We start from the raw sequence: 57,671 nt of genomic DNA, 5'->3' as shown, positions 1-57,671 counted from the left end.
AATACAATCCCTTGAATGTGGTTAGAGGAGGTATCAATTTTTTCAATCATTGGGATACCGAATGCTACGGTTTTCCCTGTTCCTGTTTGAGCCTGACCAATCAGGTCTCTTCCTGTTAATGCAACTGGAATCGTTAAAGCTTGGATTGGAGTCGCTTCTTCAAAACCCATGTTACTGATGGATCGAAGTACGGATGGACTCAATCCTAGTTCATTAAATGTAGCCAAAATTTTTCAATCTCCTTTATTTACGGATGAAATCCTTCATGCTTTATACACAATAAGTGCCGAAAAACGTAACATTTATAGTTTGCCACTTTATCGTGTATATAAGCCTCTAATATTTTATTTGCTTCTGATAAACCTATCAGTGGAATGATCGTCTGTAAGCACTCGTTTTTCACAAAAAAAAGCATTAAGCAGAATTCACACTTAATGCCTGCACATTCTCGTGTTTTATAAAAAAATGGCATTCATAAGGATGGAGCATCAAGTCCATCGCCATTGGTTACTCGCGAATTTCCCACGGATATAGGCGTTTCATCGCAACGTAATAACAATATCATGTCTTTTGATGAAAAGCAACTAATTACAACCAACGGAATCCCTTAAGAAATGCTTGATTAGATGGGCAAAATATACTTTACTACCATGATAAAATGGAGCGTGGTTCCTGCCATCACGAACAGATGAAATATCTCATGAAACCCAAACCGATTCGGGAAAAAATCAAATATCTTGGTTGCATAAATGATGGCCCCTATCGTATACATGACGCCACCAATAATAATGAGAGCGATTGCTCCAATCGGTAAATGATGGATTAATTGAACGAACGGAACGGCCGCAATCCAGCCTAGCGTCACATAAAAAGCCGTGGACACATAGCGAGGTGCATGAATATAAAAAATTTTCAGGAACATTCCGATTAACGCTAACACCCACACAGCAGCTAGCATACTCCATTTCCAGCCACCCGATAAACCATAGTAAAACACGGGCGTATACGAGCCTGCGATGAGGAAGTAAATAGCAATGTGATCAAATTTCTTGAGCATCATTTCTTTTGCTGGCGTTGTTCTCACCCAATGATATAAGGAGCTTGCACCGTATAACAAGATGATGCTAACACCAAAAATGGTTAATGTGATCAGCTTGGAAACATTGTGACGGGACAAAACGATCAAAAACACAAGACCAACAATGCCAGCCAGGAACGTAATAAAATGCGTCCATGTATTCACTGGCTCTTTCATTTTCCAAAAACGCTTCATCTTACCTCTCTCCCTTCCTTACATATCGGACTTGCTTCATAATAAGCCCTATTGTATCACTCCATCACCATAACGAATAGAAATACTTTCATTTTTAACAAAACATTCATCTTGATTAATAAGATACTTCTTGCGATGTGCTTGCATTGATGTGGTTTTCCTTGCTATTGATGTACAATATTTGTAAATCAACGTTATTAGAGAAAGGAAGACGAAATATGGCTCAAACCTTTATGATACTAGGCGGCATAGGTGGTTTTCTATCTGTGGCACTAGGAGCATTTGCAGCTCATGGCTTAAAAGGAAAGCTAAGCGATAACATGCTAGCCAATTTTCAAACCGGTGCACAATATCAAATGTATCATGCTTTCGCTTTAGTGATGACAGCCGTTTTGCTTAAAGTTTTAGGGACAAGTACACTGCTTACTGCTGCTGGATGGTTGTTTCTTGTGGGAATCGTTCTATTTTCAGGAAGCTTATACGCATTGAGTTTATCAGGCGTTCGTAAGCTAGGTGCTATCACCCCACTCGGTGGGCTGGCTTTTCTGGCAGGATGGGCTTGCCTATTTATTTATGGGATTATTTGGTCAGTATGATTGTTTTTTGATAAATAAAAAACTTGCAGATAATACCTATTTTTTGTATTATTTTTCCATGTATAATAATTTAGTTAAAGATAAACAGCGAATCAAAATTTTAAAAGCATTGGCGGATGAAACACGACTGCAGATCATTCGGGTTCTTTTCCAAAAAGAACAAGAGGCAAAGTGCGGGGAGGTAGGTGAACTTTGTCACATGTCAAAATCTAATGCCTCTTATCATTTTCGAACCTTACGAGAAGCTGGACTCATCCATATGCGAAATGAAGGTCAGTCTAAATTTTTGCGTATCAATCAAGAAACCTTTGAAAGGTATTTACCCACATTCCTCGAAACCTTATAGAGTAAAACATTATTGTCCATGCCACGCTAACTAACAAGAAAAATTATCGGCATACACGATAAAAAAAGCATACGAACCGGGCCATTTGATTCACTCCGATTCGTATGCTTGTCTCTATCCTTTTACTCTACAATAGGTTAAGTTTTCCCATCATTCGTTTGATCATTACTGCACAATGGGCTCTGGTTGCATTTGCCTGTGGTTGTAAGTATCCAGATCTGACACCCTGGATGAGTCCAGCATAATAAGCCTCTGCTATATCTCGTTTTCCCCATGAAAGCCGGCCTAGATCATGAAATGCAGCATTAAATGTAGCTTGTTGACCGGTAGTAATCTTAACACGAAGTCCCCGTTTTTCGATCATGCGTTTCATAATAACTGCCATTTCCTGACGAGTAATTGTTTTATTTGGTTCAAACAAGCGATTTTGGTAGCCAACAACATAACCTCGGCTCCTTGCTGTCTCAACAGCACCAGCATACCATGCGGAAGAAGAAACATCGTTAAAGCGTGACCCGCTTCCTTCTTGTTCTCCAAGCGCTCTTATTACCATCGCCACAAATTCAGCACGGGTAATTGGTTGTTCTGGTACAAATTGATTAGTAGACTGTCCATAGATTATAAGTCTGTTGGCTAACCATTCCACATCATAACGTGCCCAGTGTCCGTACATATCTCGAAATGTCTTTGTAAAGGTTGCGAGTGCAAAGGTCCCACTCAAACGCTTATCCCGTACTTTGACTCTAGTATCACCACGTACATATTCAAAATCAGCTGGTACATAAGTGAAACGATTCTTTTTTTCATCATAGTGGAGCAAGACCTTCGTGCTTGTATCTATTCTCCCATCTATGGTAAAAGTATAGCTATCTTTTTTATCAAAATGCATGACTCTTGAGATTACCCTGCCGCCCTCCTTTTCAACAGCTCTTATCATTTCACGTTGCCACTCTTTTTGATTCTCTTTGTCTTTACGAGAATTCGCTCTGGAATCAGAATCATCCTCGACGATTACTTTAACTCTATCCTCTTTATCTTTGTCATCAGTAACAACGTAGACATAGGTAGTTCCTTCTCGCTTTCCTTTTATTTCGGCTTTACCCTTCCCTCGGTCTTTCACAGTCGCAATCCGTTTGTTTTTACTTTTCCATTCGATGTTTTGATTAGACGCATCCTTAGGAGAAATAACGGCTCGAACCGTAACGGTATCACCTTTATCCAATCTAATTCTTGATTTATTGATTCGAATACTCTTAATCTTCACCTCTTTACTAAATACATCTCGCGGTACTTTTGCCGCGAAAACAGTTGGCTTATTTAGCTTTAGCGCTTCCACAATAACTGCCGCCGTATCCATGTTTGAAATTGGATTTTGATTGTTGCCCTGCTTTATGCTCGGTCCGGATGCTACCCATGTGAGGCTGTTAAACCTGCTCGACGAAGTGGGGGAATCAAAATCAGTGCCTTCATCCGTTACTAATAGAATTAAGGATTTATTTTTTTGCTTCTGTTTCTCTAGCGCTCTTAGTATAAGTCCTAAGTCCTGATCAACCATTCGCACAGCGTCTACATACTGTGCCGAATAATAGCCATTTTGATTTGCCGCTAGCTTTGGACCTTGTAATTGTACAAACGTTAATCTATTTTTATTGCCTTGATGTAAAATGTACGATGCCGCTTGCTTGGCTACTTCTGCATCAGCTAGATCTTGACTACCAGCGTTCATGGTAATTTGGCTGACCTTCGCTAACTTTTCTTCTAAAATCCCTCGGCGTATATCTGCGTTAGCTGTAAAAACCCCGATATGAGCTCCCGGTCTTTCCTCGTGTAACCACCGAATTACAGAAGCATGTGGACTATATGCTGTACGTAAATTCGTATCTACATTGCTACTAGTAATACCATGTTCCTTAGGGGGGACGCCAAGTAAAATGCTTGCCCAGTTCTCCGCGCTTTTTTGTTCAGCTACAGGCTTGGCGGTATACGTATATGACCCGTTTTTAATCAAGCTATCAATATTTGGAGTAGCAATCTTCTTGTTAGCGTTACCAAGACCGCTGATACCAATCAACATGACATGTTCATACGAGGGTACATGTTTATACTGATCAAGCTGCTGTTGCACCAATTTTTTATCGCGACTATCAATCCTTCCATCTCCATTGACATCAGCGCTTTTGATTTTTTCCCAGGTAGGATCATTCTTATCTTTACCCATGTGTTTTTGGACATACGCTACATCCTCAGAGGTTAGCAGCCCATCTTGATTGACATCGGTATTCGCAAATACTTGCACTTCGCCAATATAGGCAGGGGAGGCTTTATCTATAAAAACATAAAAACGGGCCTTACCAGGAGAGTTTCCTTGGATTCGCAGTCGGTTATCAGCTTGTTTCGTGATAATGGCTATGTTTGGATTATCGCTTTTTACTGTAAAGTCTAGCTCTGTAGTAGGAGCTACCAAAGTCACATCAACACAGTGATCTACGTGAATGCTAAGCCTTTCAGGTGTCAGGGAAAACTGTGATAAGAGCTTCTGTGCTTCTTTCAAGGAGATTGCATCAGTTGTGGAAGCATTACTCTTTGCGGGGAGTGATGGGGGTATTGGTAAGGGCAAAGATGGTTTCTTAGAAGGTTCCTTACGTGGTTCCTTGAATTTCACCTCAGATTCAGTGGGTTCCTTCTGGGATGAGACATTTGGTTTTTGTTGCCCTGCCTTTGACTTTGTGTTTGGTTCGTTAAATGGTTCTGGTTCTTGTTCTGTGCTCATGTGACTAATATCTTTGACTTCGGCGACCGGTACCATCGCCTGTGCCTTAGATGATGCCCCTACGTCTGTGTGTACGGTGGATAAAAATAGCACGAGGGCAGATCCAGCAGAAATCCATTTAAAAACGCTGTTAAACATGGTATCCTCCTTTTACTTTGTTGTTTCATCACATTTCATTAGAGATAGCGATACAACAGTATTTAACCTCAAAGGTTCTTAACCATGTTATGCGTTTACTGAAACAGATTATGCTTTTTCAAGTTTTATCCATACAAAAAGATAGCTGGAATAGCTATCTTTTTGTATGATGCGACTAACTATTTTGAATGTATATGACCTTCTATAAAAGGCTTAATGACTGAGCCGGTACCTGCTGGCGCAACCATCTCATCTCTTCACGTAAAACCTTAGCTGGGTTAGGACCAAACCATTCGATTGAGGCGAAATATTCTGTCTTCGCAATTACCTCAAGAATAGAACTATAGTCTACTGCTCCGTATGCTAATGGAACAATCCCTTCCCTACTTCCACTCGGCGAGTAAACGTTATTTGGCTGAAAGACTCCCAGATACTCCGTTGAAACAATATTTTTCAGATGATAATGGCGCACCCAAGGCTGTAGCTTTTCAAAGCTGTCTATCGGATCGGCACCAGATTCCCAGATATGCAAAAAGTCAAGGTTGATAGCAACCGCTGGATGGTTAATTTCCTCTAAGAGAGTCAGCGTAGAAGCGAGGTTATCCGTCAAGGTGTTGGGATGCGTCTCTAAGAGCAGTTCCATCCCATTTTCTCCACATAGCTCGCATAGCTCGCGCAAATACTTTACATATAATGTCCGTTCGCTTGCCGATACCTCAGCGCTTGCCTTTTGCCCAGCAAACGTCCGAATGCGATTGACCCCTAACCACTTTGCTAGGGAAATTAATCGTTTCCCTTTATCCAGTGTTTTGGAGAACGGTTGATGAGAAGATATATCTAAATAGTCGCTTAGCATCGATACCTGCATGTCATGATTTGTTAAAATACGAAGCTGTTCTTCGGCTTTTTCTCGATCTCCATCATACAGGTGCTGAGCATGAATCCCCCATAATTCAATACCATCAAAATCATGTCGCCTAGCAAAATCAACCATATCGGCAAAAGAGATTAGCTGATGGCGAAAAGAAATTGTACATAGTGAAAATTTCATCAACCCTACCTCCATTCCTCTTCATTAAGAGTCACTGCTGCCCTATCCATCAATGTCCATTGTACAAACTGTCTCTCCAGCTCTTCTTTAATTTGCAGTTCAATCGCATCAGCTTCCTCTAGCGCCTCAATGATCGGAGGTAAAAGTGCTAGATTTTTCGTCATAGACATTTTTACCGCTAGATATTGCGCCGTAGTGAATGCTTGGACAACATCTTCAATCTGGTATGCTAATCGTAAAAATTCATCACGGGAATATTGGAGATAATCTTTAAAAAACATAAATGCATACTCGTAACTATATTTTCGAATCGCAATCACTTTCACCTGTTTCACAGCCGGTAATAGCATATCGAGGGTATATCCATTTCTCTCTTCTGCCATATCCGTGACCAGTTCTTTCAGACTACTTGTAAATTCATTATGATTTCGTTGAAAGGTGGCATGAAAATATTGCTCCGTTTTTTCATATGAGGGTGCTACGATATCCCTAGCATCAAATAAATAGCCGCCTCCGAATGGATTTTGCAGGAATGCTTCTATAACTGTTGCCTTTTTAACATTTCCTTCCCAGCGAAAATCTGGGTCAAACATAAACCATTCGTCCTCCTTCTCTGTCTTAGCGATCATCAGAAAATGAGGGAACGGTTTTAAGGCGAATTTATTATCGCGTTCAGGAATAAGCGACATATCTATCTGTACAAGCACAAACTGATGCTCGTTACGCGAATCAAGAAGCTCCAAAAAGGTTTGCAAATTACTTTCTTTATCTTTATCAGAATCGTACCATTCCTGTACGTTAGCACGAAAAAGGTGTTCAAATCCATTTATAATTGGTTCATGATTGTCTGTGTAGTAGGTTAGAACTCCGTCTTCCTTTTTAACAAAATCAGCATCCCAAACCCCAAAATAATAAGGGCGGTAATCCACATGGGTATAACGTTTGATCACTTCACAAAAGCAACTAATTAAGCAATGAACCTTAACCATGAAATCCCCCTGAGCTGTACGTATTGGTACAAAATCGTTAAAAATCTATTTCGCAGTAGTAGGTGATAACGCATTAGAATCAACTGGCTGTAGCTGCTCAATAAAATCAAGCAACGATCCTACAGTAAGAAAAGTACGCGGGTCCAATTCTTTTGCTGGAACCATCAACTTCATCTCTTCCTCAATATAAACAATCAATTGAAGAAGCATGATTGAATCTATGAATAAATCCTCCTGTAATCGCATGGATTCATCTAGGCTGACGACATGCTTCAATTTTAGCTTCTTCGTAACGATTTCCTTCACTTGTTCCATTCTTTCCTCACGCTTCATGAACAGCTTCCTCCATTTCTAACAAGCGACGACTTACTTTACCATTCGGTGTTTTCGGAATCCTTTGTACACATCTAATTTCAAAAGGAACCTTGTAAGCTGGCAACCTCGGTAAGCACCATTCTCGAATGCTAGAAGGAGTGATACTCTCATCAGCCACAACCATCGCCTTGACTACCTCACCCATTACAGGATGCTGGCCTCTATAAACAACAGCCTCTTTAACACCACTGAGCTTCAAAATCGTTTCCTCTACTTCCATAGGAAACACTTTTAATCCTGATACATTAATTACATCATCCATTCGGGCAACAAATTGAATATGCCCTGCTTGCCAATACCCCAAATCCTGTGTATAGATCGTCTTATGATGGAGCGTAGCCGTAATCTCCGCTGGATTCTCCAATTCCATTCCTGCTGTAAGCGTTACATGTGAAAGGGGCTTCCCCAGATCAACATGAGAGGTCATCTGTTCACTGATACTTATACACCCGGACTCTGAGCAGCCATACTGTTGCATCATCGTATCAGTCATGCCCTGTAGCCTTGTAAACAATTGCTCCGGCATTGGAGCTCCAGAGACCATGATTCGATGAAAGCGAACGGCTTCATTGGTAAAGCTAGATAAGACGTGGAATAACAACGGCACTCCGTAAACGATGTGCTTTGGCGTCCTTTTAATAACCTCCCAAGCAAATTTGGGATTCTTATGAGTAACCACCAATGGCTTACTTCCTCGTTCCAAAGTAGCCAATACCCCGCAAATTAAGCCATAGGAATGGGTAACTGGCGCCATTACAATCGGGATTAATTCCTCGTATGCACCAAACACCTGATTATATGCCGACATTTCTACTCTGATTTCCTGCCAGCTACGCCTTACCAGCTTTGGTTGACCAGTCGTTCCTGAGCTGTATTGATAAACAGAAGGTTCCTGCTCTATCGCCCCTTCTTGCGGAACCAACACAAAGTTTTCGGGAACATGGTAGATAAGCCCGCAGCACTGGCCATCCACTGCCATTTGATAAGCTGTCTTCTCTGGCGTTTCTCCATGAATGAGCAGGACAGAACCACCATGATCACGTAAATAAAGGACAAGACTAATAATGTCTAAAGCATCGGACAAGCATAAAGCGTATCGTTTTCCCTCTGGTTTTTGAAAATGAGGCATTCCTGAATAGCTTAGCAACCGAGAATCAAATTGATTTAAACCGATTTCATTGTCATTGATGATTAACATGGCTTATCACCTCCTACAGGAGTAGATCGTAAGCTTTGTCTAGCTTGATACAGGGCATTAGGCACCTGATGTACATGCGTCACATTATCAGGATACAGACGTCGCTTGGTTAATTGCTCAGCCAGGATGCTTGGGACAAATAATTCAAAAAGCTCAAATCGTTCCTTGAGCTCAGGAAAACGATTTTGGTACTGCTCAATCATTTGAGCTAGAAGCATCCAGAATCTACTTTCAGTAAAATCATAATGTTCAGCCAACAAAAGCGCCAATTGACCTAAATTAATTAAGAATAGCGTTTCTAACGTCAAGTCTCGTACAAGCGAGGGATCGTCCATGTGAAACATGACATTAGGTTCAACCGTTGCATAAAATTCATGTACCTTGGCAAAATCAGGACATGCTTCCGGGTCGTTTAGATATGGCTTGCAGTAAATCAAGTCCTCATGAAAATCCTTTAATGCAACTCGAACTGGAACCCCGTTTCGATGGATCAGTATCATGTTTTGAGCGTGAGATTCCAGTGCAATTCCATGCTTGATTAGCAAATGAACAACTGGAAGCACACTTTTTTCAACCAATTGCCTCAGCCAATTCTCTATACCATGCTCTCGAATCCACGGATCAATAAACGGGACTCCATCTAACTCTTTGGCAGATAAAGCATTAAAGGGCACAGCTTCTTCATCAGGTTCCAAGTATTGATGTAAACTTTCTCTCCACATGCAACCGATCACACCAAACGTCACCATTTCAACCAAATCGGCTGGAGGGGGTGGATCATAGCAAACAGTCGCAAATTCCCCAAGCATAACTAGCTTCATCTCGTCTTTTAAAAATGGATCAGAATCTCGCATTCCCTTTAACCAACGAGAAATGAGCGGTGCACTAGCAAGTGAATGAGGGGTTAAGTGACGAGCTGCGGACGTATTGATTACATTTATCGCCAGCTTCACATAAGGTTTAATTGGATTGCTGCTGTTGGTAAAGGTTCGAATTGATTGCTGAGGCCGATAGCGATCGTTGGAGAACCCCAGCTCCACAATTCTTTTGGCATGCAAATCAGCCTGGAAAGCAGGAACGATATGTTTGCGCCACTGCCATGGATGCACTGGTACCATATCATAATCCTCAGGGTCGCATCCTTGTTGAACGAAAACCGAATGAAAAGCTTCTCTCTTCTCTGCTCCTAATTCATCTAAAAAAAACTGCTGAGTCTCCATATCCTCATCTATTTTTACATGGGCATACTGTTTATGTATGCCTAGCCATAATAGCTGCACTTCCTGTTTAAACTCTGGTCCATATGCATAATGGTCAAGGTAATCGAATCCTAGGCGGGATTTGTAGCTAGGATGATAGGGGTGACCGTCCATCAGGTCCCCTTCCAGCTCGTCGTAGCCTTTTCCTCTTAACCACACTTTTCGTTCTGATCGACTGTACTGAGCTAATGTGTCTTTCAGTAGGGTTTGCTCCAACTCCTGAGCAAACGAGGCTAGCTTTTGCTCATTCACGTCTCTTTTACGGAATATTTCCATTAAAAAACGCGTAATTGACTCTGCCTCCTGCTCTGTCTTACCCACAACACGCATCAGCGGTTTAGATGGTAAAAGCCGAATCATTCCAAATGTAAAAGTCCGTCGCGCCCAGAATCGGTAAGCTACTGGTTGGTCGTGTTCATCCCATCCTGAGATAGTGATAGGTGTAAATGTCTCTTCTAGCTGTGTTTCAGGAGTTAAAATTCCTTCATAGATCATAGATTCAATGCATTGACGAAACACTCTTCTTCGCACCTTTATGTATTGTTCGGAGCGAATGGCTTGTCCAATGTTCACATCGCAGTCAGTTACTTGCATGACCAAAGCCTCCATTATCAACAAGTCATTTTTCATTTGGTTAACGTAGTGCCAGTTGGTTTACAGCTTCAAGCTCTATCTGACGCTCCCTTGCTTTTGCAAGCGGATTATCGATCTTAACAAAAATAGCAGAATTGCTCTCTTCACTTTCTAGTTCATCTACATCATGAAAACGAGTAAGTAGATTCGCCTTGCAAGCAAGCTTTTCAGAAGTCAGCAGGCTATGTAAAAATTGAGATGGTTCTCGATTTAACGGCAAAAATTCTTGTAACACACTACGCATCTCGTCTAATAACTGCTGTTCATCTATTAATCCCGCAGATCCAAAGCCGTTAATAAGCCCAAACATATGATTAAAAATTAAATAATAACGCAATCGCTCGTCCACTAAGCTGTCCTCGGTTACATTCTTGCTCATTTCACCAAGATTGGGAAAATTTCGTGATAACAATTCCTTCATTGATTGACAGTAATAATATCCTTGATTATCCCTGTAGTAAAATTGACTAGGGTACCCGTCTTGAAGCTTGACGATACTATTCTGCTGATGAGCTTCTAAGCCAATTCCCCACTTCAGATAAAGCCATACCATTGGCTTGAGTGAAATCTCAAGATAACGGCGGAACCACTCAAGACTTACCTCTGAAGGCGTCCGTCCCTCCTGTTTCGCAAGCTGTAAAATAATAACACCCAGTCTACTCTTTTGTCCCGGTAATGGGTCTTGAATGAGAGCAGCGAGCACGGTAGCATTTTCAGCCGCACTACCCTGGAAGGGATTATGACGAAGGATAACCTCAAATCCTGATTCGTCCTGCTCGTCCAGCTTTAGTGTGATATAAGCTGGATCGTGTATAAAAGCAAACCCCGGAAATTGTTTGCTCATCTCCTCTTCAAACATATCCAGTACCTTTTTTGCTTCCACACCGCTTTCTAGCTCTGCTCGTTTGTTAACACGTAAGGAATTAGTCACCTTAACAGGGATAGAAAGCTTTATCATAAAGCTCTTATCCGAATGGTAAACCGTTCGCAATGAAGAAGTAGCTTGATAACATTCACCTAGAAGACCTAGATTATGCAACAGCCCACACTTGATGTACTTTTGAACAGAGTGCTGATCCAGCATCCATTCTGCCTGTAGAGGATGCAGAGGGATAAGTGAGTAATCTTCATTTTTTGCATATTGCCTAATCCCATCTTGCTCTAGCACTTCCTGCCCCAGCTCTGCTTTGATAATCTCAGTAGCAGACTGCTTAAGTCCTGATCCTTCTAAGACTAAGGAGTGATGGGCTGCAAAATAATGTAGAGGAAAAGCTCCTTTTTGTTCTGGCGAAAAAACAGCCTGCTTTGTATCAGGAATGCCTTGCCGACTCTTTGGTGTAGGATGGAAAAGGTGTCCAAAGAGTAAAGCTTGCTCAGCCGTAATGAAATCCATTTCAAAGCCATATAGCTCTTCTCTGTCGTCATAGCGAGCCGCTAAGTATCTCTCCATATTTTGGCAGCTTTGAATAACTCGCAATACCAGTTCGTCTGGTACTGCCTTCGTTCCATGCTGTAACGACAATTCCTTAACCAATAATACGGTCATCGTGACATAATCAGCTTCAACTGCTGGAGCCTCTTCTCTACTTTGATAAAAGGCTGGATAGTCAAATTGATGCCTTCCTGTCGGAGATTGATAGCTGGCCTTGACGTATAAATCCATTTTCTGAGACACCAACGGCACATGAAGATATTTCTCTCCATTTGTCGTCACCCATCTACCGTTTCCTGTTTCCCGGAGATAGCAGTTCAGAAAGCTTTGCATAGCTGCGTGTTCGGCAATATCTTTAACATGCTTCATATTGCAACTCCTTTTGCTTGCTACGCTTTTTTTACCAAAAAAGTAGATATTTAGATTTTTTAATAAAAATTGATAGTGCTCACCTATAAATGTAAACGATTATCATTATCAATACAAGAGAAAAAAGGCAGATTTTGCATTTTTTCTGTAAAATCTCTACAAAAGTTAAAATATCCTAATTTGATATAAAAAAAACAGGCCATTGAGAGTTATCTCAACAGCCTGCTTCATGTTTATCTTATAACTTGTCCAATACATTAACCTTGATATAGTTACGAATTTCTTCGCCGCTTTCTAGGCTAAGTACATGCTCAGCTACTGCTTGAAGTTCTGCATAGCTTAGTTGTTTTAGCATATGACGTGCACGCAATACAGTAGGTGCGCTCATGCTAAATTCATCAAGTCCAAAGCCAAGAAGGATTGGCAATGCATATTCTTCCCCTGCCATCTCTCCGCACATACCAGCCCACTTGCCTTCTTTATGAGCCGCATCAATCACGTTTTTAATCAAACGTAATACCGCAGGGTTAAACGGATCATACAGATAAGAAATTTGTTGGTTCATACGGTCGCATGCCATAGTGTATTGAATTAAATCATTTGTACCAATACTGAAGAAGTCAGCTTCTTTTGCCAATTGATCAGCAATGACAGCCGCTGCAGGAATTTCAATCATCATTCCCACTTCTATCTCCTCGTTAAAGGCAATACCTTTATCGCGAAGCTCTGCTTTCACTTCTTCTAAAATTGCGTTTGCTTGACGCAGCTCTTTTAACGTAGCGATCATTGGATACATAATTTTAATGTTACCAAATGCGCTTGCTCGTAAAAGGGCACGCAATTGCGTTTTAAACAAGTCCACTTGATCTAAGCAAATGCGGATCGCACGGTAGCCTAGGAACGGATTCATTTCATGTGGCAATTGCAAGTATGGAAGCTCTTTATCTCCACCGATATCCAACGTACGAATAACTACAGGACGGTTGTTGTCCATCGTAAGCGCTACGGCTTTATATGATTCAAATTGTTCTTCCTCAGTCGGGAAGTTATCACGGCCCATGTACAAGAATTCTGTACGGAACAAACCAATACCTTCAGCGCCCGCTTTATCAGCTACTTCAGCGTCATGAGGATTTCCGATGTTCGCAACTAATTCAACATGATGACCGTCTTTAGATACAGATGGCTCATTAATTAATTGTGCCCAAGCAGCTTTTTGTGCTTCGTACTCTTCTAATTTTTTCTGGTACGTAGCAATGAGCTCTTGTTCAGGGTTTACGTATACGTCACCTGTCTCACCGTCAACAATCAACATATCGCCTGTTTTAACTTTCTCAGTGATATCGTTAAGACCGGTAATCGCAGGGATTTCCATCGTGCGTGCCATAATCGCAGAGTGAGAAGTCCGACCACCAATATTGGTTACAAACGCTTTCACTTTGCTCTTATCAAGTTGTGCGGTATCGGATGGTGTCAGGTCATGAACAACCAAAATTACTGGTTCTTTGGAGTCACCAACCAAAGTGTCTTCCACACCTAGCAAGTTCTTTAGAATTCGTTGACTTACATCACGTAGGTCTGCCGCACGCTCGCGCATATATTCGTTGTCCATGCTCTCAAACATGCCAACAAACATGTCGCGAACATCTTCTAAAGCTGCTTCAGCGTTCACTTTATCATTCTCGATGTTACCTTCCATTGCTCCAACGAATTCTGGATCTTCCAGGAACAGTTGGTGAGCCTCGAAGATTTTTGCTTCTGCTTCCCCAATGTCGCGAAGCGCTTTTTGCTTAATCGCTTCTAATTGGGTGTTGGTTTTATTCAAAGCCTCTTTCAAACGCGCCACTTCAGCAGGCACTTGATCCGCTGCAAGCGTTTTACGTGTATAAGAGAGGGTTTCTTCTACCTTTACCAAAGCTCGACCAAGAGCGATCCCTTGGGCTGCTGCAATACCTTTACAAAGCAAGACGGATCATCTCCTAACTATTCTTTTGCACTTTCTAGGATCGCGCCCAATTCCTCTAGAGCTTGAGCTTCGTTATCGCCACTTACTTCAAGTACGATTTCATCGCCTTTTTTCGCTGCAAGTGTCATAACACCCATGATGCTTTTGCCGTTAATTTTTTTAGTGCCTTTAATTAAATTTACATCGCAAGAGAAAGAAGTTGCTTTTTGTACGAACATTGTAGCCGGACGAGCATGCAAGCCAGCAGGGTTTTGAATTACGCAAGTTTTTGTTAACATGGAATATTTCTCCTTTTTCTCGTTAAATTAGTTATTCATGAACTTCTTTTTTTAGTATATTGATCATCAAGGCAGTAATCAATGTCCCTACCAAAATTGACACAATATACATCCCAACATTACCTACAACTGGAAGAACAAACATTCCCCCATGAGGAGCTGGTAGTGTACATCCAAAGAACATCGACAAGCCACCTGCTACAGCGGAGCCCAGAACTGTTGCTGGAATTATGCGTGTTGGGTCTGCTGCTGCAAACGGAATTGCACCCTCCGTGATGAAGGAAGCTCCTAAAATATATGCGGTTTTACCTGCTTCTCTTTCCTGTGCAGTAAATTTCTTTTTAAACAAAGTCGTTGCCAATGCAATTCCTAGCGGGGGTGTCATGCCGGCCGCCATAATTGCTGCGTGCGGGCCATAGTTTCCTGCTGCAATCATAGCAATACCGAATGTAAACGCCGCTTTATTCACAGGACCGCCCATATCAACAGCCATCATAGCACCAATTACAATACCAAGAATGACAGCATTCCCTTGTCCCATATTACTTAACCAATCAGTTAACCAGTTATTAAGCGCTGCGACGGGTTGTGAAATAACACCAAGCATCACTAGACCTGTAAGCAAGATACCAAACAACGGGTACAACAGAGTTGGTTTAATACCTTCAAGAGACTGTGGTAAACCAGAAAACGCTTTTTTCAATCCTACCACCAAATAGCCGGCAAGGAAACCTGCAATTAATCCACCTAAAAATCCAGAGCCTGTTTCCGCGGCTAGCCATCCACCAACTAAACCAGGGGCTAAACCTGGTCGATCAGCAATACTCATGGCAATATAACCCGCTAAGACAGGAATCATCAGTTTGAAAGCGGAACCACCACCGATGTCACTCAACAGCTTGGCAATCGGGTTAAAAGTGGGGTCATCCGGATTGGCTGCATTTATCCCAAACATAAAGCTAATAGCGATGATGATACCTCCACCAACCACCAATGGCAGCATGTTGGATACACCGCTCATTAAATGCTTGTAAAAACCTGATCTGCCTGACTTATCTTCAGAGGAATCTGCGGATGACGTTGACGTGCTACCTTGGTAGACGGGGCCATCTTGATTTACTGCTCGTGTAATCAAGTCCTCTGCCTTACGAATTCCATCAGCTACCGGCACCTCAATCACTACCTTGCCCTTAAACCTGTCCATTTCGACCTGTTTGTCAGCAGCAACGATTACCGCATCTGCCTGTTCAATCTCTTCTGATGTCAATTTATTCTTTGCACCACCGGAACCATTTGTCTCTACCCGGATGGCTATGCCCATTTCTTCTGCCTTCTTTTTCAAGGCATCGGCTGCCATATAAGTATGAGCGATTCCTGTTGGACAAGCTGTCACAGCGACAACTTTTACTCGTCCTGTTTCACCTGGTAAAACAGAGGGCTCCTCTACATTATGACTTTCCTTTTCTTTTCTCGCAATCATTTTTAATAATTCTTCCTTGCTCGTAGCCTGAGTCAATTCATTTCGGAAGGACTCGTCCATGAGCATTTCAGACAGATGTGCCAAGGTTTCTAAGTGCGCCTGGTTAGCATCGGCAGTAGCTGCAATCATAAAAAATAAATGCGATTTTTGTCCGTCCAATGCATCGTAATCTATTCCTTCATGGGAGTAGCCAAACGCAATACTTGGTTTTTTTACCGCCTCAGTTTTGGCATGCGGAATGGCAATTCCTTCACCAATTCCTGTTGAAGCATGGGCCTCACGGGCTAAGATTGCTTCTCTCATTCCATCTTTATCGTTCAGGCAATCTGCTTGATCCAATTGGTCAATCAATTCTTGAATGACCTCTGCCTTGGAGGTTGCAGATAGTTGCATAACAATAGTATCTGCTCGCAGCATGTCTAAGATACGCATTTCTTGTCCCCCTGGTTCTATATTTTTGCCACTCGGATGGTTGGCAAGTATTTCGCGATAGTCGTTGGTGTACAAAAACCTTCGGACAAAGCTGTTGCAGTACCACAAGCAATCGCAAACTGAAAAGCTTCTGCCTCTTGCATCTGCTCGCATGTAGCGTATAAAAAGCCTGCAACCACCGAATCCCCTGCTCCAATCGAATTAACTGGCTTACTCTCAGGAAATTCGGCAACGTAAGCGCCTTCTTGGTTTACAAAGACTGCTCCTTTACCTGCCAATGAAACAATGACATTCTCAACTCCCTGATCAATTATGCGCTTAGCATACTGATAGGCTTCCATTGGTGTGGCGATGGTTACTCCAAACAATTCGCCTAGCTCATGATGGTTGGGTTTAATAAAAAATGGTTTTTTGGTTATACCGCTTTTTAAAGCATCTCCGCTAGCATCTAGTGCAATTTGCAAACCTTTCTTTGCAAGAACGTCCATCATTATTTCGTAGGTGTCACTTTTTAAGCTTTTAGGCACGCTTCCTGCTAGCACTAAATAATCATCTTTGTGCAAACTCTGGATTTGGTCCATCAATTGCGCAAACGCTGCTTCTGGAATCTCTGGGGAAACACCACTGATATCTGTTTCTGTCTCCGCTTTCATCTTGACGTTAATTCGTGAATCTCCCTCTACTTTGATAAACGAAGTGGATATATCAAGCGCTTCCATCTCTTGAGCAATAAATTCACCTGTAAATCCACCAATAAATCCGAGGGCCACCGATTCTTTTCCTACATTCTTTAATACCTTGGAGACATTAATTCCTTTGCCTCCAGCCATCTTGATTTCTTTTGTTGCTCCGGTAATTCTTCCTACTTGCAAGCTTGGCAACCAGATGTGATAGTCTATCGAAGGATTAAGACTTACCGTATAAATCATAATTTCACCACTTTGCATCTTGTTAGTTTTCTTACTTTCTCTGCTTCTGTCGGATTTATGCGATCATCTGTAATAATCATCGCTTCACTGATATCCGCTACTTTAGCAAACGTCACCTCTCCATACTTTTGTGAATCACACAGCACATACTTCTCATCTGAATAAGAAAGCGCCAATTGCTTAATATAGGCCTCCTCTGGATCAGGAGTAGTAAAGCCATGTGTCAGATCAAAGGCATTCATACCAAGGAAGCATTTATCAAAGCGATATTGCCCCATTCCAGTGGCAGCCCCTCTCCCAATCACGGCCATCGTACCTGCTTTTAGCTCTCCGCCGATTAGAATAATCTTGCAATCATATTGGCGGGCAGTCAGGGCAATATTAAGACCGTTCGTAACAATTACGATTTGTTTAGCTGTGATGTGGTGAATCATCTGTTCTGTTGTCGTACCTGCATCTACATAAATGGAATCCTTATCCTTGATGAGAGAAGCAGCATAAGCAGCAATCGCTACTTTTTCTTGTTCACTTTTCTTTACCTTTTCTAGCACAGTCGGTTCTTCAAGTTTGCGATGTAAGATGGATGCTCCACCATGAACGCGCTTTAAATAACGCTTTTCCTCTAATTCGCTTAAATCTCGACGAATTGTGGATTCAGATGCATTCGTGGTATTTACCAGTTCATGAACAGTAACGACTTCTTTTTCTTTGAGTAAAGCCAAAATGAGCTGATGACGTTCTGGAGTTAACATTCTATTGTCGCTCCTTTAGTAAAAATCACACAATTGATCGTTTGTGATTAATACTCGATCGTTTTTAATTGTTTGTGATTGTTTTTGATTATATACATAATCCTTCTACAAATCAACGGTAAGCTCTTACAAATCTCGTCCATTTCTTGACAGCTACTTTTTTCTTGCACAAACCCGTGCTGACTTCTATTTTTCATTTGCAAAAAGAACGATGGTTTTGCACAATTTGCAGGTCCATTTTATAGCCTTTGCACAGTTTCCTATTATAATAGGAAGAAACTCGGTTTTTTTGATCAAAAAAATCGCTTTCGTCATCCGTGAATAAAGCAATTTCTCTTCCTTTGCACTCTTTCATTTATGCCCGTATTTTACTCAGATTTTGCAAACTTCATCCAAAAAATACCTTCCTCTAATCAATATACATTTTATATGTAGGATTTTGGGCTTTCCCCGATGAAAAAGGCTAGTTTCACCTAAAGCGAAACTAGCCTTCCTTATTTGTTTACTATTTTATCTATTGAAACAAGGTAATCATTTTTCCAAGAATAATCCCTACAATTCCAAAGTCAGCGTCGCCGAATGTAGAACCCTCAAAGCCTAGACCACCTAGTACAGGTAATAATAGGGCTGGCAAGAGAGAGATCAATAGTCCATTTACAAAAGCACCGATGATCGCACCTCGTCGTCCACCTGTAGCATTTCCATAAACACCGGCCGCAGCACCTGTAAAGAAGTGACCAACAACACCAGGTACAATAACCTTGAGCCCAATCACTGGCAGGATAAACATGGCGATTAAGCCTGCCACAAAACTAGATAGGAAACCAATAATCACAGCGTTTGGTGCAAATGGGAAAATAGTTGGGCAATCGAGAGCTGGTTTTGCATTTGGTACAATTTTATCTGCAATCCCTTTAAAAGCAGGAATAATTTCTGCAATCAGCATACGTACACCAGCAAGCACGATATACACACCGGCTGCAAAAGTGATTGCTTGAATAAAGGAATATACAATGAAGTTTTGACCATTAGATAGTTGGCTCTCGATAAAGCTTTGTCCAGCAAATGGTGCAATAATCAAATACAAGAGCGCCATCGTCAAAGAGATAGAAATCGAGGTATCACGCAGGAAGCCAAGAGATTTTGGAACTTTAATATCCTCGGTGGATTTTGCTTTATTACCAAACTTTGCCCCAATAAAGCCCGCTGTTAGATATCCAAATGATCCGAAATGACCCATGGCGAAATCGTCCGAACCAGTTACTTTACGCGTATATGGTTGCGTCATTGCTGGAGATAAAACCATTAAAGCTCCCAATAAAACTGATCCAATAATAACTAATGGTACACCTGTAAAACCACCTGTGGATAATACTGCGGATAACAGACAAGCCATGAACAGCGTATGATGCCCCGTTAAGAAGATATATTTAAACGGAGTGAAGCGGGCAAACAAAATATTTGCTACCATACCAAAGAACATGATCATCGCTGTTTCTTTCCCAAATGTTTGTTGGGCAATGGCTACAATCGCCTCGTTATTGGGAATAACCCCGTTAATATGAAAGGCTTCTGTGAATATTTTGCTAAAGGCATCCAAAGAGCCAATTAAAATACTAGCTCCACCACCTAGAATAATAAAACCCATAGTGGTTTTCAAAGTGCCTGCGATGATATCAGCTATATTTTTCTTTTGGAGCAACAAGCCGAATAAAGCGAAGAGTCCGACCAAGATTGCAGGTGTTCCTAAAATATCATTCATCAAAAAGTCTAGCATGGACAATCCCTCCACTTTTCTTTTTCATGGTGCCATAAAGAGGAATCCAAACACTTCTAGCTTTAGAAGTGTTTTTTCAGGACTTCACGAATTTCGTTCTGATCCAGAATGTTGGTTAGGCCTTCAACAACACGTGAACCATCTTCAAGATTACCCACGATATCTTTAGAGCCTAGATACAGATCAGCTCTCTCTGTTTTACTAGAAGCCAAGTCGGTATGGGATACCTCCGCTTCAAGGCCTAGCTCTCCTAAGATTTTTTTCACGTTCATTTCCACAATGAAGCTACTTCCTAGACCGTTTCCACATACAACTAAAATCTTTTTCATACTTAATTCCTCCTCAAATGTCATTGTTATAGTTACTGATTGTTTTAAACCTGAATAAGCTGAAGAATCTCTTCAATAGAATCTGTTGTTAACAGGATTTGTAAAGAATTTGGATCAGATAATACTTCTGTCAATTGAGATAGTGCACCTAAATGGGAGTCATTATCCGTAGCTGCGAGCACAAAGAGCAATCTTACCCGATGCTCTGCTTTTTCTGAAAAGGAGACCGGTTTATGACATTTCAGAAAGCTCATGCCTACTCTGTTGACGCCGTTCTCAGGACGTGAATGAGGAATAGCAATGTCTGGCGCAATCACTACATATGGCCCCAGCTCCTTCACATTATGGATCATAGCCTGAATATAGGAGTCTTGAATGCTCCCATCATCTAGTAACGGTTGAGCAGCTAGACGTATCGCATCCTCCCAAGTAGGAACCTCCTCAATAACTTGAATGCGGTCTCTGGTTAATAGTTCACGTAGCATGGTGATCCTTTAACCTCCTTCCCCATGTTCCAGTGCTTCTTAGTGCTTCATCCTTATTGGAACCACTTTTGCACCTAACTAACAAAATTAATGTTAGCGCTTTCTATAGATATTTTATAATTATATCAATCGCTTTATGGCTTTATTATATCGCCTAGCTGTTGAAAGTTTTAGTCCAAATGTTCGTTATACATTTGTGCAAGAATTAGACTGAAATTGTACAAATCATTGCACGAAACTATACCCAGGTCTTTCCTCCCTTCTTTTTGCAAACTGTTTCATTTCACGAAATTACACTTTTCATTTATTTCAGACTATTGTATATTTAAACGAACCAATCTAATATAACAACAATGATATGAACTGACCTAAGTAAAAAATGAAAGTTAGGAGATGAGAAAGATGTATCAACACATTCCTACTGCTCATTCAGTCAGAAAATTCAATTTCTTGTTGTTAGCCTTCGTTCTTTTTGCAAGTATTTTCCCAGCTATTCTACCAGCTAGCGTCTCTGCTTCGCCGATCTGCTCAGCTGTCTGGGATAGTAAAACAATTTACACCAGTGGACAACAAGCTTCCTACAAGGGTCATGAATGGACAGCAAAATGGTGGACACAGGGTGAAGAGCTAGGTACCAGTGATGTGTGGCAGGATCTTGGCGTTTGCTCTACTAATCCCACTAATCCACCTGATCCTTCTAATACTCCTCCTACGGTACCTACCAATCTAGCTGTAACAGCAAAAACCTCCACAAGTGTTTCTCTCACATGGGCTGCTTCTACCGATGATAAGCAAGTGATAGGCTATACGGTTTATTATAACGATAATTTGCAAGCGGTTACAAAAACCAATGCTACGATCACCAATCTGACTCCCAATACCACTTACACATTTACAGTAAAAGCAAAAGACAATCAAGGCTTGGAGTCTGAGGCTAGTCAACCGTTAAAAGTCACTACAGATACAGACACTTTACCACCTGAGCCAGCCACCCCTTGCCGTCCAGCAGGTCTATATGATTCTGGCGTAAAAAACATTCCTTATTGCCAAGCATATGATCAGGATGGACGTGAAAAGCTAGCCAATGATTCTAAACGACGAATAATTGGCTACTTTACAAGCTGGAGAACGGGGAAAAATGGACAATCCAAATATTTAGTCACCGATATTCCGTGGAAAAGCCTAACACATATCAACTACGCTTTTGCACATGTTGACAGTAATAACCGCGTATCTGTTGGTTCCCCCACTGATCCAGCCAATCCAGCGCTAGGCTTAACTTGGCCAGAGTATCCCGATGCCCTAATGGACCCATCCCTGCCATATAAAGGACACTTCAATCTGCTAACACAGTGGAAGAAAAAAAATCCTGGTGTAAAAACCCTTATTTCCGTTGGAGGATGGGCTGAATCAGGAGGATATATTGATGAGAATGGCAAGCGAATTGCTTCTGGAGGCTTTTACACGATGACGACTAATGCAGATGGCTCCGTCAATCAAGCTGCAATTGACACATTCGCTACCTCTGCTGTTGATTTTTTACGCAAATATAATTTTGAAGGAATCGACATCGACTACGAATACCCAACTACAATGAATCAAGCCGGCAATCCATTAGATTGGCAATTTTCCACTCCTCGCTTAAAAGGACTAATGACAGGCTATAACGCCTTGTTAAAAACCTTGCGAGTCAAGCTGGATCAAGCATCTGCTGAGGACGGTAAATATTACATGCTAACCATAGCCTCACCTTCTTCTGCCTATTTGTTGCGTGGAATGGAGTCTTTCCAAGCTTTGAAGTATCTCGACTATGTGAATGTGATGTCCTATGATCTTCACGGGGCTTGGAATGAATTCGTTGGTCCTAATGCTGCATTATTTGATGATGGCAAGGATGGAGAGTTAATTAAATACAACATTTATAACACGCCTCAATATGGCGGCATTGGCTACCTCAATACAGATTGGGCTTACCATTACATGCGTGGGATGATGCAGGCAGGACGAATCAACATCGGTGTGCCCTATTATACTCGTGGCTTTCAAAATGTTGTGGGAGGAACAGATGGGCTATGGGGAAAAGCTGTGGGTAAAAATTGCCCAACTGGACTAACCGCTTGCGGGGATGGCGCCACAGGTATTGATAACATCTGGCATGATAAAGATGAGAATGGCAAAGAGGAAGGGGCAGGCTCAAATCCAATGTGGCATGCCAAAAATCTCGAAAAGGGCATTGCTGGCTCCTATTTGAAGGATCATGGGATTGTAAATCCAGTGTTGACTGGTACCTATAAGCGTAACTATGATTCTACTCTTGTTGCCCCATGGCTTTGGAATGCTGAGAAGAAAGTTTTTCTATCTACTGAGGATGAACAATCTATCGGCGCCAAAGCAGATTATGTTATAAAAAATGGGATTGGCGGCATTATGATTTGGGAATTGGCAGGTGACTACGACTGGTACAAGGATCGCAATGACGGTAAAGGAGAATACCACATGGGTTCTACTTTAACCAAATTGATGCATAGTAAATTTTTAATAGCAACCCCATATGATGCTTCAAATAGTAAAACCCCGCTACCAGCCGATAAACTAGCCCTAAAAATAGAAGTCACTGGCTTTCAACTAGGAGATCAAAACTATCCAATCAATCCTACGCTAAAAATAACCAATAACAGTAATCTAACTATCACAGGCGGCTCCGTCATTGAGTTCGATGTTCCTACTTCTACCTCAGCCCAATTTAGTAGCTATGGCGGGGATAGTGTAAAACTAATCTCTGCTGGTCATACGGGGCCAAACGTCGGTGGATTAAAGGGTAATTTTCACCGTGTGGCAGTCACCATTCCTACTTGGAAATCAGTAGCGCCTGGACAAAGCATAGATGTGAGCATCGTTTATTACGTGCCTATCAGCGGTCCTACAAATTATACCATTACAATTGACGGCAAAAAATATGCGGTTACTGATAAGTAAGGACATGGGTGCTTTGGCTGATATGACTACGTTTGGAAATAAAGGAGTTTATTTGAGCTTAATCTGAATTGGCGTCCATAAAACCAACAGCCGGTATCCCTGTATGGATTACCGGCATTTTTTTATTCCTAACTCATATTTTTGTTAACAAGCCATAAAATCTTTCCTTATGAAAGGTAGAGAAAACCGAGCTGCAAGCATGTCCCAGCATTGCCTTATTGCGCTGTTGGGACATTGCTTTATGATTCTTTTAACTGTACTCAGGCTCCATTTTTCCTCTAACAACTTCCATTAAGCTTCATTGGATGTTTCAAAGGATGTTTCAAAATTTCCTTTTCGTCTCAGAAGAAAAATTATAGACTTTCCACCTAGTAGGCTAGTTTTTCTCTATAATTGGATATATCTCAATGATCCCTTGAAAGGTAGTCATATAAGGTTTTTTTAATTGATCAAGGGCAAGCGCATCAGCCAAGATTTCTTCATTCCTGTTAGCAAAAACAAATAAAAATTGACGTTGTTCGTTTTTATAGATGTCCGATAATATCTGATCTTCTATATTAATGGAGGTAGCTTGATTTTTAGTTACAGGAACATCTTTTGCAAGTAGGCTAGTATTCCCAAATTCGTCTGCCCAAATTATATCGAGCTTTGTATCATATGGTAATGGCTTTACTTGTAACCCTTTCACTTTCTTTGTAGTGTATCGCTTATTATTCCTATTCATGTATTTCGGTTCAGCGAACTTATCCCCCATCCAGGATAACGTAGGGAGTAAAGAAATATTTCGTGTGTCATAATTTTCAGGTAACGAGAATTCTTGTTTAGCAATTATCTCTTTCGTTATTTGAGTATCCATTCCATTTGAGACAAAAAATCGCACTAAGCCAAGATTTCCACCGTTATATCTTTCTAATTGATTAGAAATAGTTATTGGAAAAATAGTTAGTTCCTTATCGCCTGTTGTTGAAAATGGAATCGATACAGGTAGCTTTACTGTGGTATTGCTCTTTACCGTTACTTCAATTCCAATTTTTTTATCATAACCATCAATATTAATTGGTATGTTTATGTTCCCCTGATAAGCAAGTAGCCTGTATCTAATATCTTTTTTTGAATTATTATCAAGAATAAATATACCTGTTATTACATTAGATGAATGTATATCAAGAAACGTATATTTTTCATCCTGTACCTTTATTTGACTTTTCCATCTTTCATCTGGAACAAACCCCGTTGCAGTAGTAAAAGAAGCGGATTCAACAGGGCTATTATGTAGTAAAGTATGTTCACTTTTGGAAAATTTTTCACCCTGAATAACCAAAATATCATCTTGTTTATATTTAACATGTAAATACCCTTCATTTGAGCAAGCTGTAAGCATCAAATTTAACATTAACACTAACGATAGGAGCATCCAATAATTCTTTATTTTCATTCGTACAGAATACCTCCCATTTCAAAAAGTTATTTAACTTACATAGAAGTTTTTCTAAACGTCACCAACCATTATTAGTGGTACTTTCTAGCGCTTAGAATATTATATTATCACTTCATTTTCAATTAAATGTTAAAAAGGTATGATAAAATCATACCTTTTTTGCTACTATTTATTTTACAAATTTATCTGCGGTAGCATCATCGTATAAAACTCCATCATAAGTTGCAGTGTGAACAGTTACACCTTCAAACTTGTTCTTTTTCCACTTATTTGAGAAATAACTTTTCTCAGCTGTTGCAGTCAACTTACCTATTGCAATCGCTTTATCACTTTCCCCTAAGCTTTCACCATCTTTAAATAAACCTGTTGTTGCTGAAACAACTGTACTTAAAGTTTTACCTTTAGTTTTCCCCGTTGATTTTACTTCACTGTCAGAGGATGATAGTTTTGTTTTTCCTGTGGCAAGACTTTTAAAGTCAAACCCTTGACTACTAAAACTATTTGTATAAACGTTTACTGACAATTCAATTTCACTAGATAAATCACTAGTAGGCCATTTTTCGAAATCAACTTCATAGTTTTCAGTCACATTTCTTTCTAAAGATAGTTCATTTGATTCTGATGCTAGAACATTTCCACCCGTAGTAGGGATCACGAGCAAAGCAGAAAGACTTAAGACTGTCATAATCCTTTTCATGTTAATCCTCCCAAAAATTTATTTTATCCCTTTCACCCATAACCATTAATAGTTAAGCTAAACCTTTTAGAACCATTGCATTAAGTATTTTTTCCTGTGACATTGTACTTTCGCCACTACTTCAAAAATGGTAAAATTAGTATGAGTAATATTAGCCTATTACTCATGTTGAATGGGACGTTCAGGCTTATCTATTACTTGAAGAACGTCCCTATTTAAGAATAAAATTTCTTATAACAATTCCCCCTTTCAAAATGCTTACTATAAGTATATCAGCCGTCGCTAGAAATCTTCAAAATTTTTACATTTGCGACACTATAAAATTATCGACAATATATTACATTTAATGTCGAAACTATTTTTCATAATCTCTCAAGAAACGCCCTTCTTGCCTCATTTATTATTTTCTATCTATAAACTTCTCGTATTAGAGACATACAGAATCCTCTTTTAGCTAAAAACTCTATTTATCGTAGAATATCTGAAAACTAGCTGTAAAATCATTAACAACAAAAAAACGCTAAATCCATAGCGTTTTTTCCTAAAAAGGTTTAAGTTGATTAATGCCCTGGGTCTTCGTTATAAACTTTGGAAGCGGAATACTTTTCTGAGTAAACTCCCATAAATTTATCATAAACAATAAATGTAAGTGATAAGAAGGTTGAAAAGATAATAGTAGAAATTACAATTTTCTTCATCATTATTCCCTCTTTTCTCCCATGGTAACTTCATTATACAATTCGTTCAATTTTCCTGCAATTTCAAATTTAGTTTGTTTTTTGAAGAATGCGTGGTAATAAAAAATCTCCTTGGAACATTCAATAATATCCTTATACGAACCTATCATAGCATAATAGGATATACTTTGAAGAAGTTGTTCTATACCTAAATCGAATTGCCCATTTTCAATAAGAAAAGTTCCTTTAAATTTATAGTACATACCTGCCTGAGCATATTGGTGTGGCGTAACTGGATTAAATGAAAAATCGTTTTCCTCAGACTGTATTAGTTTTCTGATTAGATCGACATTTTTTGATTTAGATAGAGCTTCTAGCAGCCTGTTTAATCGATACAAGCGTCTAATACCTATAACTTCTTCTAAACATTCCTGCAATAAAGGAATAGCTTTTTCATAATCACCTCTTTGTGAAAGAATTATGGCTCGATAATAGTTTATACATCTAATAATGAAATGATATTTCTTTTTTTCACATTCATCTAAATGTAAATGAAGACTGACATGGTCTTCGAGTTCTACATAAGAATTACACATTGCCAATGCTACACTTTCTTTAAGATCATTTTTTGTTTTGTCTTTTTCCATCCCCATTTGACCAAATTTAATACACTTTTCATACTTTTTAATGTTATGTGCGTGAAGTGCCATACGATAATAAAAAGTTATTTGTTCGTCAAGGGATAAAAAGTCAACATAGTAAGCTATTTCTTCTCCATCTTTATATGACTCTTCAAGTCTCTTAAAATCCTCTCTCTCAATCAAATATTTTTGCAATAATCCTTTAGCTATATACTTTGGTACTCCATGTTGCCTGGCATATGTGATTATTTCACCATAAAGTAATAGCTTAATTTCGTTGTTTAAAATAGTGTCAACAAAATTATACAGACGCTCTAATGATATATATGTATCCTCATTGGGAGATGCAAGCACTTTTTGAGCCACATTAGGGATTAATTGAAACTGAGAAACCTCAATCGCTTCTAAAATTAGTTCCTGTAAAACCTCGGCACGTTGTTCTATTTTAATATAATGTTCAACAATTTCTTTATAAGGAAGTTCTAGAACGTCGGCTATAGCCTTGATTGTTTGTAATTTAGGTTGCTTGGTTTCACCATTTTCAATTCTCGCCAAAGCACTTTTGTGAACTCCCGATAATCTTCCCAACTCAGATAAACTTATTTCCATGTCTTCTCGTTTCATTTTTATTAGTTCCCCCAGAGATGTATAATGTAAAGTTTGATTTCCCCCCATTTATACCCCTGCCTTCACCTATTTGGATTAACAATATAGAATTATTTATTACTTCAGTTGTCATATTAATAATCATATACGTATCTTCACATATTTAGATAATAATAACTCACTTGTATATTAATGTAAATAATTATAAAGAAAATTGTTCTTCATAATGATTTGAAAGCTATAAATTAATTCCCCCTCTTATAATCAAAAATAAAAGCCACCTCGCTTTTTATGCTTGGTGGCTTCATAATGGAAACTCGGTATTACTTTACTTGTAGATTATTCAGATGAACTTTGGCAATAAAATTTACTCTCTACTCTAACCTAATTACCCTAACACTCAAAATATTCAATATCATCCTTGTAGTTGTCATATGCTACTTTATACTCCATAACGCGAGCTACTTCAGAAATAAAGGTTTCATCATAGCCTGCTCTTCTTAACAAATGAAAGCCCATTTCCATACCAGAAGCAATCCCGCCTGCGGTTATCATTCTTCCAGTATCAACTATACGAGCACGACTGATTTTGCAAGCTGGTGCAATTTCAGCTAATCGATCGATTGGTACCTTGCCCATGTCCGTAGCCTCCAAATGATCTGGCTCTTTACGATTTGTTGCAGGGATACCATCCAGAAGCCCCATTCTGCCGTAAATCCATGAGCCTGTACATACACTTGTAAGCAGAGCTGTTTCAGGAAGAGATCGAATGTATTGGTGTAGTCGCTTATTATTCGTTTCCTGTCGGGTACCAAAGCCACCAGGAATTAAAAAGGCATCCAAATCAGGCATGTCATTGAAGCTGTAGTTGGGGTGTACAGTTAATCCCGCTTGCGTTTGAATTGGTTTCATCGCGTCTGCTACAAGAAAAACATCCAATTCAGGGTCAAATCTTCGTGCTACCGAAAATACGCCGTAGGGAGCTGTGTAATCAATAACCTCTGCGTCTTTAAAAATGTACACGCCTAATCTAAATCCTTGTTTTTTGTTCATGTTTTGTTTCCTCCTTTTGGATCGTCCTGCTTTTGAAATCGTACTTTCTTCTGTACGAGAGTTACTATATCATTGAATTACCGATTTTACTTATGAATGTTTACGATATGATCCATTTCGATTCCCGATACCATGGAGGTAGATATACAATGATTGAATTACTGGAAGGGAAGTTCTTTCAGACATTTATTGCAGTAATAGAAGAAAAGAGCTTTAGTCGAGCCGCTGAGAAATTAGGCTATGTTCAATCTACTGTAACTAGTCATATTCAGTTATTGGAGCAAGCCTGCAATCAAAAATTGTTTCATCGATTATCCAGAGGTGTAAAACCTACAGAAGCGGGTGTTAGACTTGCTACATTTGCGTATCAATTTATACATTTAGGTATGTCCTTAGAGCATGCAATGAACGAATTGGATCAACCGCAGGGAACGATACATATTCGTATGCAGGAATCCTTTTTCTTAACACGTATGTCCTCCTTTATCCAACAATTTATGAATCAATATCCACGGATAAAAGTAAGACTAGAAGCGGGATTTCAGCCGGATATTCTGAAGAGGGTTTTAGATCACGCTGTAGATTTTGGCATTGTTCCGCAAAATCCCAATCGCAATGATCTGATTTTCCACCCACTTTTAGAGGAAAAGCTTGTTTTTATTGCCTCGGATGCCTTGGCGCAAAGAGTTGAATCTAGTGGATTGGATATGTTACACGATGAAATCGTAATAAGCTTTGGAACTAGTTGCCTATACCACACTCAAGCTAGTAGGATTTTGCAGGAGGCTGGAATTGAGGGAAATAGTGCATTAGAGTTTCCAAGCATAGAAATGATTAAGCAAGCTGTGAAATGTGGCATTGGCTTTGCATTACTTCCAGAAATATGCGTAAAAAAAGAACTAGAAGAAAAAGAGTTCCAAACGCTACCACTATGCCCGCCCATTTACTCAACACACGGGCTTATTGTCCATAAGGATAGAGAGCTACATTTTCCTGCTAAATTATTTAAGTCCCAAGTCGTTGAGCATTTTTCGATAGAACAGTAGGCCGTCTAACGTAAGTATGATACAAAGATATACAAATGAGGGGATAAAAAATAGAGTGCCTCCAGTAGCTCCGACTGGTTATGCACTCTATTACGACTGACTGAAGTAAATTAGTGTACCTAGCAATTTTAGCTTGTTCTTATTCATGGCATCTCCCCATGATAATGGTGTTATAATATTTACCGTCAGACAGGATTTTGTCTTTTTTTAGTATGCCTTCTATTTCAAAGCCAAGCTTTCTATAAAGGGCAATGGCTTTATCATTCGTTTCTAAAACATTCAATGTAATTTTTTTAATATCATTCGAGTCAGCCCAAGCAATAGATTCTTTTAACAGATTTTTGCCTATGGCAAATCCCCAAAACTCCTTTAAAACGCACACACCAAATTCTATTTTATGTGAGAATCTTTTCAACTGATTTCCTTCGCATCTGGAAAACCCGACGATCTGATCATGAACGACCGCAACTAAAAATAAGTTTCTTTTATTTTCAGTATCTGCTTTAATTAATTGTTCAAAACCTAATGGATCAATGAACGCCTCCCCTTTTTCCCTGTCTAAATTTTCAGTCTCCCCATCTATCTGTAATCTAAGCTTAGACAAAGCTTTCGCATCTGTTTCGGTTGCAGATCGAATCGTATAGCTTAGCCCTTTTATATCAAATTCTTGTTTGTTAATGATCATGATATGCTCCATTCGTATTCGATATGGTAAATATTTATAAGCTTAGTCTATCATATGTCACCATACTTGCGAATAATCAGCTATCCACAAAGCTAGAACAAATCCAGTTAATTGGGTGATAGTCGCCGTTTGCCAAGTTCCAATATCTCGACTTATCCTAGAATTCGCGACTCCTTGCAAGGTAATACAAGCCCCGCCTAAAAATGCGAATAGGCTCCCTCTCATTTTCTCTCTCCCCCAATCCGATTCTCTATTATTAAATGATAATCCGTATTTTTTGGGAAGGACATATGTCCCTCACAGCTTGCGGTTATTGCGCATAGGGGGGAGGATTCCATCTAGGGCTTATAGCTATGGTAACTCTTCACAGCAAAAAAATAGGACTCCTCTCAAAGAAAATCGAGATGAGTCCTTCACGTATTCGAACGATAAACAGCACATGCCACCAGAGGTCCTACCAGTATCACTCCGTAGTTGGTTGCTAGCTGAAAATTTTTCCTGGGTTTAATATTCCTTTAGGATCAAAGGCTTTTTTTACAGCTAACATGGAATGAAATGCTTCGCCATGCTCTGTTTGCTGGTATTTTCGTTTCCCCAGCCCTACACCGTGCTCTCCCGTACATGTACCACCGCGTGCTAAGGCATATTCAACTATACGGGTATTCGCCGCTTCTGCACGGGCAAGCTCTTCGGAATCAAGTGGATTTAATAAGAGTAGCGTATGGTAATTACCATCACCAATATGTCCAACCACTCCGCCCTCAAAATTTAATTCTTGCACGACTTGTTGTGCATTACGTACTGCACCAGCCAGTTCGGATAACGGCACACATACATCCGTCGTCATAACACGCTTTCCTGGTACGGAATGAGCAAAAGCATAGTACAAATGATGCCTAGCCTCCCATAATTGCGCCCGGGCCTTTGAATCTATCTCCTGCTGAAAATGCAGGCAGCCTTTCTCTAACGCTAATTCTCTAGCAAATTGTGCATCCTGCATCAATCCTGCTGTATTTCCATGGAACTCAAGAAATAAGGTGGGCGTCACTTCGTATGAGGTATTTTTATGGCGATTCATTTTTTGAATGGATAATTCGTCTACCAGCTCCATTTTAGCAACAGGAATTCCTACAGAAAGAATAGTCACCGCTGTCTGAACAGCACTTTCCACATCAGGAAATGTAGCTCGAACGGCCATCATTTCCTCAGGAATACCGTACACGCGTAAGGTCAGCTCAGTAAATACACCCAATGTCCCTTCAGAACCAACGAACAGACCATTTAGATGGTATCCAGATGATGATTTAGCTGCTAAACCACCGGTATGAATAATGCTTCCATCAGCTAATACGACTTCTAGGTCACGCACCTGATCACGCATAACACCATATCGGACAGCAGTAGTACCACTAGCATTTGTCGCGGCCATTCCACCAAGCGTAGCATCTGCCCCTGGATCAACAGAAAAAAACAAGCCGTATTTTTTCAGTTCTTTATTTACTTGGGTCCTAGTTATTCCTGGTTGGACACGTATCAACAAATCATCTGGCCGGATCTCCAGAATTCGATTCATTCGTTGAAAATCTAAGGATATTCCTTTCTTCACAGGAATCACATGTCCTTCTAAACTGCTTCCGCTACCAAATGGAACCACAGTTAGCTCACGGTCGTTAGCAAAAGCAAGCAGACGTGATACATCTTCCCTTGATTCAGGAAACACCACTACATCAGGTAAAACAGGGGTGTGATAAGATTCATCTTTGCTATGTAGCTCTAAAACACTCTCACTTATAGAAACCTGATCATCTCGAAATAACTGCCGTAAATCATTTAGGTCATTCATTTGAATTCCTCCTAAATTACTTTTGACAAGTAGCACCAGATGTTAGTTCTATTATAAGAGAGGAAGGAATGTTTCAGTTATAAATTTCGAAACATTCCTTCCTATAGATAGTTCATTACATGGATTTATGTAGTTTTCTTATTCCATTCTTATCCGATCGCTTTGCAATCGGAAATCACCAAATTCAATTCGCTCGACAAATCTATTTCAAATGAAGGTAATGAAACATGTGCTTTATTTTCTAAAAGACGAACAATAGGTCGTGAAGGCATACCCGGATTATTTTTCACAACGACACCTGAATAGCCTGAGCTTAACGTTACAAACATGCCCACAGGATATAAATAGATGGAATTACGGAACGCTTGCAATACCTTCTGGCAAAATTGGGTGCCTGAGCCTGCAAATAAAAATTCCATGGCATCGTGCGGTAGCATCGGCTTTCGATATACACGCTGGCTCGTTAAAGCTTCGAAGACGTCACACACTCCAATGATTTTCGCAAATAAATGAATATCTTTTTCCTGCAAGTTATGTGGATACCCATTTCCATCCATACGTTCGTGATGCTGATAAGCGCATTGTGCAACGATCTCTGGAATTGCTGGCAGTCGTCTCAACAAAGCAAATCCTTTGCTTGCATGCGTCTTCATTATGTCATATTCTTCATTCGTTAGTGAATCCGGCTTCTGAATGATCTGAGTTGGGATCATCAATTTCCCTACATCATGTAAAAGCGCCCCTAAGCCTAAATCTGTGATTTGCTGCTTATTCAAGCCCATTCTCAATCCAACTAATACACTATAAATCATTACATGAAAGGAATGAACAAATATGCTTTTATCAAAAACACAAATCCTTCCTAGTAAGTCCATGATCATTGAGTTATTCTTGCATGTATAAATTAAATCTGCCAGCATCTCCTGAGCGCTGGAGCCCATTTGTTCTCCTGCGATAGCTTTAGAGTAGGAATTATCCAATGTGGTATGCACAAAATCTATGGCTTCCTTCCTTGCTTGTCCAGATATAACATCCTTAGCAGGAGTATCCGCTATATTTTTATGTTGAACATGGATGGAATTGTGTCCAAACAAACTTTGAGTGAAAGTTCCTCCATTGTCCGTCGAAATCGAGCGATTGCTACTATAAATATCGCTTGAAAGCCTCATACCAGAACCACTGTGATTTTGAGAAAGTAACTGCATGTATATTTATAAATCCTCCCTAAAAGCTGACATTGCATAAGACTTTATACCTAAGTCGTAATACATATATTACATATGAATTGATTTTCCTATCAAGTGCATTAATTACCGTTACTAAAGGTAATTTTTTTCTTCCTTGATCATGTCATCTCTCACTATTCATTTTGATGATGCCTTTCCTGTATGCAAGGCCATCCATTTTTATGCGTTTTAGACCTCTACTCATGGACTCTCACAGAAAAAAAGACGTTCTCTCTCATTATGATTGAAAGAGTAAACGTCTTTTTCACATTCACAGGTATATTATTTATCGTCGTTAATAAACTGCTGAAGGGTATGAAGGTTACGTTGAGATAAAATGGATTGAACACGAATAACCGGAATGGATTGTATATCAATAGGAATAGTCGTAATGATTATATCTATACCTAGCGTTTTGATTTGTTCCTCTGTTATATCATACAAATACTGATCTAATATTTGTAATTTCTCGCCAAACCTTTCTCTTAAAATAGCCTCCATATATCGTTTCCAGCTTGTCCCATCACCAGATATAATAAGAGCCTTTTTAGATCTAGGCTTAAATGAAATCATAGCTTCTATTTGCATGGTGACATTAGCAATTTCATCATCAATGATATGATCTGCCATCCCGTATTTTTTTGCCCATTCATTATATATTTCTTGCACCTGTAAAAACGTTTTACGGTGCTTTTCTCTAATATATTTGGTAATAGATTTTTCCTTTACTTTTATCGTAGAGAAATACTTTAGGGTATACATGGTTCGCTTAAAGTAATCGATTAAGGTAAAAACAAATTCCTCATCATGAATCAATGGCTTGTTGATTTTATTTTCAAGCATATGAATGAAATCTTTCATATATATGAATACTTGTATTTTTCCTTCATGAAAATATTGAAGTGCTTCCCTTTTTACTTTGCCGACATCCTTATACACATGCTTAGAAGCCTTAATAACAATCGTCATAATGATTTTGTCCTCTGTTGTTAAAGAGATATTATACTCTGAGGTTAACTGATCGAGTATCGTGGATATTGTATGGTAATAAGGTGTCTCAATATTATAGTGAGAAATGGGATTGTCTAAATTGATTTGATAGCCTTGTTTGTTTCTTTTTAATACAATCGCTAAAAAATAGGAGAGCTTGTGCCTATCGTATACATCAAAAGTAATGCCTAATCTCTCTTCAATCTCGTCTAAGTACCGCATGCATACTTCCTCGTATTCTGTAAACGGCCATTCTTTATTGGTATAAGAGCTAGTATATAGTTCAAAAAACATCATGATGATTTGAAGTTCATTCCCCACAATTTGGAGGGGATTTCTTTGAAGCTGTAATTTATAGGTCTTTAAATGTTTTCCTACCCTTCTTAGAACGTTTTGAAGAGAAGGTCCTTGGATAAATAAATGTTCGGCTAATTGGGAAATGGTTTTACAATTTCCTTCAAGCAATTGCTGAAATACTTGAAAAGTAAACGAATCTCTTACAAATAAAGATATCACTTCATTTACAGAGGAGCTTTCCGGTAAAAATAATTGGACTCCCTTCCCTTTTATAGAACTAATCTCCCAGCCAGGCGGCAAAAAATCCTTCAATATGGAAATTTCCTTGGCAACAGTCTTATATGAGCAACCTATTTTTTCTGATAACTCCTGAACTGTAAACCATCTATTTTCTCCACCGAGGAGCTTCATAATTTGAATTTGGCGATATCTTTCTTTTCTCATGTCCATCTATCCCTAAAGGGACTCCTTTCTTATGGTAAAAATAGCTTCTACCAATCATGCAAATATACTCTCTCATCTTTGGCGGTACATAGTAACTTCATACTAATTAATACAGAATAAATGAGAAAAGGTTTCACTTATATCTAACTAAATCATTATATAGGAAAAAGCCCTTTACTCCTGTTGGCAAAACCAGGAATAAAAGGCTTTTCCTATCTTCACATTAACATAAATGACAGATCTTCTTTTTTACGCTTCAATTATAGTAGAACACATGTATTTCTATTCATATCGCAATGCATCAATTGGCTTCATCTCTGCGGCCTTTTTTGCAGGATACACGCCGAATACCACACCTACCAATAAGGATGATAAAAAGGCATACAGCATGGGAGTTATTGTAATGGCAATCTCCACTCCTCCCAGCTTGTTCACGACCCAAGCCGCTCCAACTCCCAGCACAATCCCAATGAACCCACCCAAGATACTCAGCGTAACTGATTCAATCAAAAATTGTTGCATAATCGCCGTCTTAGTTGCTCCAATGGCCTTGCGAATCCCAATCTCACGAGTACGCTCTGTTACGGAGACCAGCATGATGTTCATAATACCGATGCCGCCTACCACTAAAGAAATCGCAGCAATTCCCGATAGCAATGTTGTCATTACGCTGGTTACGCTTTGCGCTGTTTCCAAAATATCTGATTGAGAGCTTATGGTAAAATCATTTTCTTGGCTAGGCATTAGCTTATGCTGAGATCGCAAGGTTTGTTGAATATCAAACTGAGCCTGAAACATTTCATCTGCTGATGTTGCCGAGGCATAAATCGTGCGAATGCTGCTTTGTCCTAGACGCTCCATCGCCGTAGTAATTGGAATCATTACCTTATCATCGTTATTAGTCATGCCGGAGCTTCCTTGGCTTTTTAAAATACCAACCACTGTAAATGGAATACGATTAATTTCAATCGTTTTGCCAATAGGACTTTCATTGGAGTTAGCAAAGAGATTGGTGACGATCTCTGGACCGATAACCGCCACATTTGCCTGCTCGCTTACCTCAAAGCTAGTAAAAAATCGTCCCTCTTGCAAGCTAACGTTTCGTACCTGTGGAAAAGCTTCCGTCGTGCCCTCCAAACTGGATAAATAGTTACTATTCTGATACACCAATTGGGCGCGGGTGCTAACCGCAGGGGTAACATCTGCTATCGAATCCTTTTGTTGAAGGGCTGCAGCATCCTCTAGACTAAGTGAAAGCGAGCCTGCCCCCAAGCTAATGCCACCTTGCCTTGCTTGCCCTGCCGAGATAATCAACAGATTACTCCCTAACCCGTTAATTTGATTGGCTACACTAGCTTTTGCTCCTTCTCCAATCGCTACCATTGCGATCACAGCAGATACGCCGATCATAATACCTAGCATGGTTAGAAAAGACCTAAGCTTATTAGCTGTGACACTCCGCAGTGATACGCGCATAGCTTCCCAATAATTCATAACACCACTTCCTCGGAATTCGCTATTCTTCGCTCTTGAATTACCTCATTAGCTACGATCTGTCCGTCACGGAAATGGATAACTCGCTTAGCATATTCAGCAATATCTGGTTCATGAGTGACTAAAATAACCGTTTTCCCTTCATTATTTAATTGTTGAAAAATTCCCATGATCTCTTGACTTGTTTTCGTATCAAGGGCACCTGTAGGCTCATCCGCCAAAATAATCACAGGTTCATTAACCAAGGCACGCGCAATAGAAACACGTTGCTGCTGCCCACCTGATAACTCATTTGGTTTGTTATATAACCGATTGCCAAGTCCGACTCTATGTAGGGAATCAATAGCTCGCTGTCGTCTTTGTTTAGCATCTACACCTGCATATAAAAGTGGAAGCTCCACATTTTCCACTGCGGGAGTACGCGGAATCAAATTAAAATTTTGAAAAACAAAACCTATTTTTTGGTTCCGAATTTTAGCTAGCTCTTCATCCTCTGCCTCCGAAACAGGATAGCCATCGAGATAAAAGGTTCCACTTGAAGGCAGATCCAAGCAACCTATCATGTTCATCATAGTAGATTTACCTGATCCTGAAGGCCCCATAATGGCTACAAAATCCCCTTCTTCAATGCTAAGATTTACTCCTCGCAGGGCATGTATTTCTTGATCTCCAATCACATACTTCTTTTTCACATCTGCAATCCGAATTACAGCTCTAGCATTATCTTGCTCTTGCCCCACCTTGGAAACCAGCTCCGCCACTTGGCATACCTCCTCCCATTACAGGCATACCACCCATACCTGACGACATTGGCCCCTGACCCATTTGACGACTATTCGAGGAGCTGTTAGCTACCTGCATAGTTAAAAGGATTTGATCTCCTTCCTCAAGTCCAGACGTAATTTCAACGCGATCTGAGCCTATTAGTCCAGTCGTTACTTCCTTAAATTGAAAACCTGATACAGTTTGCCCTTTGTCACGCGATTTGCCTTTTGAATCGGCTTGTGTTTCCGTATCTGTACTAGCACCATCTTTTCCTTTTACCAAAACTCCAGTTTTCCCGCCTTGTTCGCGCAAAGCAGTAATTGGAACATAGAGCACATTCTTTTGTGCCCCTGCATGAATTGTTGTCTGGAGCGTCATGCCTGGCTTTAACAATCCTTCTTTATTTTCGACAGTAAGAAGTACTTTATAGGTTGTCACACCTGATTCTGTACTCCCTTCTGGGTACACTGTTTCTACTTTTCCTTGAAATTTTTTATTATTGTAGGTTCCAATCGTAAAAGTAGCTTCCATCCCCTGCTTGATTTTACCGATATCGTTCTGACTAATCTGGGCCATTACTCCCAACTGTTCAGAATTCGAATTGTCCATCATCAAAAAGGGAGAGCTTGCCGCTTCTCCTACCTGCCCGTTCACCTGTAAAATAACACCATCCATTGGTGCTTTTAAGGTTAGCTTTTCTAAATTCTGCTGTTGTTGTTGCAGTTGTACCTCAGCTTGAGTAACTGATGCTTTTGCGGCTTGTAAGGAAGACTCTTGGACTGGAGCCTTAGCTTGATTAAATTGAGCTAGCGCAGAATCGTAAGCAGCCTGTGCTTGGGCAATATTATTATTACTTTGGTCTACTGTCTGACTATGCTGCATGTTGGCTGTTTTGTATTCAGCTTCTGACTGATTCAAACTATTTTGCGCCTGATCTAATTCACTTTTGGAAATAGCGCCGGCTTCGTATAATTTTTTTTGCGTCTCCAGATTTTTTTGAGCCTCTTGTAAGGCATCGCTCGCTTTCTCTTGTTGGATCAGGGCCTTTTGATTGTCATAATTTTTCTTAGCAGATTCTAATGCTGCTTTTGCTTTTGTTACATTTGACTGTAGTACTACAATTTCATTTTCATCCTTTGCCTGCATTTTTTCCGCTAAACCTGCCTTAGCTGATAAGAGGTTAGCTTCTGCAATCTTTATTTGCATCAAAGCATCGGATTGATCCATTGTAGCTAGTACCTGCCCTGCTTTAACAGTATCACCTATTTTAACGTTGATTGCTGTTACGGACTGATCACCACTCGGAAAGTTAACTGTCACCTGCTGTGCAGCTTGTACGGTTCCTGAAGCAGTAATTACCTCCGACACATCCCCTCGCTGGACTTGGATTGTCTGCATAATCGAAGCTGCACGTGAAGGAGATAGCAGCTTACTATAGGCAAAAACACCCGTTCCGCACAGTAAGGCTATCGCTACTGCTCCCATGATGACCCTTCTTTTCTTTTTTCCCATTCTACTTAAAAATGATGTCCTCGTTGTGCTTCCAAGCATTGAGATTTCCCCCAAAAAATCGTTTATTTTGTAAACCGCATTCGTGATGAACTAACTATAAGTTCGCTGTATGTCAGCTAGATGTCTGTCTTGTGGGAAACTTGGTGAAAAATGGGGGCAAAGGAAAGGAAACCTTTACAAGATAGCAAAAGGACTATTAAAAAAAGTTGTCCACAGCTACCTTTGAAATCAGTAATTATGGACAACTTCTATAGAATGTTTTTATTTATCTGTGGATAATCTTTTTGATGTTCCTCATTTGGTTAACGACAACGTAAAAATGGTCTTTTCCTGAACACTCTCTATCAATTCAAGATCGCCACCCAGTGCCTTTGCCATCATTTTACTAAAGGGTAATCCTAATCCAAGCCCTCTAACCTTGTGCTTCTTCTCTTCTCCGCGATAAAATCGCTCAAAAATATATTCCTTTTCTGTTTCTGGAATGCCGACACCATTATCTTGAACACAAATTTGAAGAACGTCATCTTGCTGTAATAGAGTTACCTGTATCATTGCGTTTAATCCTGTTGCTTGTTTTGCGTTATTTAATAGGTTATATAAAATTTGCTGTATACGTAGCGGGTCGGTGTCAATCCATACTTCTTGTTCAGAAATATTCGTCTGTAGAACAAGCGTATTCTCATCTTGCCCAATCAACCATTGATGCGTAATTTCCTGCACCAGATGATTCATGTTCTGTGGTTGTTTGTTAACTTTAATATCTCCTACTGCAAATGAGTTAAAATCTAATAAATCTTCCACCATTTTTTGTAAGCGCACAATTTCTTTGGAGCAAATCTCCAGAAACTCTTTGGCTACCTCACCGGTCACCACATCATCTTTAACCGCTTGTAACAGCCCACTGATAGAGGTAACGGGTGTTTTCAGCTCATGGGTAACTCCAGCCAATAGCTCCGTTCGCATCAATTCTAACTGCCGTAGTCGATCAGCCATATCTTTAAACGAATGAATTAGTTCATAGATTTCCTTTTCCTTGATATCCTTCTTCAGTTCAATATCATAGTGTCCCGTCACAATCTGTTTAGCGGCATCCGCTACTTCCTTCACGGGCTCCGATAATTTTTTTGTTAGATAATAAATCACAATCCAGCCTAATAGTCCAAGACTTGTTAGCATAATGCATAATTGTTGCAACGTCTCTATGCTGCGATCCATCTCTTTTTTCGGCGAGAAGAGAAATACCCACCCCAGTGTTTGACCATTCTCCTCTATCTTCTGGGTAAGAAAAATGGCAGTATCTCCTGAGCGCGTCTGTATTTCTTGCACGACCTGATCTTCTTCCCAATCTGGAGAGATTCGGCGGAGGATATCGTCAACAAATCGATTTGATTTTCCAAAGATAATCTGCTTGTGTGCATCTAATATCATAACCATGGGCTTAAATCCACCCATGAAGCGTTGGCGATTCTCTACCAATCGTGGCAGGAAAGCAGGTATCAAAATCGTCGTCCCGTCTGCTGATACAATTTGTTCCGACATCTCCACAGCCATGTATCTCATGACATCTAGCCTTTTTTGCGTTTCATTGTAGCTTATCCACATGCTAGAGAAAAGTCCAATGACAACAAGACCAACGCATAAGGTTAATACATAACGAGTTGTCCAATAGGTTAATAACGTTTTCCGCTCTTTATTTTTCATTGACACAGAACTGATACCCCAATCCTCGTAGTGTACGAATTTCTCCTTCATCGGTTGGCCAATTTTGCAGGGTTCTACGGATACGCTTCACTGCAAGATCGACAGCACGATCACTGCCCTCATAGTCCATCCCCCAAACCTGCTCGATTAATTGCTCTCTAGTAAAGGTCTGATTGGGATGCTGTGCTAAAAATAAAAACAGAGAAAGATCACGTGGCGTAAAAGTAAGATCAATACCGTGCAAGGTGACAGAATGGGCTCGATAATCTACTTTTAAACTTCCAAAAATTCGAGTTTGGCAGTCACCCATGACCAGTAAGGAGCGGCGTAAAACGGCATTGACACGTGCTACGACCTCCTCACCAATAAAAGGCTTGGTAATATAATCGTCTGCCCCCTGATTTAGCCCATTTATCTTTTGATCCAGTTGACCCAACGCTGTCAGCATGATGACAGGACAGCTACTTTTGGTACGAATATGCTCTAAAACCTTCCATCCACTCTGCCCTGGTAGCATGACGTCCAATAAAACCAGGGAAGGTGCCACACGCTCAAATGTATGTATCGCTTCTTCACCATCAAAGGCAAGCTCTACCTGATATCCCGCTTTTTCTAAATATACCTGTAGAACCCGAGAGATCGGTACTTCATCTTCTACGATTACAATTGTTTGCATAAGTTGCTCCCTTCCAGTATATGAGGCTAGGGCTTTATCAAAAGAATACGAAAAACATCCCGAAAGGAAAAGAGGGTATGTTTTGGCAATTCATGCATAAAAAACTACACACAGGCATGGCCTTCCTGTAAATTCAGGAAAGCCATGCCAATCATCACGCATTATATCGAAAGTGGGAGGGTACTATAAACATGAGGATACTACTTTTTGCCGCATTCTTACTGCTACTTTGTCGGATACTACTGCCGTTTTTTAGCTTGCCTTTATACTCACTAGCAGCTTACTAATTGCCGTAATAGTAGCCACTAGCTTTTTTACTACTTTCTATTTCAACTACTCATCCTTTGCTTCAGACTCTGCCTCTGCTTTTGGATTTTTCTTGTTTTGCATTTTTTCTAACCACTCTTGTAGTAGTTTGTTTACGGTATCAGCATCATCTGCATCAGCGGCTGCTTTGATCTGTTCCATGATATTCTCTTTTCCTTCATGACCAAAACGCTTGATACCTAGTTTTTCCATCTCTTCTTTTGCTTGTTCTTTCGTTAATGTTCCAGCTTTTACTTGCTCTTGGATTTCATCTAGTTTTTGCTTGGTTTCATCGTCAAGTTTGATGTCTTTATAGATCACATTCTTGACACCCAGTTTTTCCATCTCTTCTTTTGCTTGCTCTTCCGTTAATGTTCCAGCTTTCACTTGCTCACGAATTTCATCCAGTTTATTTTTCATTTCTTCGTCAAACTTGACGATTTTATGACCAGGCTGCTTGATGCCTAGCTCTTCCATTTCCTCTTTTGCTTGTTCTTCTGTTAATGTTCCAGCTTTTACTTGTTCACGAATTTCATCTAGTTTCTTTTTCGTTTCTTCGTCTAGCTTGATGATTTTATGAACAGGCTGCTTGATGCCTAGCTCTTCCATTTCCTCTTTTGCTTGCTCTTCCGTTAATGTTCCAGCTTTTACTTGTTCCTGAATTTCATCCAGTTTCTTTTTTGTTTCCTCATCTAAGTTATTAAATTTGATCATCTTAACCTTATCAAAGCCTTTCAGTCCAAGCTTTTCCATCTCTTCCTTGGCTTGCTCTTGCGTTAATGAGCCATCCTTTACCTGTTCACGAATTTCATCTAGCTTATTCTTTGTTTCTTCATCCATTTGAGGACGTTTTTCTTTCATTTTTTCCTGCTGATCAAACAGCTTTTGGAAATCGTCAGCTAGATCAGGATTGTATTTATTAATGATCTTCATTAATTCCTCCTGATTGGCTTGTCTATCCTCTAGAGAAAAATGTCCACGTTTTTGAAAGGTTTGTTCTACTTTTGTTGTCTCTACATTTGAAGTAGTTGCCGCAAAAGCAGCAGTTGGTGCAAACACTGCAAGAGCTAATGCTCCGATCATCCATTTCGATGCTTTTTTATTCATTCGAATCAATCTCCTTCATAGTTGATTTGCAAGAAGAACTTCTTACAAGTATCAATTTACTAAGGGAGTATGTCAGGTGAATGTCCACCTTAAGGAAAAGTTGTGGTAAACCTAAGGCTGGCTGTTCCATTTTAAGCTGTCAAAAAAGTTGACAATTAAATGAATATTTCGTATGTTTTGTATAACTTTCGTGATTGTACGCTGAATATCCTATTGATTTGGTAAGCTAGTCACCACTTAGCTAGCGCTTGAAGCAGAAGATTTTGCAGAAATGTTGTATATAAAGGGATTTCATCATATCGATAACGATAGAAAGGGTGTGTTTGTATTGAAAAAGAATCTAGGCCTTATCATTCTGTTACTAGGAAGTATGGCTTTGGTGGGCTGTGAACGGGATCAATACAATGTGTTAGGTCATGAAACAGAATTTTACGCTGCCATGTTAAGTGAAGGTAAAGACTTAACCGACAAAGGCAAGGAATATACTCTCCCTACCTATGATAAAGATGGCAATAAGAAAATCCTAACTTACATCGCAGATTCTAAAATACCTGAGGGCTCTTTAGTTAAATTCACAATCAACCAGCAAGGTGAAGTGATAACACTTGATAACGTGGCTATTAAGGACATTCCCGAACCGGCTCAGAAACAACTGCATATTCAATAGAACAAATCAGTCAAATCAAAACAGCCACCTTTCTCTAACTAGATGAAAGGTGGCTGTTTACCAAAGGAACTATTCCTTTGCCAAATTGTTAAGCTACTTCGTTATCACATCTTCCCTGAGTAAGGAAGCTATATAGGTTTTCATAAGAGATTTCTACCATGTTGGTAAGCGCTTCGTCTGTGTAAGAACCGATATGCGGTGTTACCAGTACACGAGGGAACATGTTGATTAGTTTTTCAATTGTTTCATTAGGCAAAGCCTGATCCTTCAAGTTTTTGAAGAAGAAAGTAGATTCATTTTCGAATACGTCTGTACCAAATCCGGCTAGTTTATTTGTTTCTAAAGCTCGTAGAATTGCTTCGTTGTCTTGCAACTCACCGCGAGAAGTGTTGATTAGCACAGCTTGATCTTTCATTTTCGCAAGGAACTCATCGTTGATCATTTTGTAGTTCTGATCCTTGAAGAACGGAACATGTACAGATACCAAGTCAGATTTTGCTAATACTTCATCTAAAGGTAGGTAATCTACAATGATTTTAGCCGCTTCATTTTCAAACACATCGTATGCTACTACATGAGCTCCCAAGCCTTTGAATAATTTAGCAGTTGTTAACCCAATTTTACCGGTACCTAGGATACCTACTGTGCAATTGCGAATCTCCTTACTAAACATAGAAGCATCAACTGTGAAGTCTTTGTCTTTTGTTTTATTAGCTGTATAAGAAGCATTGCGCATCAGCATCATGCCAAGTGTAAGTGCTAATTCAGAAATCGCATTTGGAGAATAAGCTGGTACGCGAGCAGCTTTCATACCGCAATCCTTCACCGCTTGTAGGTCAATATGGTTAAACCCTACTGTTCTAGTCAGTAAATATTTTACTCCGTAGCTAGCTAATTTTTCGATATTCGTGCGAGTCGCCTTACAATTACCGCGAACCATAACCGCATCTGCACCCTTAGCCATCTCAACATTCGTATCATTCATTAAATCTGTTACTAGTGTTAAATTATAATTAAATTTGTTTAGTTTTTTAAAGAATTCAACCTCTACATCTCGTACACCATAGCAAACTAGATTAACTGTTTTCATTTGAAATCCTCCCTCTCTGTTGTGAACCTATTTATAAGCTTCTCTGTATTTCGTTATTTCTTTTATACAAACAGTCCCATAGATTTAATCATTTCTAGGACGACAATCCATAAAGGCATTGCTAGGACACCAAGTATTGTGGATAACAAGGAGCAGTTAGATGTTAATACTGCCTCTTTATCAAAGCTGATGGCATAAGCTGCTGCCACTGTTGCTGTTGGTGTAGCCATCATGATTACTACTGTTGCTAGAGCTACGTGAGATACTGGCAATAGACCAGTCACTGTTAGCACAGTCAAGATCACGATATTAATAATTGGAACAATAACTACTTTGTTTAAGCTGTAGTACCAAGCATCTTTAACTCGTACAGCATCTTTTAAAGAAATCTCAGCTAGAGTAGCACCGATAGACAACCAAGCAAGTGGAGAAGCTAATTTAGCTAGATAATCCATTGGTTTGAATAGCCACAAAGCTGTTTTATCAATGCGCAGGAATGCGTAACTTGCTTCTTTTCCATCTGCCATCATGTGAACCTGTGGAATGTAATTTTGGAACATCCAGATAAACAATCCTGCAAAGGTAGCTACTACGATTGGATTTAAGAACATTGTCTTGATGTTTTTCGCTTCCATTTTTAAACCAGACATTTTGATATAGCCGTAAGAGTAAAGGAAAATTCGATATCCAATGTTAAAGATAGAAGCGTACATAACACCAACTGCACCATACATAACTTGTACAATTGGAATTCCGAAGAAAGTAGTAGAACCAAAGATCGTTAGAACACGTAATACATCTTGTTTATCACCTGCATATTTAGCAAACAGTGGTTTAGAAACAATAATGAGTACGATGTAGACCAAGATTCCCCAAATCAGAAGGTTAATCCCTTGTTTCAAGGATTCAGTATCAATGTCAGTCATAAAGGCCGTAAATGCTAGTGCTGGAAGAGCTACAGATAAGATAACGTTGCTTAGAATCTTAGCTGTTTGTTTTGATAAAACTTCTTTCTTACGTAAAAAGAATCCTAAGAAAATAATGAAGACAGAAGAACTAATGGCACTAACAATTTTGCTATCTGTTAATGTGCTAATAAAAATTTCCCCGATGTTCATCGAGCACTCCCCCTTGTATCGAAAATGTGAATACTTTCACATTATGGTTCAAAAAAATAAGTGAGTTATTTGTTTTACCCTTGTGAATCAATTCACATTCTTTATGGTTCTATCATAATCCTACTTTTCTATTCTGACTACCTTATATAACTTATTAAATCGATTATGTAACTAATGTAACTGAATAGGAAGGATGTCCGCTTTCATAAATAAAAAAAGCGACCAGTCAAATGCTAGTCGCCTTTTTCTTACATATATTGTTTAATGCGCTCGCTGCTATCCTCAACTGTACGGTGTTTACACACAGGCCGTCCTACGGTACCGTACATAATTTCAGCCTTCAATACTCCGATTTCGCTTAAAAAATTTAAGTATTTCCGCATGGATACACGTGAAATCCCTACCTCGTGCGCCATTTCTTCCGTGGAGAATGCTTGTCCTTTTCTCTCGGTAATATGATCCCAAATCAATTGCAATGTCGTGCGCGTTAATCCTTTGGGAAGGTCCAATAAAATTTGGGTATGATCTTTATCCTTTGCTAACAAAAATTTATCCAAATCGGTTTGACTTAATTTTTTTTGGCGTTTCATCACACTAGCTTTCTCTTTGTAATCTTGAAGCGCCTCCTGAAAGCGTTCAAATTCGAACGGCTTAATCAAATAATCAACAGCACCGAATTGCAGCGCCTTATTAATGCTTTTCGTATCGCATGCTGCCGTGATCATAATGACATCAATACTTCTTTCTCTTTGACGTATTTGTGTGAGAAAGTCAAACCCACTTTTTCCAGGCAAAAACACATCAAGGAGAACGAGATCAACCTCTATCTCATCAATAATCTCTAAAGCCTTCTTAACATCATTGGCCACTGCCTGAACGGTGAAGCCTTCTACCATCTCTAGATATCTTTTATTAAATTCCGCTACCATTGGGTCATCCTCTACGATTAGCACCTTAATCATCATACTCATCCTTCATTTTGTAAGGCAGGGCTATCACAAAGCTTGTTCCTTTGCCCTCAACAGAATGGATAGCAATCTCACCTTTCCACTTATCCACATGCTGAGTAACAAAATACAGCCCCAATCCTCTATTTTCTCCTTTAGTCGAAAATCCCTTCACAAAGATTTCTCGTCTAAATGTTGGTGGAATTCCCTGTCCGCTATCGGTTAGTTCAATTAAAATCTGCTCTTCTGTTTGTTCAATCTTCAGCTCTACTTTTTTAACCTCTGCTTGTATAGAGGCTTCCATAGCATTATTAATCAGATTTCCAACTATGGTAATGAGAGAATGAATCAGCTCCGAATCCTCCGTCTCCGCTAAATAGCTCTCTTCATTTAAAATCAGCTCTACATCATCTTCTCTAGCATCACTAATTTTCCCTAATAAAAATCCAGCGAACACTGAGCTCTTAATCCTTCTCACAATAAATCCAATTTCTTTTTGGTGCTGAATGGAAATTTGTTTAATATATTCATTGAGCTGGTCATAATAGCCCATGTGTATCATGCCTTGAATGACATGCAATTTATTTTTAAATTCGTGCGATTTGGCCCGAAGTGCATCAGCATAGAGCTGGATTCCTGTAATTTGTTCTACCAGTTGTTGTATTTCTGTTTTATCTCGGAACGTAGCCACAACCCCTACTACCTGATCATCAACCACTACTGGCACACAGTTAATCACAAGAGAGATTCCATTGATGCTGTAATGCTCATCTAACTGTGCCTTGCCCGTACGCAGAGTTTCCTCCAATATCCACATGTGGTCACTAGCGCACTTTCCTACGATTTCTTCAGAGCTGTCCGCTAGCTGTAATAATCGGCGGGCCTCCGAATTGACCAAGGTAATAATTCCTTCCCGATCCACGGCTATAACGCCTTCACGTACGGATTGAAGCATCGCGTTTTGTTCTTCTAACACTTTCGCAATAGCAAAGGGTTCTAGTCCAAACAGAATTTTTTTAATATGTCTGGCTAGCAGCAACGCTCCAATAATACCAATTACAATCCCGAGTATCATACTTAGATAAATCACCGATCGGCTCTGCTTAACTGCCTTTCCTACATCATCTAATGCGATTCCGACAGTCACAACGCCAATCTGTTTTCCATTGTAATCATATACAGGTGTAAATACTCGTAAAGCCTCCCCCAGCACTCCTACTGCGATAGAAATGTATTCCTTACCAGATAATGAAGCGTTCGCATCTTCTCGATCCAAAAAGGATTGTCCTACTCTGGAAGGAATCGGGTGGGATTTTCTAATTAAATTCATATCAAGCACGACCACAAAGCTCACATTCGTCAAATCTTTAATCCGATTAGAGAAGGTCTGAATTTCGGCTTGATCTCGCTTGCCTGTTAACCCCTCAATAACAATCACCGAATTAGCTACAATTCGCCCAATATCGGTCACCTTCTCAGACAAGCTATCCTTGGTCTGGCTAGCAATATCCCTGCTAATCAGCACATTTGTAACCAATAGAGAACTAATAACGACAATTCCAATAAGCAAGATAATTTTTGTGTGTAAGCTAAGCTGTAACTTCCTTTTGCCAGGTTTGTTCATGAACAGGCTAAGCTCCTTCTGCTCGAGATGTCTAGTTTCCTTTAGGTAGGCTAAGGTGCTATATCCCCTGAGTCGCTATGCTTCTTATGCAACGCTAACAGATTACTCCTTAGTTTTTTACGCCATTTTAGCTATTATACTAAACTTCACAGATATGTAATATTGTTATTCAAAAAAGGTTAGCAAATTGTCAGTAATAGAGAGGATTTTGTGAATAGTCCCAGCAAACAAAAAACATCCCGTATCATCCATACAGATGATTCGAGATGTACATACCCTGATCTGATTTAACCGAACAAATTAGCTATATTCTATAAAAATTTTCGTTGGACCTTTTTCCCATCATAGCTAAAAGCCACAGCCCGATCATCCAATGTAGTCTCAATGTGTACGTTTTTGCCCCATAATGTATAAACATACGGTAGGGTTTTCTCAATATATTTCACATCTAGCTCTAATCCCTCGTATAGATGCTTGATATACAATTCTCCGCTGCGCAGGTAGTCACCATCTTGGACGATCAAGTAGGGGAATCCACCATTTACACGGGAAAGTACCAATTGATCACGCACCAGCTCCCATTGCTTCTGTGTGATCACCCAGTCGCTCCCCTGCTTTCCAAAAGTATACATATCCAATCGCCTTACAAGATCCTCTGTAAGATAGTTACGGATAAAAGAAATATCTCCCTCTAATTCGCGCACCTCAAAGATTTTTTCCATTCCCTGATTTGGTTTGCGACCGAAACGCTCCTGTTCTTCTTTCGTAGGATTATTATAACGCATTTCAATATCTTCAAACATTTTTAAGCCTAAATGATACGGATTAATACTAGTCGTAGATGGCTGTATGACCGAGGAATGCAGCTTAGCAAACTCAATTGTTTCCGCTTCCGTTAAGTCCATTTCGCGAAGAATCCGGCAATGCCAAAAGGAAGCCCAGCCTTCATTCATAATCTTCGTTTCCATCTGTGGCCAAAAATATAACATTTCATCACGTATAATGGTCATGATATCACGCTGCCATGGTGCCAAATATGGGCTATATTCCTGAATAAACCAGAGTAAATCTTTCTCCGGTTGCTCGGGAAATCGTTGATGCTGATTAGATTCAGTATCTGTTATCGGAGCATCTTGATCAAGCTTCCACAAATCATCATAAGGTGAGCTAGGCTTATAAATCTTAGGAGTATCTGACTTTTCCGCATATAACGTTGTTCTTTCTTTTTTAGGCTGGATCAGTCTTGGATCAATATGCTCTTGAATCCCAATGCAAGCGTCCAATAAGTCCTCCACTTTCTCTTTCCCATAGGCAATTTCGTACTCCCGGATACGATCAGCACTAGCTGCCATGCTTTCTACCATATTGCGATTCGTATTACTAAAGCGTACATTATTCTTGAAGAAATCGCAGTGAGCCAGTACATGTGCCACAATTAATTTATTTTGGATCAAGCTATTTCCGTCTAATAAAAAGGCATAGCATGGATTAGAGTTAATCACTAACTCATAAATTTTACTAAGGTTTAAGTCGTATTGAAGTTTCATTTTGAAGAAGTTTTTACCAAATGACCAATGCGAATATCTAGTCGGCATGCCATAGGCCCCAAACGTATAAATAATCTCCGCAGGACATATCTCATACCGCATGGGATAAAAATCTAAGCCAAATCCTTTGGCAATTTCTGTTATTTCATCAATTGCATATTCCAGTTGACGTTGTTCCTCCTGGTTCATCCACAATCCCTCCTTTTCACCTCTACATCATGTATATGTAAAACGTGGAAAAGAAATAAGGTAAATAAAAAAAGCACTTCGTTTGGCTATTAGTGCCTGAAGTGCACCCCTTAAAGTAGACATTGGAAAAAGCCCTGAGGTTATCCGATGAACTTTAGGGGGTGTATTTTTCATGGCGGTTAAAGGACAAAAATTTAAAAGTTATCCAGAATCATTGAAAATGGAAGCCATCCGTTTACACATTGAGGAAAGATGGACGTACAAACAAATTGTAGAGCATTTGGAAATTCAGGACAAAGATCGCTTAAAAAAGTGGATGAGAAAGTACAGACAACAGGGTGAGTTTGGACTTCTAGATCGACGCGGACGTCGTGAGGCCTATATTGATCAGGATAGATATGTCCAGAAACTGAAGCACGAGAATGAAATCCTAAAAAAGTGTTTGGAAATCTGGATGCGGGAGGTGTAAGGAAGAAGTATCGAATTGTGGAGAGTTTGTCTACAATATATCCAATTACTGAGGTTTGTAAGGTGTTAGGAGTTTCGAGAAGTGGCTATTACAAGTACCTCTCTACTAGAAACTTGTATAGGGATAAATCGATGAAAAAACGGATCAGAACGATCTATGAACAAAGAAAAGGAATATATGGATATCGTCGAATTCAGGCCGAACTGTTACGCCAATTTGGTTGTAGGGTTAATCATAAGAAAGTATTACGCATCATGCAAAATCTGGGACTTAAATCCATCATTCGCCGTAAACGTTCCTATATGACTGCCCATCAAGCAAAGGTATCGGATGGACGTGTTGCAGATAATTTACTCAAGCGTGATTTTACCGCTCAAGAGCCTAATCAAAAATGGGTAACTGACGTTACCCAATATCGAATTGGTGAGGAACGTATCTACCTTTCTGCAATCAAAGATTTATGTACGCATGAGATTATCGCTTATCATATCAGTACTCGAAATGACAATGCGCTTGTTCTAGAGACTTTTAGGAAAGCATTTGAAATGCAAAAAGACGTGACTGGTTTGATCGTTCACAGCGACCAAGGCTCCCAGTACACGTCCCATGCATACCACGACATGCTGCCTACGGTTGGCGCCCAAATCAGCATGTCCCGACGGGGCAATTGCCTAGACAATGCCTCGATAGAAAGCTTCTTTTCTCATTTGAAAACCGAAGCCCTATATCCCTATGATATACGAGATCTTCAAGATGCTCAAAGGAGAATTGAAAATTACATTTATTTTTACAACGAAGAACGTCTTCAACTGAAGTTAAATAAACTGACGCCTAGTGAATTTAGGCGTCAGTTAGCGGCCTAACGGCCGGGGCTTTTCTTACTGTCTACAAAACGGGGGCTTGACCAGCCAAACCATGTGCTTTTTTATCGCTACAAAATCATTTTTTATCGTATAGCCTACTGCTTGCTTATTTACTTCCCTTTAATACAAGCTCAATACTGTACCTACTCCTTCTTGTCGTGCTTTTCTATAAATTTCATAAGCGCACGAGATATCTTCTATAGCCATCCCCATCGGATTTAAAATAATAATCTCATCATCGGTTTCTCGGCCGGCTTTTTTATTGGTGATAATATCTCCTAGTTCTGCATGAAGCATTTCCTTTGAAAATTTACCTTCTAATACTAACTGATTAATAATTTTTTTCTCACGATTGGATTGATCCCAGTCATCGACCACCACTTTATCTGCCCGTAAATAAGCTTCCTTCTCTACGTCCATAATAGAAATGTTACTAACAAATGTTCCTTTCTTGATCCAGTCTGCTTTAATATACGGCTGGTCTGTGACGGTGCACGTGACGAGAACTTCTGCATTCTCTACTGCACTTTGAGCTGAGTGATGAATCTGAAATACAACATGACTAAAGCGCTGCTGCATCTCCTTGCCAAACATTTTAGCCTTTTGTAAATCTAAATCAAACAAGTGAACATTCTTAATCTGGTCAAACTGCTCTAATAAAGAATTTATTTGCATCTTAGCAATTAATCCACAACCTATAACGGATAAATGCTGGAAGTCTTTTTTAGCCAAGTATTCGGTGGCTACTACTGTTACTGCCGCCGTTCTCATAGCACTGATAACACTGCCTTCTAAAATAGCGATGGGGAAGTTTGTTTCAGGATCATTTAAAATAATCAAAGCGCTTGCTCTTTCCAAATTCTTTTTCGTAGGATTGGAAAATTTACTTCCGATCCACTTGATGCCCGAGATGGCAGGCTCCCCCAAGTAGGCCGGCATAGCTATGATTCTATCAGCGATATGCTCATCTTTTTTATTCGTTTTGAGATACGGTTTTAGAGGCTGACTGAAATTCTTTTCTGAATGTAGGCTAAGAGCTTGTTTTATAGCCTGTACGTATATTTGCGACTTATAGCCACCTACGTCGATAATATCTTGCTTGTTCAGATAAATTAATTCCGGCTTCGTTTCCACTAACATCATAACCACTCCTTTATCGCTGTCGCTTTAATTAATCGAAATAGATTTATAAATAGAGGTAGGCAGTGTAATGTCATGTTGACTCATCCATTCATCTGAAAAAATGGTGCTATAGTATCTATCTCCCCTATCAGGCAAAATGGCTAATACTCTTTGTCCTTCAGCTAAATCATCGAGTAAACGCAGGGCTGCACAAACGGCTGCCCCTGATGATCCTCCTACGAGTAATCCTTCCTGTAGTACCAATTGCCTTGTGATATAGAACGCATCTGCATCATTTACATAGCTTACATCATCATACAAGCTTTTATCTAAATTCCCTGGAACAATAGCATTGCCAATCCCCAGCAACCTTCGTGGGCCTGGTTGCCCGCCAAAGATAACCGATCCTACAGCGTCTACAGCTAAAATTTTCACAGAGGGGCTTAATTTTTTCATTTCTGCTGCCACTCCTGTAATTAATCCTGCTGTGCCAACCGGACAAACAATCCAATCCAGTGTATCCTGAAAATCACTGTGAATTTCACGGGCTAATGACTCCATATACGCTCTAGGATTCTCTGGATTGTTGTATTGATTGGGCCAATAAGCCCCCTCTATTGTTCTTTCTAATAATTGAGCCGTGGCCAACCGTGTTTTTAAATAGTTTCCATGCTCATCTGCCTTTTCTACCATATGAACCTGTGCCCCAAATGCTTTAATCAGGTTTAAATTAACCTTGCTAATTTTAGGGTCTACTACACATATCATTTTATAGCCCTTCATCTTCGCTACCATAGCTAATCCTATAGCCAGATTGCCTGATGAGGATTCAACAATTGTTCCATTGGGCTTTAGTTGCCCGTTTTTTTCAGCAAACTCAATTATGCGCTTGGCAACCCTATCTTTTGAGCTTCCACCGGGATTAAAGCCTTCTAATTTTACAAATAATTCACTATTTTCACTCTGAACTAAATGCTTAAGCTTCACCACTGGCGTATTACCTATTAATTCTAAAGCATTTTCATAAATCATGTTCTGGCCTCCCATGCTTTTTTAAATGACATTTGAGACTTTTTCATTGATAGAAATTGCTCTTGGGCTACCTTCTTTTTATCCTCATCAAAATTTTTACTTAAAAAATTTTCTCCCAAATTATTTTTATCGCTTTTAACCCCTACATATTGCAAATCAGGATTTTTAAATTCTGCCCCCGCCTGATTGACTAAAAGCTCAAAAGCTAATCGATAGGAGGTAGCTTTCACTTCCCAAATGGATTCATAACGAAATGGGTCCTTTATTCTTACCGCTCTGATAATTGGCCCTGTATCGATTCCGTTATCTACATAATGAATGGATGCTCCAGCGGCTCTTTGAAAGTCATTCTGGTTACCTTTCACAGCCATATTTTCGATGGCATACATTCCTCTCGCATACGGAAGAACTGCTGAATGAGCATTAATAATGTTTCCTTCTGTATACTCAATCCACCAGGGTTTTAAAATCTGATCCAAGAAAATATATACCGTAAGATCATATTCCTTGGTCAAACTGCTGATAAATGCTTCCATGTCAGGGTGATTCAAATTGGGTCCGCTATAATGGATATGCCCAACGACATCAGCAGGATAGGAGGGAATTCCATATAATGAAATCATACTTTTTTCTGCTTCACTGATGGTTCCGTATAGCGAAAGAAGTTCACTGTATTCATTCTCTGTAAGTTGCTTTTTACCAGAGAAGGTACGGTGGAATTGCACCTTTTGTTCACTGTTACCCTGATTATCTCTGATAACAATGCCCTTGAATGAAGTCGTATCTTTAAAGCTTTCATACCAATCTCTGATTAAATATACAGCGTGAAAACTTCCCTCTGTCAGTAACAGATGAGCTTTAGCCTTTTTCAGCTCCATCTAAAGTCTCCTCCTCTTTTTTACCTTTCCCAGCCTAAATTTCACACAAAAAAACCGGATCAGTATAAAGCCTAATAGAAGCTCTCCATAATGCCAGTAATTCAAGCCAATCCTCTTCTACGTAATCTTCTCGAATCAAAAAACTAAGCGGGATGTTCAAATTCAAAATTCGCCCGCAAGTAAGGGTAAATTTTGTTACACCTGCTGGTAAAAGAAGGCCTTCATCAACTATTTTTTTAATCTGATCAATATGAAAAGCAGGATATTGAAATACAATGCCTCGGTCAACAGGCAATTGCTCTGCTGTTATACGATCAAAGTTATATTTACTAGAATAAGAATTAACAATCTCCTTCCAAATCGTAATTCTCTTTTTTACATCCATGTAAAAATCTGCGGGAGTGTATACATAGTGTTTCTCATTCCTAACGAAAAGTGTCGCGATCGGCTCTACAGCATATTTTTCCTTCCGCCATAATAAATCGGGGTTCTGTAGCAATTCCTCGATAAGATTCTCAGCATCTACAAGATGATGAGCCCAGGCATCTATGGAAAGAAACTCTAAATCCACCACTTGTATCACAATTCGTTTGCAATTTAATCTCTGTAAAGATAATGTGCGATGAGCTCCATCCAGAATCAAATATTTGTCATGTTCAAGTTGCAAAGCAATAGGAGGATTTTTTACCTTTTGCTCATTTTTAATTCTGCTGCAAAGTTTTTTTAGCCTCTCTACTTCGTATTCTTCATGTAAAAATACTTGATTAATTGGTACTACTCGTAGCTCAGATAACACATTATTTCCTCCTTTACAGCTAAATGAGAATGATCAGTTACCTATTGATACGAAACATACCTATAAAAATTTTAAAATATTTATAATCTTTTTAACCCATTTCATTTTAACATCACTCATGATATATTTCATTATATATTTGCAGTTTATGGATATTTTGTAAAAAGGAGGTATCATCTTGAAAGTAGTAGCTGGGAATCGTATGAAAGGAATGATAATGGCAATTATAGGTGCTGGTTTATGGGGGGTATCAGGTACCGTAGCTCAACAGCTTTTCCAACAGCTAAACATTTCTACAGAATGGCTCGTTACCGTCCGACTATTGATTTCAGGTATTATCCTGCTGCTCCTTTCATCGTGCAGTCCCAATAGAGATCAAATATTTGGTATATGGAAGCATAAAAGCGAATCAATCAAAATACTTTTGTTCGGGATATTAGGCATGTTAGGAGTTCAGTACACCTATTTTGCCTCGATTAACGAGGGAAATGCGGCTGTAGCAACCTTATTACAGTACTTAGCGCCTATCTTTATCACTCTCTATCTTATTATAAAATGTAAAAATATTCCAACAAAAATTGATGCTGTTTCTATTTTTTTAGCCTTATTAGGAACCTTTTTATTGCTCACCAATGGATCAACCGATAATTTAACAGTGCCCATGTCGGCAATTATTTGGGGCGTTTTATCTGGCTTATCCTTGGCATTCTATACCCTTTATTCAAAGGGCTTATTGCAAAAATGGGCTTCTTCTATAGTAGTTGGCTGGGGTATGATTATCGGTGGAATTGGGTTAATCTTATTACACTTTATCTCCACGAAAGAAATGATAGTACTAACACGCATTGATAATTTAACATTAGAAGCTTTTTTATTAATAGGATTTGTTGTTATTTTTGGTACATTAATTGCTTTTTATCTCTATCTGGAGAGCATCAGATATATTACTCCAAAAGAAACCAGCTTACTAGGGTGTACAGAGCCGCTGGCAGCTATTATTACGTCGGTTTTATTTTTACAAGTTCCATTTGGATTCTTCCAATCTGTAGGGACCTTATCTGTTCTGATCATGGTTTTCCTGTTAAGCCAAAAACCCTCTTCTTCAGAAAAACCATCTACTATAATTGAAGGCTAAAAAACACTGCCCCTCTATGAAAATAGTTTAGATTGGACCCAAGGTTATACCCTGTTATTTACAAACATAAACAGCACATCTCCTCACAATACGTTAGGAATATGTGCTGTTTATGTTTGTAAGAATCCATTAAATGAATAGCGAATCACATTTTATTTAATCCTAGAAAAATCCATTCGAAAAGTGAACAATATTTACTTATTGCTCAGGATGTTTCTTTTTTTGTTCTTCCCTTCTCTGGTCACTTGTTATGATAAAAAAAGCTCCAACTACAAAAATCACACATCCAAGTAAAACCACATCCACAATAAATTCTGTGTAAAGCATCCTGTCATCCTTTCTTTTGTCACAAGCTACCGCTCTTCTTCTCTTGATTTATACGACTTGTTTAAACAGATTAGAACGAGAGTTATTCTTGATAAGAAGCATGGCTAGAGCACATTAAAACGAGTCGTAGCCATCAGAAACGGTTACAATAGAAAAAGAACATGATTTAGGAAATACAAGGAGGGCAATCATGCGCTTACAGGGTAAACAAGTAGTATGTTATGTGGAAGATGAATTTGAAGACTTAGAACTATGGTATCCCGTTTATCGATTACGTGAAGAAGGGGCTACTGTTCACTTAGTAGGACCAGAAGCGAATAAAAAATATATAGGTAAATACGGTGTTCCTTGCACCTCTGATAAATCAATCTCCGAGGTGAAGGCATCAGACTACGATGCTGTACTCGTGCCAGGAGGCTGGGCACCAGATAAATTGCGTCGTTATCCAGAGATCATTTCCTTCATTCAGCAAATGGATCAGGCCAAAAAGCCAATAGGTCACATTTGCCATGCAGGATGGGTATTAATCTCAGCCAAAATTCTCAAGGGTGTAACAACTACTTCTACACCAGGGATTAAGGATGATATTGAAAATGCCGGGGCCATTTGGGTTGACGAAGAGGTAGTTGTGGATGGACACATCGTAGGGTCTCGTCGTCCGCCAGACCTACCTGCTTATGCCAAAGCGTTTGCTGATCTATTAGCAAAATAGCGGGTAGTCCTATCTATAACATCTACGAAAACGTATAAGCGGAAATAGGATATGATTCCTATCTCCGCTTTTTTTGAAGGGCTGTAGGTATGGGAAGCTTTCTCTCCAAGTGCCCACA

General features: G+C 39.6%; 49 protein-coding genes and 1 pseudogene (1 of these 50 only partly in view). 9 read left to right on the top strand and 41 right to left on the bottom strand.

The genetic code is table 11. From position 1 onward, the window contains the following. Positions 1 to 227, bottom strand: partial view of a degradosome RNA helicase CshA gene (locus tag BRLA_RS04310; RefSeq protein WP_003335278.1) — the 5' end (the start) only. Its footprint begins 1,294 nt before the window's first position; the window shows 227 of its 1,521 coding nt (coding positions 1–227); it begins with the start codon at positions 225 to 227; its stop codon lies beyond the left edge, outside the window. 395 nt (positions 228 to 622) lie between these two features. Beyond that, complete coding sequence (gene trhA / locus BRLA_RS04305; protein ID WP_003335279.1) at positions 623 to 1,273, bottom strand: PAQR family membrane homeostasis protein TrhA; 651 nt, start codon at positions 1,271 to 1,273, stop codon at positions 623 to 625. 218 nt (positions 1,274 to 1,491) lie between these two features. Between trhA and BRLA_RS04300 the strand changes: the two genes are divergently transcribed. Next, positions 1,492 to 1,869, top strand: coding sequence for a DUF423 domain-containing protein (locus BRLA_RS04300; RefSeq protein WP_003335280.1), 378 nt, complete (start codon positions 1,492 to 1,494; stop codon positions 1,867 to 1,869). A gap of 58 nt (positions 1,870 to 1,927) precedes the next feature. After that, a complete protein-coding gene (locus BRLA_RS04295; protein WP_041752487.1) occupies positions 1,928 to 2,215 on the top strand; it encodes an ArsR/SmtB family transcription factor in 288 nt (95 codons plus the stop codon). 127 nt (positions 2,216 to 2,342) lie between these two features. Here BRLA_RS04295 and BRLA_RS04290 read toward each other — a convergent pair whose 3' ends face one another. The 15 genes from BRLA_RS04290 to BRLA_RS04220 all read right to left on the bottom strand — a co-directional run bounded on the left by BRLA_RS04290 (position 2,343) and on the right by BRLA_RS04220 (position 20,857). Further along, complete coding sequence (locus BRLA_RS04290; protein ID WP_003335282.1) at positions 2,343 to 5,123, bottom strand: S-layer homology domain-containing protein; 2,781 nt, start codon at positions 5,121 to 5,123, stop codon at positions 2,343 to 2,345. Between the two features lie 202 nt (positions 5,124 to 5,325). Next, positions 5,326 to 6,174, bottom strand: a complete 849-nt coding sequence (locus BRLA_RS04285; protein ID WP_003335283.1) for a sugar phosphate isomerase/epimerase family protein — start codon at positions 6,172 to 6,174, stop codon at positions 5,326 to 5,328. A gap of 5 nt (positions 6,175 to 6,179) precedes the next feature. Next, the gene (locus BRLA_RS04280) at positions 6,180 to 7,163 is read right to left on the bottom strand and encodes a DUF6005 family protein (RefSeq protein ID WP_003335284.1); all 984 of its coding nucleotides are present in this window, start codon (positions 7,161 to 7,163) and stop codon (positions 6,180 to 6,182) included. Positions 7,164 to 7,208: 45 nt separating this feature from the next. Next, positions 7,209 to 7,496, bottom strand: coding sequence for a petrobactin biosynthesis protein AsbD (gene asbD, locus BRLA_RS04275; protein ID WP_003335285.1), 288 nt, complete (start codon positions 7,494 to 7,496; stop codon positions 7,209 to 7,211). Next, positions 7,486 to 8,736 (bottom strand): AMP-binding protein, encoded by a 1,251-nt coding sequence (locus BRLA_RS04270; protein ID WP_003335286.1) that lies wholly within the window; start codon positions 8,734 to 8,736, stop codon positions 7,486 to 7,488. The genes asbD and BRLA_RS04270 overlap by 11 nt, the downstream gene beginning before the upstream one ends. Then, complete coding sequence (locus BRLA_RS04265) at positions 8,730 to 10,589, bottom strand: IucA/IucC family protein (RefSeq protein ID WP_003335287.1); 1,860 nt, start codon at positions 10,587 to 10,589, stop codon at positions 8,730 to 8,732. The genes BRLA_RS04270 and BRLA_RS04265 overlap by 7 nt, the downstream gene beginning before the upstream one ends. A 40-nt stretch (positions 10,590 to 10,629) precedes the next feature. Then, the gene (locus BRLA_RS04260) at positions 10,630 to 12,429 is read right to left on the bottom strand and encodes an IucA/IucC family protein (RefSeq protein WP_003335288.1); all 1,800 of its coding nucleotides are present in this window, start codon (positions 12,427 to 12,429) and stop codon (positions 10,630 to 10,632) included. Between the two features lie 238 nt (positions 12,430 to 12,667). Further along, positions 12,668 to 14,395, bottom strand: a complete 1,728-nt coding sequence (gene ptsP / locus BRLA_RS04255; RefSeq protein ID WP_003335289.1) for a phosphoenolpyruvate--protein phosphotransferase — start codon at positions 14,393 to 14,395, stop codon at positions 12,668 to 12,670. A gap of 17 nt (positions 14,396 to 14,412) precedes the next feature. Then, positions 14,413 to 14,673, bottom strand: coding sequence for an HPr family phosphocarrier protein (locus BRLA_RS04250; RefSeq protein WP_003335290.1), 261 nt, complete (start codon positions 14,671 to 14,673; stop codon positions 14,413 to 14,415). 31 nt (positions 14,674 to 14,704) lie between these two features. After that, complete coding sequence (locus BRLA_RS04245) at positions 14,705 to 16,585, bottom strand: PTS fructose transporter subunit IIABC (protein WP_003335291.1); 1,881 nt, start codon at positions 16,583 to 16,585, stop codon at positions 14,705 to 14,707. A gap of 17 nt (positions 16,586 to 16,602) precedes the next feature. Continuing rightward, positions 16,603 to 17,514 carry a 1-phosphofructokinase gene (gene pfkB, locus BRLA_RS04240; protein ID WP_003335292.1) on the bottom strand — a complete coding sequence of 304 codons (912 nt, stop codon included), beginning with the start codon at positions 17,512 to 17,514 and terminating at the stop codon, positions 16,603 to 16,605. Further along, the gene (locus BRLA_RS04235; protein ID WP_003335293.1) at positions 17,511 to 18,266 is read right to left on the bottom strand and encodes a DeoR/GlpR family DNA-binding transcription regulator; all 756 of its coding nucleotides are present in this window, start codon (positions 18,264 to 18,266) and stop codon (positions 17,511 to 17,513) included. Before BRLA_RS04235 ends, pfkB begins: the two co-directional genes overlap by 4 nt. A gap of 514 nt (positions 18,267 to 18,780) precedes the next feature. Beyond that, a complete protein-coding gene (locus BRLA_RS04230) occupies positions 18,781 to 20,043 on the bottom strand; it encodes a PTS ascorbate transporter subunit IIC (protein WP_003335296.1) in 1,263 nt (420 codons plus the stop codon). A gap of 62 nt (positions 20,044 to 20,105) precedes the next feature. Continuing rightward, complete coding sequence (locus BRLA_RS04225) at positions 20,106 to 20,372, bottom strand: PTS sugar transporter subunit IIB (protein WP_003335297.1); 267 nt, start codon at positions 20,370 to 20,372, stop codon at positions 20,106 to 20,108. Positions 20,373 to 20,416: 44 nt separating this feature from the next. Continuing rightward, positions 20,417 to 20,857 carry a PTS sugar transporter subunit IIA gene (locus BRLA_RS04220; RefSeq protein ID WP_003335298.1) on the bottom strand — a complete coding sequence of 147 codons (441 nt, stop codon included), beginning with the start codon at positions 20,855 to 20,857 and terminating at the stop codon, positions 20,417 to 20,419. A 402-nt stretch (positions 20,858 to 21,259) separates the two neighbouring features. Here BRLA_RS04220 and BRLA_RS04215 point away from each other — a divergent pair, with 402 nt between their 5' ends. Then, positions 21,260 to 23,833: a glycosyl hydrolase family 18 protein gene (locus tag BRLA_RS04215; protein ID WP_003335299.1), complete on the top strand. Its 2,574-nt coding sequence runs from the start codon at positions 21,260 to 21,262 to the stop codon at positions 23,831 to 23,833. Between the two features lie 376 nt (positions 23,834 to 24,209). Here the strand turns inward: BRLA_RS04215 and BRLA_RS04210 are convergent, their stop codons facing one another. The 4 genes from BRLA_RS04210 to BRLA_RS04195 form a co-directional block, all read right to left on the bottom strand. Next, positions 24,210 to 25,268, bottom strand: coding sequence for a hypothetical protein (locus BRLA_RS04210; protein WP_003335300.1), 1,059 nt, complete (start codon positions 25,266 to 25,268; stop codon positions 24,210 to 24,212). Between the two features lie 172 nt (positions 25,269 to 25,440). Further along, positions 25,441 to 25,968: a hypothetical protein gene (locus BRLA_RS04205; RefSeq protein ID WP_003335301.1), complete on the bottom strand. Its 528-nt coding sequence runs from the start codon at positions 25,966 to 25,968 to the stop codon at positions 25,441 to 25,443. Positions 25,969 to 26,668: 700 nt separating this feature from the next. Next, positions 26,669 to 27,961, bottom strand: coding sequence for a helix-turn-helix domain-containing protein (locus tag BRLA_RS04200; protein ID WP_003335303.1), 1,293 nt, complete (start codon positions 27,959 to 27,961; stop codon positions 26,669 to 26,671). 324 nt (positions 27,962 to 28,285) lie between these two features. After that, the gene (locus BRLA_RS04195) at positions 28,286 to 28,945 is read right to left on the bottom strand and encodes a DJ-1/PfpI family protein (protein WP_003335304.1); all 660 of its coding nucleotides are present in this window, start codon (positions 28,943 to 28,945) and stop codon (positions 28,286 to 28,288) included. Between the two features lie 149 nt (positions 28,946 to 29,094). Between BRLA_RS04195 and BRLA_RS04190 the strand changes: the two genes are divergently transcribed. Next, a complete protein-coding gene (locus tag BRLA_RS04190) occupies positions 29,095 to 29,991 on the top strand; it encodes a LysR family transcriptional regulator (RefSeq protein ID WP_003335305.1) in 897 nt (298 codons plus the stop codon). A 139-nt stretch (positions 29,992 to 30,130) separates the two neighbouring features. On the opposite strand, the gene BRLA_RS04185 is transcribed toward BRLA_RS04190, so the two are convergent. The 11 genes and pseudogenes from BRLA_RS04185 to BRLA_RS04140 all read right to left on the bottom strand — a co-directional run bounded on the left by BRLA_RS04185 (position 30,131) and on the right by BRLA_RS04140 (position 43,037). After that, entirely contained in the window at positions 30,131 to 30,676 is a 546-nt protein-coding gene (locus BRLA_RS04185; protein ID WP_003335306.1) for a GNAT family N-acetyltransferase, read from the bottom strand. A gap of 81 nt (positions 30,677 to 30,757) precedes the next feature. Then, positions 30,758 to 30,901 (bottom strand): annotated as a pseudogene (locus BRLA_RS22990) (DMT family transporter); the annotation flags it as partial. Positions 30,902 to 31,157: 256 nt separating this feature from the next. Continuing rightward, complete coding sequence (locus tag BRLA_RS04180; RefSeq protein ID WP_003335308.1) at positions 31,158 to 32,519, bottom strand: FAD-binding oxidoreductase; 1,362 nt, start codon at positions 32,517 to 32,519, stop codon at positions 31,158 to 31,160. Positions 32,520 to 32,668: 149 nt separating this feature from the next. Continuing rightward, a complete protein-coding gene (locus tag BRLA_RS04175; protein ID WP_003335309.1) occupies positions 32,669 to 33,724 on the bottom strand; it encodes an HD-GYP domain-containing protein in 1,056 nt (351 codons plus the stop codon). A gap of 303 nt (positions 33,725 to 34,027) precedes the next feature. Further along, the gene (locus tag BRLA_RS04170; protein WP_003335310.1) at positions 34,028 to 35,476 is read right to left on the bottom strand and encodes a BglG family transcription antiterminator; all 1,449 of its coding nucleotides are present in this window, start codon (positions 35,474 to 35,476) and stop codon (positions 34,028 to 34,030) included. 282 nt (positions 35,477 to 35,758) lie between these two features. Then, a complete protein-coding gene (locus tag BRLA_RS04165) occupies positions 35,759 to 36,970 on the bottom strand; it encodes an ABC transporter permease (RefSeq protein ID WP_041751952.1) in 1,212 nt (403 codons plus the stop codon). Next, entirely contained in the window at positions 36,967 to 37,731 is a 765-nt protein-coding gene (locus BRLA_RS04160; RefSeq protein WP_003335312.1) for an ABC transporter ATP-binding protein, read from the bottom strand. The genes BRLA_RS04165 and BRLA_RS04160 overlap by 4 nt, the downstream gene beginning before the upstream one ends. Next, on the bottom strand, positions 37,691 to 39,220 hold the full coding sequence (locus BRLA_RS04155; protein ID WP_119912784.1) for an efflux RND transporter periplasmic adaptor subunit: 1,530 nt from the start codon (positions 39,218 to 39,220) through the stop codon (positions 37,691 to 37,693). Before BRLA_RS04155 ends, BRLA_RS04160 begins: the two co-directional genes overlap by 41 nt. A gap of 321 nt (positions 39,221 to 39,541) precedes the next feature. Then, a complete protein-coding gene (locus BRLA_RS04150) occupies positions 39,542 to 40,948 on the bottom strand; it encodes a HAMP domain-containing sensor histidine kinase (RefSeq protein WP_041752484.1) in 1,407 nt (468 codons plus the stop codon). Then, positions 40,938 to 41,624: a response regulator transcription factor gene (locus tag BRLA_RS04145; protein ID WP_003335315.1), complete on the bottom strand. Its 687-nt coding sequence runs from the start codon at positions 41,622 to 41,624 to the stop codon at positions 40,938 to 40,940. Before BRLA_RS04145 ends, BRLA_RS04150 begins: the two co-directional genes overlap by 11 nt. A 333-nt stretch (positions 41,625 to 41,957) precedes the next feature. Continuing rightward, positions 41,958 to 43,037, bottom strand: a complete 1,080-nt coding sequence (locus BRLA_RS04140; RefSeq protein WP_003335316.1) for a hypothetical protein — start codon at positions 43,035 to 43,037, stop codon at positions 41,958 to 41,960. A gap of 319 nt (positions 43,038 to 43,356) precedes the next feature. On the opposite strand from BRLA_RS04140, the gene BRLA_RS04135 reads away from it, so the two are divergent. After that, positions 43,357 to 43,704 carry a YxeA family protein gene (locus BRLA_RS04135; protein ID WP_231929151.1) on the top strand — a complete coding sequence of 116 codons (348 nt, stop codon included), beginning with the start codon at positions 43,357 to 43,359 and terminating at the stop codon, positions 43,702 to 43,704. Positions 43,705 to 43,792: 88 nt separating this feature from the next. On the opposite strand, the gene BRLA_RS04130 is transcribed toward BRLA_RS04135, so the two are convergent. From BRLA_RS04130 to BRLA_RS04110, 5 genes are all read right to left on the bottom strand, one after another. Continuing rightward, positions 43,793 to 44,794 (bottom strand): 2-hydroxyacid dehydrogenase, encoded by a 1,002-nt coding sequence (locus tag BRLA_RS04130; protein WP_003335318.1) that lies wholly within the window; start codon positions 44,792 to 44,794, stop codon positions 43,793 to 43,795. Positions 44,795 to 44,856: 62 nt separating this feature from the next. After that, positions 44,857 to 45,912, bottom strand: a complete 1,056-nt coding sequence (locus BRLA_RS04125; RefSeq protein ID WP_003335319.1) for an AEC family transporter — start codon at positions 45,910 to 45,912, stop codon at positions 44,857 to 44,859. A gap of 248 nt (positions 45,913 to 46,160) precedes the next feature. Further along, on the bottom strand, positions 46,161 to 46,874 hold the full coding sequence (locus BRLA_RS04120) for a response regulator (protein WP_003339199.1): 714 nt from the start codon (positions 46,872 to 46,874) through the stop codon (positions 46,161 to 46,163). Then, positions 46,867 to 48,483 carry a DcuS/MalK family sensor histidine kinase gene (gene dcuS / locus BRLA_RS04115; RefSeq protein ID WP_003335321.1) on the bottom strand — a complete coding sequence of 539 codons (1,617 nt, stop codon included), beginning with the start codon at positions 48,481 to 48,483 and terminating at the stop codon, positions 46,867 to 46,869. Before dcuS ends, BRLA_RS04120 begins: the two co-directional genes overlap by 8 nt. A gap of 311 nt (positions 48,484 to 48,794) precedes the next feature. Further along, on the bottom strand, positions 48,795 to 50,219 hold the full coding sequence (locus BRLA_RS04110; RefSeq protein WP_003335322.1) for a SpoVR family protein: 1,425 nt from the start codon (positions 50,217 to 50,219) through the stop codon (positions 48,795 to 48,797). 172 nt (positions 50,220 to 50,391) lie between these two features. On the opposite strand from BRLA_RS04110, the gene BRLA_RS04105 reads away from it, so the two are divergent. Then, positions 50,392 to 50,688 (top strand): helix-turn-helix domain-containing protein, encoded by a 297-nt coding sequence (locus BRLA_RS04105; protein ID WP_003335133.1) that lies wholly within the window; start codon positions 50,392 to 50,394, stop codon positions 50,686 to 50,688. Then, positions 50,658 to 51,551 (top strand): IS3 family transposase, encoded by an 894-nt coding sequence (locus BRLA_RS04100; protein WP_148305478.1) that lies wholly within the window; start codon positions 50,658 to 50,660, stop codon positions 51,549 to 51,551. The genes BRLA_RS04105 and BRLA_RS04100 overlap by 31 nt, the downstream gene beginning before the upstream one ends. A gap of 120 nt (positions 51,552 to 51,671) precedes the next feature. Here BRLA_RS04100 and sbnB read toward each other — a convergent pair whose 3' ends face one another. Genes sbnB through BRLA_RS04080 form a run of 4 tightly spaced genes read right to left on the bottom strand, consistent with a single transcriptional unit; the run spans position 51,672 to position 55,379 of the window. Next, positions 51,672 to 52,691: a 2,3-diaminopropionate biosynthesis protein SbnB gene (gene sbnB / locus BRLA_RS04095; protein WP_041751949.1), complete on the bottom strand. Its 1,020-nt coding sequence runs from the start codon at positions 52,689 to 52,691 to the stop codon at positions 51,672 to 51,674. A gap of 27 nt (positions 52,692 to 52,718) precedes the next feature. Next, positions 52,719 to 53,705 (bottom strand): 2,3-diaminopropionate biosynthesis protein SbnA, encoded by a 987-nt coding sequence (gene sbnA / locus BRLA_RS04090; protein ID WP_003335324.1) that lies wholly within the window; start codon positions 53,703 to 53,705, stop codon positions 52,719 to 52,721. Further along, positions 53,702 to 54,583 (bottom strand): formyltransferase family protein, encoded by an 882-nt coding sequence (locus BRLA_RS04085; protein WP_003335325.1) that lies wholly within the window; start codon positions 54,581 to 54,583, stop codon positions 53,702 to 53,704. Before BRLA_RS04085 ends, sbnA begins: the two co-directional genes overlap by 4 nt. 34 nt (positions 54,584 to 54,617) lie before the next feature. Next, positions 54,618 to 55,379: a ParB N-terminal domain-containing protein gene (locus BRLA_RS04080; protein WP_003335326.1), complete on the bottom strand. Its 762-nt coding sequence runs from the start codon at positions 55,377 to 55,379 to the stop codon at positions 54,618 to 54,620. Between the two features lie 202 nt (positions 55,380 to 55,581). Here BRLA_RS04080 and BRLA_RS04075 point away from each other — a divergent pair, with 202 nt between their 5' ends. After that, complete coding sequence (locus BRLA_RS04075; RefSeq protein ID WP_003335327.1) at positions 55,582 to 56,514, top strand: DMT family transporter; 933 nt, start codon at positions 55,582 to 55,584, stop codon at positions 56,512 to 56,514. A gap of 517 nt (positions 56,515 to 57,031) precedes the next feature. Further along, positions 57,032 to 57,553, top strand: coding sequence for a type 1 glutamine amidotransferase domain-containing protein (locus BRLA_RS04065; RefSeq protein ID WP_003335329.1), 522 nt, complete (start codon positions 57,032 to 57,034; stop codon positions 57,551 to 57,553). Positions 57,554 to 57,671 lie beyond the last annotated feature (118 nt).

It is taken from the genome of Brevibacillus laterosporus LMG 15441 (genome assembly GCF_000219535.2).
Taxonomy (GTDB): Bacteria; Bacillota; Bacilli; order Brevibacillales; family Brevibacillaceae; genus Brevibacillus_B; species Brevibacillus_B halotolerans.
This window is presented reverse-complemented; position numbering and strand designations above follow the sequence as displayed.

Excerpts from the sequence above, each read along its gene's own strand:
- trhA (WP_003335279.1), bottom strand. The coding sequence starts at position 1,273 with ATGAAGCGTTTTTGGAAAATGAAAGAGCCAGTGAATACATGGACGCAT.
- BRLA_RS04300 (WP_003335280.1), top strand. The coding sequence starts at position 1,492 with ATGGCTCAAACCTTTATGATACTAGGCGGCATAGGTGGTTTTCTATCT.
- BRLA_RS04295 (WP_041752487.1), top strand. The coding sequence starts at position 1,928 with ATGTATAATAATTTAGTTAAAGATAAACAGCGAATCAAAATTTTAAAA.
- BRLA_RS04290 (WP_003335282.1), bottom strand. The coding sequence starts at position 5,123 with ATGTTTAACAGCGTTTTTAAATGGATTTCTGCTGGATCTGCCCTCGTG.
- BRLA_RS04285 (WP_003335283.1), bottom strand. The coding sequence starts at position 6,174 with ATGAAATTTTCACTATGTACAATTTCTTTTCGCCATCAGCTAATCTCT.
- BRLA_RS04280 (WP_003335284.1), bottom strand. The coding sequence starts at position 7,163 with ATGGTTAAGGTTCATTGCTTAATTAGTTGCTTTTGTGAAGTGATCAAA.
- asbD (WP_003335285.1), bottom strand. The coding sequence starts at position 7,496 with ATGAAGCGTGAGGAAAGAATGGAACAAGTGAAGGAAATCGTTACGAAG.
- BRLA_RS04270 (WP_003335286.1), bottom strand. The coding sequence starts at position 8,736 with ATGTTAATCATCAATGACAATGAAATCGGTTTAAATCAATTTGATTCT.
- BRLA_RS04265 (WP_003335287.1), bottom strand. The coding sequence starts at position 10,589 with ATGCAAGTAACTGACTGCGATGTGAACATTGGACAAGCCATTCGCTCC.
- BRLA_RS04260 (WP_003335288.1), bottom strand. The coding sequence starts at position 12,429 with ATGAAGCATGTTAAAGATATTGCCGAACACGCAGCTATGCAAAGCTTT.
- BRLA_RS04250 (WP_003335290.1), bottom strand. The coding sequence starts at position 14,673 with ATGTTAACAAAAACTTGCGTAATTCAAAACCCTGCTGGCTTGCATGCT.
- BRLA_RS04245 (WP_003335291.1), bottom strand. The coding sequence starts at position 16,585 with ATGCGTATCTTAGACATGCTGCGAGCAGATACTATTGTTATGCAACTA.
- pfkB (WP_003335292.1), bottom strand. The coding sequence starts at position 17,514 with ATGATTTATACGGTAAGTCTTAATCCTTCGATAGACTATCACATCTGG.
- BRLA_RS04235 (WP_003335293.1), bottom strand. The coding sequence starts at position 18,266 with ATGTTAACTCCAGAACGTCATCAGCTCATTTTGGCTTTACTCAAAGAA.
- BRLA_RS04230 (WP_003335296.1), bottom strand. The coding sequence starts at position 20,043 with ATGCTAGACTTTTTGATGAATGATATTTTAGGAACACCTGCAATCTTG.
- BRLA_RS04225 (WP_003335297.1), bottom strand. The coding sequence starts at position 20,372 with ATGAAAAAGATTTTAGTTGTATGTGGAAACGGTCTAGGAAGTAGCTTC.
- BRLA_RS04220 (WP_003335298.1), bottom strand. The coding sequence starts at position 20,857 with ATGCTACGTGAACTATTAACCAGAGACCGCATTCAAGTTATTGAGGAG.
- BRLA_RS04215 (WP_003335299.1), top strand. The coding sequence starts at position 21,260 with ATGTATCAACACATTCCTACTGCTCATTCAGTCAGAAAATTCAATTTC.
- BRLA_RS04210 (WP_003335300.1), bottom strand. The coding sequence starts at position 25,268 with ATGAAAATAAAGAATTATTGGATGCTCCTATCGTTAGTGTTAATGTTA.
- BRLA_RS04205 (WP_003335301.1), bottom strand. The coding sequence starts at position 25,968 with ATGAAAAGGATTATGACAGTCTTAAGTCTTTCTGCTTTGCTCGTGATC.
- BRLA_RS04200 (WP_003335303.1), bottom strand. The coding sequence starts at position 27,961 with ATGGGGGGAAATCAAACTTTACATTATACATCTCTGGGGGAACTAATA.
- BRLA_RS04195 (WP_003335304.1), bottom strand. The coding sequence starts at position 28,945 with ATGAACAAAAAACAAGGATTTAGATTAGGCGTGTACATTTTTAAAGAC.
- BRLA_RS04190 (WP_003335305.1), top strand. The coding sequence starts at position 29,095 with ATGATTGAATTACTGGAAGGGAAGTTCTTTCAGACATTTATTGCAGTA.
- BRLA_RS04185 (WP_003335306.1), bottom strand. The coding sequence starts at position 30,676 with ATGATCATTAACAAACAAGAATTTGATATAAAAGGGCTAAGCTATACG.
- BRLA_RS04180 (WP_003335308.1), bottom strand. The coding sequence starts at position 32,519 with ATGAATGACCTAAATGATTTACGGCAGTTATTTCGAGATGATCAGGTT.
- BRLA_RS04175 (WP_003335309.1), bottom strand. The coding sequence starts at position 33,724 with ATGCAGTTACTTTCTCAAAATCACAGTGGTTCTGGTATGAGGCTTTCA.
- BRLA_RS04170 (WP_003335310.1), bottom strand. The coding sequence starts at position 35,476 with ATGAGAAAAGAAAGATATCGCCAAATTCAAATTATGAAGCTCCTCGGT.
- BRLA_RS04165 (WP_041751952.1), bottom strand. The coding sequence starts at position 36,970 with ATGAATTATTGGGAAGCTATGCGCGTATCACTGCGGAGTGTCACAGCT.
- BRLA_RS04155 (WP_119912784.1), bottom strand. The coding sequence starts at position 39,220 with ATGGGAGCAGTAGCGATAGCCTTACTGTGCGGAACGGGTGTTTTTGCC.
- BRLA_RS04150 (WP_041752484.1), bottom strand. The coding sequence starts at position 40,948 with ATGAAAAATAAAGAGCGGAAAACGTTATTAACCTATTGGACAACTCGT.
- BRLA_RS04145 (WP_003335315.1), bottom strand. The coding sequence starts at position 41,624 with ATGCAAACAATTGTAATCGTAGAAGATGAAGTACCGATCTCTCGGGTT.
- BRLA_RS04140 (WP_003335316.1), bottom strand. The coding sequence starts at position 43,037 with ATGAATAAAAAAGCATCGAAATGGATGATCGGAGCATTAGCTCTTGCA.
- BRLA_RS04130 (WP_003335318.1), bottom strand. The coding sequence starts at position 44,794 with ATGAAAACAGTTAATCTAGTTTGCTATGGTGTACGAGATGTAGAGGTT.
- BRLA_RS04125 (WP_003335319.1), bottom strand. The coding sequence starts at position 45,912 with ATGAACATCGGGGAAATTTTTATTAGCACATTAACAGATAGCAAAATT.
- BRLA_RS04120 (WP_003339199.1), bottom strand. The coding sequence starts at position 46,874 with ATGATTAAGGTGCTAATCGTAGAGGATGACCCAATGGTAGCGGAATTT.
- dcuS (WP_003335321.1), bottom strand. The coding sequence starts at position 48,483 with ATGAACAAACCTGGCAAAAGGAAGTTACAGCTTAGCTTACACACAAAA.
- BRLA_RS04110 (WP_003335322.1), bottom strand. The coding sequence starts at position 50,219 with ATGAACCAGGAGGAACAACGTCAACTGGAATATGCAATTGATGAAATA.
- BRLA_RS04105 (WP_003335133.1), top strand. The coding sequence starts at position 50,392 with ATGGCGGTTAAAGGACAAAAATTTAAAAGTTATCCAGAATCATTGAAA.
- sbnB (WP_041751949.1), bottom strand. The coding sequence starts at position 52,691 with ATGTTAGTGGAAACGAAGCCGGAATTAATTTATCTGAACAAGCAAGAT.
- sbnA (WP_003335324.1), bottom strand. The coding sequence starts at position 53,705 with ATGATTTATGAAAATGCTTTAGAATTAATAGGTAATACGCCAGTGGTG.
- BRLA_RS04085 (WP_003335325.1), bottom strand. The coding sequence starts at position 54,583 with ATGGAGCTGAAAAAGGCTAAAGCTCATCTGTTACTGACAGAGGGAAGT.
- BRLA_RS04075 (WP_003335327.1), top strand. The coding sequence starts at position 55,582 with ATGAAAGGAATGATAATGGCAATTATAGGTGCTGGTTTATGGGGGGTA.
- BRLA_RS04065 (WP_003335329.1), top strand. The coding sequence starts at position 57,032 with ATGCGCTTACAGGGTAAACAAGTAGTATGTTATGTGGAAGATGAATTT.